The sequence below is a fragment of the Pseudoalteromonas denitrificans DSM 6059 genome, assembly GCF_900112265.1.
Taxonomy (GTDB): domain Bacteria; phylum Pseudomonadota; class Gammaproteobacteria; order Enterobacterales; family Alteromonadaceae; genus Pseudoalteromonas; species Pseudoalteromonas denitrificans.
Genome location: NZ_FOLO01000039.1, coordinates 1 through 53,273 on the forward strand (window position 1 = coordinate 1; position 53,273 = coordinate 53,273).

Genomic DNA, 53,273 nt, shown 5'->3' on the forward strand with positions numbered 1-53,273 from the left:
CTGTGATCCCCAGAAAGCAGAACTCAAAAACGGGTAATGGAGATATAGATTGGTGCTTATATAAATATAGGCACTTAGTTGAAAATGCATTTGCAAGACTGAAACACTTCCGTGCTATAGCTACAAGATATGATAAATTAAAGTTACAGTTTGAAAGTATGCTAGCACTGGCGTGTGCAATGATTTGGCTGCCAATGTGAAAGATCAACAGCCCCTAGTAACAAGTTTATTTATTTCATCATTAAAATACTTATTTAGAATCGAAAGTTCAGGCCCACTACTAGCAGTACTTTTAATAGTAAAAAAAACTAAACTTAATAACATGAGTCTTTTAAAATACATCAGAATATATTCCTCTACATAGCCTTAATTACTTCGTCAACATCATGACGCTGAAATGAACTTGCATTCCCTACTGGCGTTAATGGAATTCTAGAACCTACGGCCCTAGGAAAAGCAGACAGAGAGTCTTGAACAGAACTTAAAAGTTCGCCTTTGACATAATATGCCTTGATAAAGTCCTTAGCTCTTCCTACTGGAATGCTATACCTTGCAGTGGTATTACCATGAAGACCTGCAGCATTAAAAGTTATAGCTTGTCGCAAAGTAAGAAGAGAAGCCGCACTAGCTAAGCCACCGCCTAACGAATGTCCTACATATGTTAGGCTCCTATTTGGACCAACGAAACCTTTCACCGCGCTAGCCAGCTGTACTGCTTGTTCATATTGTGCACTTGGAAAGCCAGTCCCTTGATGAACATTTGCTATTATGTCTCCCGTATGATTTGGGTCTGTCCCTGCAAACGCAAGCGCATATGCCTTGGTATCACTATTATAATATACAGCAGCTTGGAAACCTGTATCTTCATTTATCAACAATGACGGATCGACACCTCCAATAGCCAATGTGTCATCGGTTAATTTTGACCAACCTTCAGGCATCTCACATTCACCACCATAAACACATTTACTTAAATTCGCCATATCTTTGTCAACAACACTCCCCCCTTCATTAGGCTTTCCCGCAGAAAACTCTTCTTTATTTTTACCTTTTCCATTTGCTGAATTTTTGAAATGAACACCCCCACTACCAAGCTTACTACATACCTTAGAAATTGACTGCATGCATTTTTCTTTTGGCTCTTTAGGCTTTTTATCATCATTTTCTTTTACATCATTATCTTTACTTTTATACCCTGTCGGATCTGTTCCCGACAATGGATTATTAAAGATATAAGTATACGGATTAACCGATTGCGTATTGGTCGGACTTTGAATAAAAGGGTCAACCGATAAGAAACGGCCCAATAATGGATCGTATCCCCGACCATTCATGTGAATTAAACCCACATCTGGTAAATGTTCGTGGTTGGTAAAACCTTTTTTGGTCACCTCAAAAATAGAGAGTTCTGAAAATGGCTGACTAGAATTACTGTAGGCTTCAAATGCACGACCAAAAATGTCGTAAGCACGGCGCTGTATTAACAAATCATTTTGACTGCTGCCAGCTGTCAGTGACTTATCATCATTGGTTAAGCTTGTGACCGAGCCTAAACGGTCAACACTGGTATGCACAATGCGCGGTTGGTTCGCCTCGGTGCTAATGATACTGTGCTGGCCAATGTAGGCTTTTTGTACCCGAGTACCATCGGCTTTAAGTTCAAGCTCATAATTACCCGCATAAATCTTAGTGACCTTATTGCCAACAGCGCCGCTTATTTGTAAAAAGCGTTGCTCATTTACATCATATTTAAAGGCCAATTCATTACCATTACGGCTAATACCCGTTGGTTTCATGGCTGCATTATAATCAATGCTTAAGCCGCCATCGGTTGAGTTGGTTAAGTTTCCGTTATTATCGTACTTTAAATCAGCCGTGGCACCTGAGTTGAGTATTAACTGGCGTACGGCACTGGGTCCTGCTTTACCGCCCGCACTTCGCTCTTTATTACCATATAAGTATTGGCTGGCGTAATCAGACTTAATGGTTAAATTACCCAACGCATCATAAGCATAATTAAGCGGTACTTCTAATATTGAACGCCCTGAAGTAATAAATTAGTACCAGCAAGCTCTGAAATAGACATAAAAACTAAATTAGCTGCTTTAACACCTTTTACTACTAACGAGACTGTATTTTCAGGTGAAACAATTATAAATTCAAACAATACAGTTAGTGGCACTGATAGTTATAACATTAGATTTTATAATCGTTATTATGCAGGTGATGAAAATGACTCTCCTCTTCCCTCATACTCGCAAAGACTTAACAGTAACCAAAAAACTAAAATTGTTGAAATAAACAACAGAGCAGGATATTTTGCAGGTTTAATGACGCCTAAAGCAAAATCTTGTGAAGTTGATGTCACACTCGATGGCATTAACCATCAATATACTATGACTGATATTAATGGTTCACGTAGTCCTGCGAGATTGATAGCCGGACCTGCCAAATGGGTAGGAGGTAGATATATCCTTATGACAGCAGACCAAGCAGCTGCAAATAACCAGGTAATCCCCTTTAAACATTCTTTGTTGGTTGAAATGAAATGTTTAAACATACAATATCAGCATAACTATTACCTAGATTATGGCGCTGTATTATATAAATTTATTTAATTGTTTCTCTAACAATAATTTAATTATAAAAAAAGCCGTTCGCTATACTATATATATTAAAACGGCTTTTTAAAATGAATCAATCTTCAAAGAAGGTTTATAAGCTTAATACTTTACACACTTAAAAGGACTGCCTTGTGAATGACCAATGGTATTTCCACCTGCAATCTGCGGCGTCATATTAACTGGCAGTGACTGAGTATCTTTAGATAGGTTCTTAAGTTTCTTTTTGTTTAATTTAATTTTCATGATATTTCCCTTCGTTTTTCCTTAAAATAAAAACATAACTTTTCCATAAGGTACCTAATAAGTCAACTGCAATTCACACGTACCTTGTTGAATTAAATAAGAAACTATTAATAGAACGTTCTACAGAGCTTCAATGTCCACAATTTACATGTCACATTTTTATAACTAAAATCAAATAAACATACAAAAATTAGCCATCAAATACTTACATTTTAGCAGCATAATTTACGCTCAAAAGCCCTGTAAACCTGATCTGAATCAACAATACAAACAAGAATTAATCTCATTTCTTTTTATTAGTATAAAAATCAGATATCATCTTGTTTGTAAAAAGAAGCGGTAAAAAAACACATCTAAAAAATATGCTCAATAAAAGGATCAATAGTGAAAAAATCAATTCTTAATATTGCAATTGCCACGGCAGTTTTATCAACCAGTGTCATTGCAGCTGAAGTAAAAGTTTTAGACAAAACACATTATCCAGCCAGTAACTTATTAGCATATACCGAATTTGAATTATCAGGTGAACCTTTAGCCGAAGCACTGGGGCTTGATCTAGATATATTAGACCCTAATGCAGCCAATATTCCTACCTCCTTTGATTTTTCTGCGGGAATTTCAAGCTATGAATACTCAGAAGAAGCAATGTATGCTCTAAATTATCAGTCTACTATGGGGGTTCATTTAGTGAATGGCCCATTGAATGCTCTTCGAGGTGGTAAACACACGCATTTAAATGCCCGCATTAAAGATATGGCCAATGCTGTTGGTTTAGATATAAGTGAAGTGGCTATTAATATGTATCCGCTATCTTTGCCTTATGTTTCAGGTAGCCCGGAGTTTGCACAACAAGTAGATACTAAAACAACATTAGGTGAAGAATTTGAAATCACCACGGCTCAAGGGCAAGATAAAATCGTCACTACGCTTACTCCAGCCTACGTACATGATTATAAAACCTTAGCTTGGGATGAAACAACCTTCGATAAGTCTTTTAACCCAGCAGCAATTGGCGGTATATTTTTAAAAGAAGTCATGTGGTCACAAGACTTCTTAGGTGGTATGCATACCACCAAAACAGATGAAGAAGTAGAAGCAAAATCTAAAACCATGGATCAAGATGGCATTCACAGTTTAGGTGTTTCTGCTGCAGATGGTTTTAATGGCATGATGCTAACTGAAATGTCGATTGATAAATTACTTTTTATGCAAGAACAACTTGGCTTTGATGGCAAAAATTTAGGCGTTAAGTTTACACCGTCATATAATGCGAAGAAGCAACCAATTTGGTTTGCCAATAAAGTAGCTGTAAAACAAGGTACTCAAAATGGTGTTAATTCAGTTACTGGGCTCACCGTTTCTAACCCATCATCACAGCTACGTGATACGTGGCAAATGTTATGGCCTTTGGCTGAATTTTTTGCTTTTACCGATCAAAGACAAGCTAATACAAGTCAAAACCCAGCTATGCTTGCAGTATTTGATGGCACCCCTTTTGCCTCTGCACCCAATAAAAATACAGATACAAATAATCAAAATGATGTTTCTGCAAATGATGCATTTTCACTTGCCAATAACATTTCAAACTTAGTATTTAACAATCTCAATGCACTGCATTTTAATACACAATACGGCACGTTTATTACTGAATATAAAAAGTCTGGCTCAAGCTTTGTTCAAGGCAATAATGTAAATACTTATGACGCCGCCTATTCAATTGTGGCTTTATCTATTTATCAACGTGCAAAAGATGCTCTACCTGTTGGTTATGCTTCTGCCGACTCAGGCTCCGTAAACTTAAAAACATCAGAGGGCAAGTTGGCATTAACGATGATTTCATCACAAGCTGACTTTATGCTAAATCACCTTATTAATGATAAAGGTTTAGTCTCTGATGGTGTAACTTTAGGCAATCAATTAAAGCTAAATAAATCGCATTCTCTTGATACACAATTTGCAGCAATACGAGGTTTAGTATCGGCATTTTTAGCAACTAAAGATGTAAAATACAAAAATGCAGCCCGTAAAGTGTACTTAAACATAGAAAAAACCATGTTTGATAAAAACATTAATACTTGGGCAAGTACACCTGGTAAAGCAACAATGCATACACCTTATACACAGGCAGCTATTTCTGGCGGTTTACGTGAAGCAATTTTACATCTAAGAAACCAAGAAGGTGAAAATGAACCTGCTCTTGAAGTACAAGCATTAACCGACAGATATGTATCTTGGTTTAAAACTGTTGTAAATGGTGCCATGCAATTAGCAGAACCTATTGGTGATACGGGTGAAATTCAAGTTAAAGGCAATGCATCTACCGATATTGATCAAGATGGTGTGCATCAAATAATTGGCGCAGGGGGTAAATTTGGAACAGCCACCACAATGGCAAATAAAGTGAGCATAAAATAACAACTACTTTTTAAACTAACATGGTCATAAAATACTTATGACTTTAGGGCGTATTGATTTTGAAACAAAGATCAATACGCCCTAGGCATTTTAAGCAAAGTACAATAAGGCACACGCATATATGACAACAGCAACCGTTTCTACTCAAAATCCCGTTTTTGGTTTTATAACTGCTTGGTGGCAAAAGCTTGCTTATCGTCATAAATCTGCAGAATTTTTAATGTACTTTATGTTTGTAACTGGGTTATTACTGTGGGATAGCATTAGCATTAATTGGCAAGTAGAGCGCTTTGTTTTACTTACACATATGTTTATTGGATTAACTTTATTTAGTTTTATTGTGGGCGCTTTTTGGAGCTCACATCGTAATTTATTAACCAAAAGTAATAAAACCTTTTTACGCCAAACAGGCACCATAATAGAGTGGTTATTAGGTCTTTGTTCATTGAGTGGATTTTATTTGTTTTTTTATGGTAATACAGGCAATGCGCTTGGCTTACTTATTCAAGATGTACACTTTTATTCTTCATGGGTTTTAGCCCCTTTAGTATTTAGACATGCTTTACGCTGGAGTATTCTTAAATTCAAATAATATTGATGAAAAACATATAAATAAATCAATTTTTTAAGTAAAATAAAAGCTTGAATTTTTGTTTCAAAATCAATGAAATAATTTCATTGATTGCAGTTAGTATTAAGGCATACGATGTTTAAAAGCCCTCTCATATTCTTATTTCTTTTAGTCATTCATTTTTATAGCCAATCAAGCATGGCAATAGAAAAAAGTAACTCTCTTTTATTTAACGCTGATAAAACAAAAATTATCAGTGCTAATTTTGATACTGGTAGTATCAGCATTTTAGACCGTATTTCAGGTGATATATTAATTGAAAAAACCATAGGTCGCGATATTCGCCGTATTGCATTAAGTACTGATGCGCAGTTATTGCTGGCAACAGATTATTTAAATGACCAAGTTATTTTACTTGATGCAAAAACATTAAAGGTTAAAACCATTACCAAGGTGCCTTCTCGACCCTTTGGTGTCGTATTTGACGATAAAAACAAACAGTTTTATGTCACTAGTTTTGAACAAAGCAAGTTACTCATCATTTCATTAACTGGCGAAATAATAAATGAAATCAAAACTGAAGAGACACCTAGAGGCCTTGCATTAACAGATGATAACAGATTATTAGTCACCCACTCTCTTTCAGGGCAAGTATCACTTTTTAATACACAAGCTATATTGCCAAAATTGGTAAAAGTCATTCGACTGATAGATACACCTAAAAATAATGTAAAGTCAGTGCCACAAGGGCAACCAAGGTTATTAGATAACATAGTTATTAGTCCTGATGGTTCAAGGGCTTGGTTACCGCATGTTTTATGGTCATTTGGTCATGACTTTCAATTTCAATCAAGTGTCTTTCCAAGTATTTCAATTCTTGATTTAACACTGGGTAAAGAACAAGAGATCACCCAAGAACGCAAACAGTTATTCAAACAAATAAATATTATTGAAAGTGGTAATAAAGTACGCATTGTATCTAACCCCCACGACGGTGCTTTTACGCAAGATGGTAAAAAAATCATTATTACTTTGGCAGGCTCTGAAGATTTAATGGTATTTGACTTGTCTCGTCAAAATAACAAAAAGAAAAAGAAAAGACGCCATCGCCGTAAAAAACAACAAGGCGGCGTTAAAGCAACACAAATTTATAGAAATGTACCCGGTGATAACCCCAAAGGTTTACTCATTGATGGCCGACAGTTATATGTCCAAAATGCCATGTCTCTGGATATCGCAAAATTTGATACCGGTGCCGTAGGGCCTTTTGCTAAAGTAAAATTAAAAAAAGCCAGCTTTGCCAATTTAGTCACCAAAGACCCTTTAACCAAACAAATGCGACTGGGTAAAACCTTATTTAACTCAGCGAATACAGCCGATAATCAAAAATATCCTATGGCAGGTGATTTTTGGATGAGCTGTAACTCCTGTCATTTTGACGGTTTTAACTTTACTAACAAACAATTAATGAAAGCAGGTTTAAAAAACAAGTTTGAAAATGCCACAACGGGGCATATTGATGTGGTTAAAATGATAGCTGGCGACCCAATCACAGCTTATGTTGATATTATACAAAAAACCCAAGGCGGCATGGGAGCAGATACAACTAACGATAAATCCAAACCGGTTGATTTATTTTCAATACCTGTAGAAGCAGCCAAAATGATGTCGGCACTCAATACCTATGTTAAAGCAAGAGAAAACCTACCTTACCTTTCAACTTGGTTACGACTAGATGATGATAAAAAGTATACCCATCCAGATGAGTGGATAAACTCAGCACAATGTAAAGACTGTCATACGACCATTTACGACCAATGGGCTGACTCAAACCATGGCATGAATATGGATCACCCTTTTTATCGTTTTCAAGAAGACTTTGCAGCTAAAGAAGAAGGTGAAGAGTTCAGAATACTGTGTCGAGGTTGTCATGCACCACAAATGATAATAAACAAAGATAATAAATCATTATCTGAGTTTGGTGATATGTGGGATAAGAAAGCCAATTCACTTAATACTGCTTATGCTCATGGTAAATCGGTCAGTGAGCGCGGTACTGGATGTGTCTTTTGCCATAGGATCACTAAAGCTGAAAACGCCGGTGGTAATACAGATTTAACAGTGAATATTAAAGACAGACAAAGCTATATTTTTGAAGATACCAGTCGTTTCTTTTTAAATTGGTTAAGCCAAAAACAAATTAATGCATCCCCACAAGCGCATAAAGACTCTTATTCAAACCCTGAGCTGTATCAAAGTTCATTATACTGCGCCACGTGTCATAATGAATTTACAACTGGCCCAGGTGCAAATGTGAATGACAATTTTGGTGAATGGCTCGCTTCACCTTTTAATGCACCAGATGATCCGACGCAACATAAAACCTGTATAGATTGTCATATGACACAAGATGTCACTGACTTTGATAATAAAGTTGCAGGTCAGTCTACCAATGATGGCCCAGTTAAAAACAATATGCGTTCACATCATTTTGCCGGTGGTAACTATTACTTTACGGGTATGCGCAGTCCTGAACATAAAAAAATAAGCATAGATATACTAAAAACGGCATTGACTCTAGAAGTAGCAAAGAAAGGAGCTGATTTTACCGCACTTATAACCAATGCAAACTCTGGTCACGATATGCCAGGTGGCGCAAGGCGACAAGTTTGGCTAGAAATTATCGCAACTGACAACAATGGCAAACAAGTATTCACCAGTGGCGTCATGCAAAATGGTCATATACCAAAAAATGCACGTAAGTTTATTAAAATTGGCGTTGATAAAAACAACAAACCTGTTGGTCTTAAGTTTTGGCGTTATTTTAAAATAGGGAAAGATACACGTCTTAAATCGGGTGAAACGCGTAGTGAATCGTTTGAGTTGCCTGTAAACATACAATATCCAATTACAGTATCTACCCGAGTGTTATATCAGGTATTTGCTAAAGATTTAACAGACAAAGTAAGAGCTGCATACCCTGATGAAAAAATTCCAGAGCCAGAGGTGATTGAATTAAATAAAGTGGTTAAAACTTATTTAAACTAACCCATAACTCCCTATATGAGACTAAATAATGTGGCATGGAAGCCACATCTAAGAGCCAAAAGCGGGTCTACTATCGGCCATTAACTTGTCGAGTTTTTTTTGTGCGCGTTTAGGGTGAGTGACGTCTTGAATTTCAATCATTTCACATTCATCACGGATCATTTCACTGATCATCGTAGGGTAATGTCTGCAATCTTCAGGTCTATCGAGGTAGATATCACAGGTATATTTATGGGTATCAGGATTTTCATTTAGAAATGGGCATAACTCAAGTTGTTTACCTGTGGTAGGATCGCACCAAATATTTCCGTTGTTAACATAAGTATAAATTTCAGGATTAAAGTCCCTCCATAGTTCTATTTCATCAGCGCTTGCAGCTAACCTGCCATTACTATAGTTAATGCAACATTTACCACATTGGGTACATTCTTTCATAGGGCTTTAATTCTAATACTTTGCTTATAAGATAGATGATAGCAGAATGCGTATTTTTATATCTTTTAAAATGGGGGATATTTATTTACTGGTAAATAAAAATAAGCCGCATAAAATAATGCGGTTTATTTTCAATCATTTTTTAACAATAAATGAGACTAATAATAGCGATTATAAAAAGCTTAATAACTCTTCATCAAGTTGCATCAAAGTTTTTGGATCCGCCATCATAGTCGCGGCTAAGGATTTTGTTCTGGGTAAGATACGGTCAAAGTAAAACTCTGCCGTTTTTATTTTTGAACGATAAAAATCACGATTTTCAACATCACCCGCTAATTTTTCATAAGCACTTTGTGCCATTTGCGCCCAAAAATAAGCCATCACTATATAACCTGAATACATTAAATAATCGACCGAAGCAGAACCCACTACATCTCTATTTTTCTTTGCTTTTAAAGCTAAACGAATAGAGTATTGTTGCCAGTTTGCCACTCCTTTACTCAGTGGCCAAATGAATTTATTCATTTGACGTTTATGGGGATTTTTAGACAACATGCTTTTATCTTTACAAAATAGTAATACTTCTTTAGTGAAATCTTTTAATGAGCGGCCATGGGTCAATAATATTTTTCGCCCCAATAAATCAAGCGCCTGAATACCTGTTGTGCCTTCATATAAAGTAGAAATACGCACATCACGTACTATTTGCTCCATGCCCCACTCTTTTATATATCCATGACCACCAAAAATTTGCAGTCCATGATTTGCGCTCTCAGTGCCCACTTCAGTTAAAAATGCTTTTAAGATAGGTGTAATAAAACCAAGCCTATCGTCAGCGGCCTTACGCTCATCTTCATTTTTTGCCATTTCAATATCATCCACCAGCTTGGCAGTATAATAAATCATGGCTCTACCACCTTCACTAAAGGCTTTTTGAGTCATTAACATTTTACGTACATCAGGATGTACAATAATTGGATCGGCGACTTTATCAGGGCATTTCTTACCTGTTAAAGAACGCATCGATAAACGTTCTTTGGCGTATAGTAATGAATTTTGATACGCAAGCTCTGAAGCACATACACCTTGTAATGCCGTCCCCACCCGGGCAGTATTCATAAAGGTGAACATGCATTCTAAACCTTTATTTTCAGGGCCAATTAAAACACCTTTGGCATTATCAAAATTTAGCACTGCGGTTGCAGAGGCTTTTATGCCCATTTTATCTTCAATAGAACCACAACTCACATTATTAAATTCACCAATATTACCCGACTGATCAACTTGCATTTTTGGTACGATAAATAATGAAATACCTCGGGTTCCTTTTGGTGCACCAGGTAACCTGGCTAATACAATATGAATAATATTATCGGTTAAGTCGTGCTCTCCCGCAGAGATAAATATTTTTGTACCAGAGATATTATAAGTACCGTCGCCATTAGGTTCGGCTTTTGTTTTAACTTGACCTAAATCAGTACCACATTGCGGCTCGGTTAAACACATAGTACCTGTCCATGTACCCTCTGTTAGCTTAGTGAGATATAACTCTTTTTGCGCTTTTGTACCATGGCTTTGTACTGTATTCATTGCGCCGTGGCTTAAACCTGGGTACATGGCCCAAGACCAGTTAGCCGTTCCCATCATTTCTGCTTTTGCCATGCCTAATGATGGTGGCATGCCCTGACCACCGTGTTCTATAGGATGAGATAGACTTTGCCATCCCCCTTCAACATACAAGTTATAGGCTTCTTTAAAACCTTTTGGGGTAATCACTTTGCCATTATCAAATGTACACCCTTCTTTATCACCAGTTTGATTAAGTGGTAATAACTCATTTTCACAAAACTTGGCACATTCAACAAAGATAGCGTCTACTAAATCGGGTGTGGCGTCTTCAAACTCAGGGTATTTTTGATAATGTCCGTAATAATCAAATACATCATTAAATAAAAACTTAATGTCCATCAAGGGTGCTTTATAACTTTGCATAATTGCCTACCTTATTATTCTTATCGTGATCAATTCATAGCAGTTTAGCTCACTATAACAAACTAAACCACTGGTCATACCTCAATAAGCATAATGATTGATCTCAAATAAATTTTTAATAAATTCAGTTATTAATGAAATGTGTTTTTGCAAGGGATGCCGGTGTAATATCAAAACGTTTTTTAAATGCCGTTATAAAATTTGAAGAATGGTTATAACCGGCTTTGTATGCAGCTTCACCTATGCTCAGACCATCAAAGACGATAGCAGATCGAGCATTTTCCAATCGTTTTTGTTTTATATAATCGACTACTGTTGTGCCATACTCTTGTTTAAATCGCCTTTGCAAAGTACTAATGCTTAATCCTAAAGATAGTGCAATATCAGTTAAAGAAAGTGGTTTTTCTAATAAAGAATCAATTTGGATTTTTAATGATTTAACTTGCTTTATCTGACAGGCCTTTGACTGAATTTTACTGTGATATAGCTTTTCAACTTTCACACTCAATGTATTAATGCATTCACATAAAATTTGCATTGCACTGTGTTCAACTAAAAGCTCTGCCGCCAACCCATTTTTTGTTTTTGCTTGTAAAATTTGTTGTGCGAGTTTAATTAAAGTATCACAAGCGGCCCATTTATGAAGTGCTAAGTGATCAGAAAAAACCCTCTCAAAAATTTCGAAGTCTTTTTTATTTTTACACCGCGCTTTCAACCAAGTTTGTTCAATAAATACATTTACTTTGATAACATGCTCACCTTGCTTTAAAAAGCGCGTCATTAATTCAGGTTTATTCAGCACAATTGCAGAGCATTCAATTTCTGTTAAAGATGTTTTTCCTAAAAATAGTGTTTGCCCACCTAAATTGAAGTCAACTTTTCCCTTAAACACTAAGTTAAAACTCAAACAGGGCGGTAGTTCTATTGATGAGCTCATATCTTGCATTTCAATTGCATCACTGCAATGCACAGAAATACCAGACTCTAATCGTGAAAAAGCCAATAAACCTTCCATTACCTCAGTACTACTTTTTGCTAATGTATGATGATGTGTTTTATGAAGAACATTGAGCATATCGCTTAGAAACGATTGGCTTATTTTTGTTTTATGCTCACTTTTCACTCTATCAGGCACGATATAATTTCCCTTATTTAAAGCATGACGATTTTAAATAGCCATTTGACGATATTTAATAACAAACAAATGAAACTTTTACACAGAGCAATTGTATCATAACGATAATCATTCGCACTTAGAATTTTATAAAGGGAAACTCATGTCTACTCTCAGCTTTAATAAAAGCGCTCTATGTCTTTTAATATCAAGCATTTTAACCTCAAATATCAGTTACGCTAAAGAATCCGAAATTAAAGATGATAAAGATTTAGAGCATGTTGAGATATGGAATACCGAGATCAAAGCTTCATCATTATATTTTAATGAAGAAACAATTGCCTCAAAGCAAGCGGATCACTTAAGTGATTTATTAAGAACAATACCTGGTATCGATGTAGGCGGTTCACATTCAATGAACCAAAGGATCACCATACGTAGCTTAGAAGATAAAGATCTAAAAGTAACAATAGATGGTGCAAATCAAAATACATATATGTATCACCATATGGGTAACTTACAAATTCATGCTGATATTTTAAAATCAGTAGATATTGAAGTAGGCACAAACTCAGTCGTTAATGGTGGCTTGGGTGGTGCTGTACGTTTTGAAACTAAAAAAGCCAGCGAATTATTACAAGAAAATGAGCAATTTGGAGCTCGTTTACAAACCACAGTTGCCGATAACTCTGCTAATAGTTATTCACTCACGGGTTTTGGTCAACTAAATGATGATATTGATGTTTTGGCGTATTATAACTTTGTAGACCGTCAAAACTTTGAAGTAGGTGGTGGTAAATTAACGGATGAAAATGGTGATAAAATTCCAGGTACCGATGGTGAAGTAAAAGGCCTTGCTGGTGAATTACAAGATGCACTTATCAAATTTGGTTGGGACATAAGTGAAAATCAACGTATTGAGCTAGGTTATGAAACTTACCATGATGAAGGAGATTATAGCTATCGCCCTGATATGGGATCAGCAACTGATATTGCCATCACGGACTCACTAAAAGTGCCTCTAGTTTGGCCAACTGAATTTAGCCGAGATACATTAACGCTTAACTATACACTTAATTGGTCTGATGATTCAGTCCTAAAAGTTGCTGTATTTAGTAACGAAAGTGAATTATATCGAGATGAAAGTGGCTGGGCAATAAACCCACAATATGCAACTTGGGCAGCGAAAGTCACAGGAAATGCAGACAATACCGGTATTAATATTTTAGGCAATACTTTTATAGATGGTGATTTTAGCCATAATTTAACTTATGGTTATGACTTATCAAGACATGATACTGACTATAATTCCCTTTCTCTGACAAATGAACTGACTTCTGCTGACGAAAGTGCAACAAATTCAGCCCTATTTATTCAAGATAAAATCTCATTTGAGAATGGTCTTAGTATTACACCAGGTCTTAGATACAATGACTATGATATAGACTCTACCGTAGTAGATAATTCATTTTCAGAGTTAACAGCTGCCTTAGCGGCTGAGTATGTCGTCAACGCCCAGTTAGTAGTAAAACTAAGTTCTACTCAACTATTCAAAGGCCCTGAACTGGGTGAAGTCTTTACTGGTGCAGGCCTTAGAGATACAGCGAATCAAGATATAGAAGCTGAAACAGGTTTAAATACTGAGTTTGCAATTGCCTATCAAGCCCAAGTACTTGGCGCTGACAGTTTTACAGCCGGGATCACTGTATTTAATACGGATTTAGAAAACTATATTTTTGATGATGCACCAGTAGCAGGTGGTGGTCCGAGAGATCTCCATAAAGATAATGTCGGTGATATGCAAGTGAATGGCTTTGAAGCTTACACTGGTTATATTCTTGATAATCTACAAATACAATTAAGTTACTCTGTATCTGAAAGTGAATTAAACGCCTTTGCTGGATACGCTTCATTAGAAGATACACGATTAGATAGAGAGCAAGGTGACACCTTCAGCGCAAACATTGATTATGCTTTTGAAACATTAGCGCTAACGTTACATTGGGATATTTTGAATGTAGCCAGTTTAGACCATGCTCCCTCACTAGATGGTGCAACAATCGATACTGCAAAAGACAGTTATACAATTCAAAATATCTCTTTAAATTGGACGCCAAGCAATATTAAAGGCCTAGGGATCACATTAGGGATAGACAATTTATTTGATGAATATTATGCCTCTCAATCTTCAAGAACAGGCTTATCTTGGCACCCGAGGTTTGGTGATTTGTTCCTAACAGATTATGAACCAGGGCGTAATATTAAAGCCACTGCTTCATATAAATTTTAGTTTTACGACATCTAAGACTAATTAGAGGCATTCATACATATCTACAAGCCAGGCATTGTGCCTGGCTTTATTATTTACAGGGTCTTTACAGTATTTTTACCTTTTCCAAATCATATCTGCTAAGCCTTGTTGTTCGTGCCATTTACCTTCTTGTAACCAATCAACAAGGTATTTTGCTACATCGGGGTAGTTTGCCCTATGAATATTGATATCTTTCGCTAAAAACAACTCACATTGATTTTTATCTATAGAATTCATTGTCCTGCCTAACCCCAAATGAGTAAGGGCTTTAGCATTTGATATTTGCTCCATCTGCCCTGCAAGTGGCTTGACTAATACATCAATACCTAAATGGATACACTCACTAACAAGCTCAAACCCTGCATTACAAATCACTTTTTTACATGACATTAAATCATTTTTAAAGCCTACCAAACAGGGTTCTCGGGTATGTACATTACTGACGTTGTTGAATTGAAGTCCAGGGCCATATAAATAAAACTCATACTGTGGAAATTGAGTTAAAAACTTAACAATATAACTTTGATCCTCAAAAGGTAAATACACTAACACCTTATTCCCGATGATATCTGTAGAGTGAAGTTTTACATCTACAATAGGAGGTAAAATAGGACTATCAAAATGGTGCCAATGCAAACCTATTGGAAACTTTACAGGTGCAAAATAACGCATTAAATTTTGAGTAAACCAAGAGCTCCCTTCAGTTGGAATATCATGTAAAAATGCATATTGATGCCCTATTCCTATAGAGTCTATACCTTGTTGTTTTGCAGCCCAAGCAGAGATAGGCTCAAAATCATTAATGACAAGGTCATAACCTGTTAAATCTAAAGATTTAATGTCTAGTATAAGTTTTTTGATGTTATTTTTTTTTAATGTTTTGAATTTATTGATCCGACCTTTTTCACTTATAAATGTTAGTCCCTGTCTATGTTCATATTCACCAAAAGCGTCCATTGAAAATAAGTCTTTTTTTTGGCGGCCCGAAATTAAAAAAGTGACATCAAGACCTTGCTCTTTTAAGTGCTCAGCCATAATACGAGAACGTGTAAGATGACCATTACCCGTGCCTTGCACCCCATATAAAATTTTCATTTAAGCAACCATAATATTAAGGGTTATAAAACCGATTAAAGTACCCAAACTTGCACCTGCAAGAATATCTGTTGGAAAGTGAACACCTAAGATCACTCTGGAGATACCGACCAAAGCAGCCCATAAATATATGAAAAAGCTTAATACAGGAAAAAAGTGAGCAACCAAGTAAGCTAATAAAAATGCACCGCAGGTATGCCCGGATGGAAAACTGAATTCATCAGATGCGACGATGCTAGCTTTAAATGAAGGAATTGCTTTTGGTGGTCTATTTCGTTTAAGTGTATTTTTTAATAAAAAATAACAGGGCCTTTCAATTAGAAATGCAATTAACGTTGCAATAAACAGCGCTTTACCTTCATCTGTTAACAATAAAATAAAAGGTAATAATACCTGTAAATATCCGTCTCCTGATTTTGATGTAATATTAGCAAAAGGGACTAACTTTGCACTCTTATGACCTGATACACACCACATGAACATGATGGTATCTAAATGTTGTAGTTTCATAAAAAACGTCCTATTTATCTTTTTTTTGATAGTGCGGACTTTAGATGACTTTTTGGTGACAAACAGGTTAAATTCAATTGACAAAAAAATAAGGAAGATAAAAGTACAATCGTATTTATATATTAAAAATAAGCAAGATGTTTAGCCCTTTGTAGGTGCATTACATCCTGCTCCTAATGTTTTTTATCCCTGAAAACAAATGTTTATCAATGTGTTTATGACAAAGATTAAACATTTATAGGATATGCATTTATAACAACAGGCTCAATATTAAGCCTTTATATATCAACTATTTTCAATACGAAAACCAACTTTAATTGTCACTTGAAAATGCCCAACTTCACCATCAACAATATGCCCTCTCGTTTCAACAACTTCAAACCAATCTAGGTTATTTATTGTCTTATTACATTCAAATATTGCATTTTTAATTGCTTCTTCAATACTGTTAGCAGATGAACCAACCATTTCAATTTTTTTATATGTATGATGATTTGACATTTGAAATTCTTCGCAAATTAATTATTACCTATAAATATAGAACTATTTTCAGATTTAAGACTATATTTATAATTAATTTAATTAGTTAATGCATATATTTATTATGGCGGTGAGTTAATTTGTCGTGTATGTTTATCAAATAAGTTATTGATGACACGGTGAGTATTTAAAATGCGCTGGTTTAATTTAGCAACGAGCAATGCCGTAACAATGCGTTCACTTAGAGTTTCTATGGTCGTTGGTACTATTTTAGTGGCAATAAATCAGGCTGATATCATAATTTATGGAGAGCTAAGCTTTAGCCATTATATTAAAATATTATTAACTTATTGTGTGCCATATTGTGTATCAACCTATGCCAGTGTAGATTCTATGATGAATTCTGATACCACTGATTAACAAAGTAGAAAATGAGGATCGTGTAATGTTTAATTTTTTTGGTGGTGATAAAACTCCAGAAGGACATGTATTAATAAAGCAAGAAGAGCTTGCTGATTTAAATGCAAAGGCACAGCTACTTGATCATTTGATGGCTAGTGGCGCTTTAGAAATGGCACAAGAAATCACTGAGAATGCACAAAATGTAAACGTAGCATCTTCGAATAGATTAAATGAAATTGAAAATAACTACGGCCTTATTCAATCTTTTATTGAACAATCAGAGGGCGTTGAACAAACTTCAAGTGAATCATTTGAATCAGCAAAAATGACTTCAAAAACATCTGAAAATGGTATTCAACAGCTTGAAAGTTTAACAGCAAATATAACAACATCAGCACAATATATAAGTGAATTTACGGAACTACTTGCCAGTCTAGATGAAAATAACAGAAATATAGGTCAGTTAGTTGAGTCAATCAAAGGAATTGCTGACCAAACCAATTTATTAGCGCTAAATGCTGCAATTGAGGCTGCTAGAGCCGGTGAACATGGACGAGGTTTTGCCGTTGTTGCTGATGAAGTCCGTTCACTAGCAAACACTGCAAACCAATCTGCCGATCAAATTCAAAATGAGATGAAAAAAATAATGAATATTTCATCATCAATTATCGATAAACAAAAAGAAGTCACCACTATCATTGATGGCAGTGTTGATATTGCAAATACAACAATGGAAAGTCTGCAAGAACTCGTTTCAATGTCATCTTCAAGCGCTAGCTTAGTTGAGTCGACTATAGAGCAAGTACAACAGCAGCTTAGCAGTTCCGAAACAATAAAAACCAGCATGTTGCAATTGATAGACGATACACGAGAAGCATTATCAGGTTCTGCAACTAACGTTGATTTAGGTCAGCAACTTGTAAGCCATTTAATTTTGGATAATCGTAGATAAATGACAAAAGAAGAAGCATTATTAGCTATCGTTCGATTTGATGACAACAAAAATGATGCTTTTTCTCAATTAGTTAAATTTCCTCAAAAATATGAAGCACCGATAATAGAAGTTACTCCTTTAATGCTTCTTCATGTATTAAAACTTTATACTGCAAGTAAAATTTCAACCGATGAGCTTGAGTTTTGGGCTGATTTTATCGATATAAGAGAAGATATCAATTCAGATAAAATTGAGGATGAAATTTACGCTTTGTCTAACCCTGAATTAATGGGGGCGATAAATACACAAACTATTTCTAAATTAATACACATCCTAGAAAAAAGTGATATTTAATAAATTTACTACTTGATAAATCTCATTTTTTTCCCAAACTTAAATTATAATTTAAACACAATTTATAAGTACTCATATAAGCAATGGTAAATTATGACATAACAATTATTGGTGGTGGCATTGCAGGTATAGGTGTAGCGCAGTGCGCATCTGCCGCAGGGTATCGCGTTTTATTATTAGAAAAAGGCGAGTTTGCACACCAAACATCTCGTAGTTCCAGTAAGTTAATCCATGGCGGTTTACGCTACCTAGAAACAGGTCAATTTAACTTAGTTTATAATGCATTACATGAGCGAGCAGCTTTATTGAGATTAGCGCCTGACTTAGTCAAGCCTATTCCATTTTATATTCCCGTATATAAAAACTCTTTCAGAGGCCCCTGGACTTTGCGAGCCGGTTTAACCTTATATGCTATTCTTACTGGTTTTAATAAACTAGGTAGATATAAAGAGATACCTAAAAATAATTGGTCTGTGCTCCAAGGTTTAAATACTCAAAATCTAGTTGCTGTATTTCAGTATTGGGATGCACAAACAAATGATGAGTTATTGGCAAATTGTGTGTTAAAAAGTGCTAAAGAGTTAGGGCTCACTGCATATTCATTTGCAAATTTCATTAACGCCAAAAAGTTAACCAATGGTCATCAAATCAGCTATGAAATTGAAAACAAAAAAACACAAGTGCACAGTAAAATGATAATAAATGCTGCAGGACCTTGGGTAAATCAAGTTTTAAACAATATATCCCCAGATCTAAATCAATGTAAAATAGACTGGGTGCAAGGTACGCATATTATTTTAGATAAAACAGCACCTAAAAAAGTATTTTATTTAGAATCAAAGACTGACAAGCGCGTTATATTTGTAATGCCTTGGTATGGAAAAACTTTAATAGGCACAACTGAAGTTTTATTAAAAGAACTTTCAAAAAAAATTAAACCTACAAAAAATGAAATCAACTACTTATTAGATATTTATCAACATTATTATCCCGGAAATTTACCCAAAATAATACGTTCCTTTGCTGGTGTAAGAGTATTACCTAAATTAAAAAACGCTGCATTTTCTAGGCCCAGAGAAAGCATTATATGGCAAGATATCGCTATACCAAGCATCATTAGTTTATATGGAGGTAAATTAACAACTTTCAGAACTACAGCCAAGAAAGTTGTTAAATTAATAAAAAAACAGCTTGGTCCTAAAGAAAACATTGCTGATATTGATCATTTACCTTTATATACAGATACACAATTTATTGAGTTAAATAATAAAAAGTCTATTTCTGATTAAATTTAAACTAACAATGTTCAAAATAAATTCTGTAAGTAGAAGACCAGATAGGATAATTTATTTCCATCATGTAGCATACAAAGTCATCTTTATTTAAATTTGCAAAGTTAAATAAATAATCACTCATCTCTCCCACATTCAGTGCTGCAATATTACGTGCTCTTTCACTTGAAACATGCAATACATTTAGTTCAGGGAATTCAGGTAAACGCTCTGTCCACATATCCGCAGCTTTGAGCTTCCCCTCTTCTACTTTTTGATTATTGGCATAACACCCCACATTAACAGTACTTCGCATATCTAGTTTTTTATCTAAAAAGACCATCATTACAAGTTTTTCTGTTGGTGTTTTAATGCTAATACTCGTTGAACTACACTTACTTTCATGCACCAATGGGTTTGCTAACTCATCAGGATTACTAAATAAAAAACTTGCATCAAACGGCTCATTGTTAGGTAAATCATTAAAAACAATACCTGAGTTACTTGCTGAATAACTTGAATAAGCTTTTGCTAATTCAGAGTCTGAAAACTCATCAACAATGCCAATATGAAACTGACTCGTTTCAATTCTAGACTCAGAGGTAATATGTTCAGGCGATATGAAACCTTCTGGATGTGGGTGAGTATAAAATTGAACTAAAGGAGGTGACTCTTTACTCCTTGAAATTCCACACTTTGTGATCATCGCAACTTCTTGTAAATACTCTTTATTATTAGCACTTTCCGTTAAAACATAACATGAAAACAAAGTATTTATTGACGATGCTAATAATTGTTTTGAACATAAATAATGTTGCTTTCTTTTTTCCTCTGCGGTCAATATTGCTTCAGCAGAGTCTTTCTTTTCTATTGTATCTTGTAAAAGCCTTTTTAAATGAGCATGGCTTTTAGCATATTGTTTAATTTGTAAATTAAAAACTTGTATTATTTTTTGCATTTCATCAATTAAAATAATCGAAATATCTGTCTCTTTTACCTTTATAACAAACTCATCTAACCCTGAGATCCCTGGTAATAAACACAATACGTCTTTACCATTTCGGCTTTTTTGCAGCGCATTTAATATTCTTTGACAATTAGAACGATTAAAGTCCAGCCATTGAGACATGCCTGAAATTGATTGAGCTGATTGTGGAAATTGAGAAACAAGGGAATGTATAACTTTTTTTAAATTTTCACCTAATCTATTAAGTGAAATTAGGTCATCTTTAGATAGTGTTTTTTTTTCAAGAGACATATTTTATGATAATCATTATTCTAAGGTCTATCTTAGATTCTATCTTAAATACATATTTAAAGGAAACAACAAGATAGAGTTATTAAAAATAGAATAAGTGATACTCAAACACTCAGATTCAGTATCACTTAGTTAGACAATTATAAATTTACTTTAATTACAAGAACCTGATGCAGTCCAAACACCCCAAGGGCCTGAAGCTTCAGGGTTACGACCCTGGTTCCACCAGTTCGCAGTGTACTTCACACCATTTAGCGCAACTTGAGCACCTGTAAGGTAAACTTCACTTGCATTCCAAGTTTCAATTCCCTGACAACCATTTTGATTAGACTCATCTACTGTGACATCTTGTGTAAATACATTTGTTAAACCTTGTTCATCCGTTACAGTAAGGCTTACACGATAAGTACCTTTATTTGTATAAGTATGTATTGGATTGATAGACGCAGAACTTGTACCATCATCAAAATCCCATAACCTTGAAACGATACCATGGTCATCTGTTGAAGCATCAGAAAAACTGGCAGTTAAAGCTGCAGTTGATACACTAAAACTAGCAACAGGAGCCTCATTTTCAGTATTTGTCGAACAGTCGCCAATATTATTCCAAACATTACTATAAACATTTGGTTGTGCGCCTGTAGACCACCAAGTTGCTTGATATTTTTTGTTTTGATAACTTACAACTTCATTTAATTGATAACTCTTAGCAACATTCCATGCATCAATGCCATCACACCCTATAACATCACCACCAATCTTAACAATTGAAGAGGTAGTTCCTGTTTGTCCAATCGTATCAGTTACAGTCAAAGTGACTGTATAACTGCCATTTTTAGCATAAGTATGAATGGGGTTTTCCACTGTTGAAGTTTCATTATCGCCAAAACGCCATTGTTGAGAAACAATATCAATATCATCTGTTGAGGTATTGTTGAAGCTTACTTGACGATCATTTATCTGACTTGTAAAACGTGCAATTGGATTTTCATCACCGCCTATACCCGTTTTTGTTTTGATCCAATCCAGATAACTTGTAGTACGTGTAAATGCTGTCGCACCTTGACATGCATTACCCCAACTTACAGTACCTATACTATAAAAATCACCATTTGTAGAAATTGCGTATGGACCACCACTATCACCATTACAAGCTGAAACACCACCTGTACCGCCACCACAAATAACAGAACCAGGAATATTAAATTGCAATTGACTACTACAAGATGCATTTGAAATAACAGGTAAATTTACTTCTCTTAAAGTATCGCTTGAACTACCTTGATGTCGTGTTAAACCCCAACCAGATACAGTTACATCTCTTCCGACACCTGCAAATAGGTCTTCAATCTCTTTTGTTGGTAATTTTGCAGGTTTATATTTTGAGCTTGCAGATGATGCTAGTTTTAATAATCCAATATCATAACCTGAGCGGATCCCATTTGCACCTCGCCAATTTTCATGCGTAATTATTTGACTCACTGCCAATGTTTCACCATCACCCGATCTAAGGCTATGCGTTCCTACTTTAACAGTTAAAGAATTTGTAGAAGCACTGTCTAAACAATGCGCTGCGGTTAAAACCCAACCACTGCTAATCAAAGTCCCCCCACAACCTTGTCGCCCATTCATTAATAAGGCAACCTGATATGGTCTTGAATACGGCGTAGACTCAACACCGCCAACAATTTGAGGAGTCACGTCGTTATCGGATGCACTATATGCTAAAGATGACCCCAAAGTCCCCATAACAGCAATGCACTTCAATGCCACTGATAACTTACTTTCTGCAAATCCTGTTTTATTTATTTTTTTTATCATAATTTTCTCATTATTATTTATTTGCACACCACCCGGTGCATCTTAGATATAATCTGAGACAATCTTAAGGTCAACATTTTCCTAAAATAGGAAACTGGTCGGATCTTTGTGAATCAAGTGCCTTTTTTAGATAATTTCTTTTATAACAACAGATTAAAAGTAAAGAATTATTTACAATAACAGCGAGTTAAATTAACTTAAATTTAACTTCGTGCAATTTATAAAATAAATATTGTCATTAACTATCTATATTTATGTAATTTATTTGTCATCAAACTACTTTAACTTTTGTGCAAAGTTTTAAGGAATGGTGTTATGTTGCAACTTAGGTCGAGACAATCTCAAATACGAAAAAGAAATACAGCACATAAGGTTTACGTCCCTAAAAATGCACGTGATAACCAATATATATTACTTGAATTTTCGCCTAACGACATTTTGATTGAGAAAGCATATGATCATGCTTTACCTTCACATGGCTTTGATAGTTTTTATCGTTTTATCAGCAATGAGTTTTTTAAGTTATGTTATAAATATAATTTAACAAATGCTCATTTCATTGCGAAAAACAAATTAATAAAAGTAAGATTTTCCGATGAAGCTCAAGTTATTGAAACAGAACAACAAGTAATATTTTTCTATAATCCACAATCCCATACAGCAATTAGAACTTTTTATGATAAAAATAAACTCACAAAAAAAATCCAACTCTTATTTTTAGCAACAGGAAGTGAAATCAGAGAAAATGCCGCTCACTTTCATATCAAAATATTAAATTTAATGCACGAGCTTTCTGATGTCATGTCAGTCCCTTTAAATAAAATAAAAATAAAAGATCATCAACATCTTACGTTCGATCTTTTCTCAACAGATAAAAATGATAAAGCGACTAAAACCCATGGCTTTAGGAAGCTTGTTGATAGGTACTATCAGCAAGCTTTACCTATACCCCAAAAAAGTAAAAATCAAACTTTTTCAATTGCCAGCTTGCCAATAAATACAAAGTTACTACAACAATTTGATATAGATATCACAACGGATGAGCCATATAAAATGTTATATCAGCATATCTCAGATTTGTTTATTAGAGTCGCTAAAAGCTATCAATTGGAGCAATTAGTCATGGTTGCAAATGCAAAAACTCCCGTTTTAAGGCAAACTGAAAATAACTTTACTTCTATTCAAACTGAACTAGTACATTTAGGATTAAGTTCCCATAATGAAAATGATACGTGCATTAATTTATGGGATAGTACCTCACTTGTAGGCACTATAAATCTTATATTTATTGCCACTGATACAGATTTACACAAAAGAAGTTATGGGAAATTTGTTAATAACTTAATGTTAGCGACCAAAGAAATAGCAACAACTCTGGGATATGAACCAAAAAGTGATACGTTAATTTTAAGGTTTTATCAGCACTTATCTTATAGGGATAATATGAATTTGAGATAATGAATAATAAAGTTTGGCTAATCTCTTAACTTTATATTTGGTTTTCGATCTACTTCACCTTCTTCATCAATTGAAATAATAGATTCTTCTAAGGTCACTACAGCTAAGTTCCCTTCAGGCATATGGCGAATGAAAGCCAATTGATAGCCAAACTGGCCAACATCACTCAGTGAAAGTTTTTGAGCAAGTGTTAATTCATTTAGTAACTCTTGAATTTTAAGTTCTATATTTTTGCGTTTATCTTCACTCATCGTGTTGATTTTCAATATATTTCAAATATACATAATAAAAGTATAGACTGATAAATTAATCTATGCCAAAACGAAAACTGTAATAAGTAAAAAATACCCAAAAATAAATTTATATTTTTGGGTATTTAAAAGAAATAAAAAAACACTACATATTGGGGTAATTTGGACCACCACCACCTTCAGGCGTCACCCAGGTAATATTTTGTGCAGGATCTTTAATATCACACGTTTTACAATGTAAGCAGTTTTGACCATTAATTTGAAAGTGTGCACCACTTTCATCTTCAATCACTTCGTATACGCCAGCAGGGCAATAGCGCTGAGCTGGTTCTAGATATTTAGGTAAATTCTGTGTTATTGGAATAGCCTGATCTTTTAATTTTAAATGACATGGCTGATCTTCTTCATGATTTGTATTAGATAAAAATACCGATGATAATTTATCAAAACTTAATTTTGAGTCAGGTTTGGGATAATCAATTGGGCTATAATCTGAAATAACCTTCAATTGTGCGTAATCAACTTTATTATCGCGCAAAGTAAAAGGAAGTCTGCCCTTGCAAATATTTTGATCAATGAAATTAAAAGTCCCGCCTAAAATAGCACCAAACTTATGCATTGCAGGGCCGAAATTACGACTTTGTTTTAATTCTTCATACAACCATGAGTCTTTAAATCGCGTTTCAAATCCGGTTAACTCTTTTGCGCCATTACAGCCATTATTTAGAGCAGAAAAAACTTCCTCAGCAGCCAACATACCTGATTTCATCGCGGTATGTGTGCCTTTAATTTTGGCAAAGTTTAATGTACCTGAGTTACAACCAATCAATAACCCCCCCGAAAATGTCATCTTAGGTAACGCATTAAATCCCCCTTTAGTGATAGCTCGTGCACCATATGAAACTCGCTTAGCGCCTTCTAAATATTGTTTTAATACAGGATGATGTTTAAGCCGTTGAAATTCATCAAAAGGGCTTAAGTATGGGTTCTCATAACTTAAGTCAACTATAAGCCCAACAACAACTTGGCAGTTTTCTGTATGGTATAAAAAGAAACCACCACCTGTACCTTTGCTCAAAGGCCAACCAGAACCATGTAAGACTAAACCAGGCTGATGTTTATCAGGGGTTATATCCCATAATTCCTTTAATCCTAAGCCATAATGCTGTGCGTCATTGTCTTTATCTAAATCAAATTTTTGATATAACTCTTTTCCTAAATGACCACGACATCCTTCAGCAAACAAAGTATATTTTGCATGTAATTCCATGCCTTGCATATAACTGTCTTTTTCTACTCCTGACTCACTTATGCCCATGTCTCCAGTTGCAATTCCTTTAACTGAACCATCTTCATGATATAAAATTTCAGATGCTGCAAAACCTGGAAATATTTCAACGCCAAGCTGTTCGGCTTGTTCACCCAACCAACGACATAGATTACCTAAACTGGCAATATAATTCCCTTGGTTGTGCATCGTTTTTGGTACAACTAAATTTGGAAATTTAATTGACTTATTGTCACTTTGAAGCATAAATAACTGGTCTTCTGTGACTGGAGTATTCAGTGGCGCACCCATTTTTTTCCAATCTGGAAAAAGTTCTTCAAGCGCTCTGGGTTCAATGATCGCACCAGATAGAATATGCGCACCAACTTCTGAGCCTTTTTCAACCACACAAACAGTTAATTCTCGTTCAGCCTCTTTTGCTTGTTGCATTAAACGACATGCAGCCGCTAAACCTGAAGGCCCAGCTCCTACAATGACAACATCAAACTCCATTGATTCACGCATATTCTAATCTCACTTACAGCTTATCAGTCAATTGTGGCAATACTTCAAACAAGTCAGCAACTAAGCCATAATCTGCAACTTGAAATATAGGTGCATCTTCATCTTTATTAATTGCAACGATAATTTTAGAATCTTTCATGCCGGCTAAATGTTGTATTGCACCTGAAATGCCTACAGCAATATATAAATCTGGTGCAACAATTTTACCCGTTTGACCTACTTGCATATCATTAGGAACAAACCCAGCATCAACTGCTGCGCGAGATGCTCCAACAGCAGCGCCTAATTTATCTGCAACACTTTCAAGTAATGTAAAGTTTTCACCATTACCCATTCCTCGTCCACCCGAAATTATCACCTTTGCAGCTGTTAATTCAGGACGCTCTGACACTGCAACTTCTTCACTCACAAATTCAGATATCTGTGCATCATGTACTGCTGTAATTATTTCTATTGGTGCGCTTAAATCACTTTGTTTAGCCGCATCAAAAGCAGTACCACGTACAGTGATCACTTTAATCGCATCTAATGATTCAACTGTCGCAATTGCATTTCCAGCATAGATTGGACGACTAAAAGTATTTTCTGATACCACTTTCACAATATCTGAAATTTGAGCGACATCTAATAATGCAGCAACGCGAGGCATAAAGTTTTTACCCGTTGTTGTCGCTGGAGATACTATATGACAATAATTTGAGGCTAAATCAGTCACTAACTTAGACATATTTTCAGCTAATTGATATTGATATGCTTCACTATCTGCAATCAGCACTTTTTTAATGCCTGCAATTTTCGAAGCTTGCTGAGCAACTAAATTACAATCAAGTCCAGCCACTAAAAGGTGTAACTCATCACCCATTTGCGAAGCTGCTGTGATAGCATTTAAAGTCGCCGCTTTTAAGATATTATTATCATGTTCAGCAATAATTAAAATAGCCATTAGATCACCTTCGCTTCATTTTTAAGTTTTTCAATTAATTCTTCAATACTATTTACTTTTATACCCGCTTGGCGTTCAGCTGGCGCTTCAACTTTCAATAATTTAGAATGTGTTTTAAGTTCAATGCCTAAATCAGCAGGAGTCTGTACGACTAATGGTTTACGTTTAGCTTTCATAATATTAGGTAAAGATGCATAACGCGGTTCATTTAATCGTAAGTCAGTTGTTACTATAGCCGGAATATTCAATGCTACGGTTTGTAGCCCTCCATCAACTTCACGGGTGACATGAACTTTATCGCCAATTAATTCAACCTTAGAAGCAAAAGTACCTTGAGGTATATCTAATAAAGCAGCTAGCATTTGCCCTGTTTGGTTATTATCACTATCAATTGCTTGTTTACCCATGATGATCAAACCAGGTTGCTCAGCATTGACCACTTTGGCTAATAATTTTGCAACATTTAAAGACTCTGGCATTGAATCAGTTTCAATATGAATACCGCGGTCAGCACCTAAAGCTAAAGAAGTGCGAATTTGTTCCTGACATGCTTTAGGACCAATAGACACAACGACCACTTCAGTTGCAGTACCGGACTCTTTTAATCGTATTGCTTCCTCTACTGCAATTTCACAAAAGGGGTTAAGTGCCATTTTAGTGTTTGCTAAATCCACGTCTGTATTATCGGCGTTTACACGTGCTTTTACGTTATAATCAATAACGCGCTTTACTGTGACTAATATTTTCATTGTTAATCTCTTCTTAATACTAATTCTTAAAATTGATCTTCCGCTAACGACATAATGCTATCGCTACCAGATTGAATTATTGCGATATTTGTTTTGATCCTTGGTAATAAATGATCAAAATAAAACTGAGTCGTAACGAGCTTACTTTGTAAAAATGCTCGTTCACCTTCACCTGAATCTAACAAAGCTTGTGCTTTTAATGCTGCTTTTGCCATCAGCCAGGCACCACAAATATAACCAAACATCATCATAAAGTTCACACTAACAGAGCCTGCAGCAGACTTATCTGTTTGCGCATTATCTAATAACCATTGACGTGCTTCACGACCAGTTGTAATGGCATTTTCAAGAGACACAGCCAAATTATTAAATTGCGGTTTTTGCTGTAATTCTTTAGCTGTCATTTCAATATCATTTAACAGTTCAGCCAATTGTTCACCTTTATCAAATAAGGTCTTACGGCCAACTAAATCAAGTGCCTGAATACCCGTTGTGCCTTCATATATTGTTAAGATTCTTGCATCACGATAATGTTGCGCAGAACCTGTCTCTTCAATAAAGCCCATGCCACCGTGAATTTGCGTGCCTAAATAAGTTATTTCTTGTGCCAGCTCAGTTAACCAACCTTTAACAATAGGTGTATATAACTCTACTCGTGAGAAGTGCTTTGTTTTATCTTGGGCATTTTTAGCATATCTGCTTTTGTCGGTTTCATTACTTGCAACATAAGCCAATGCACGCATCGCTTCAATGCTTGATTTCATTTGCATTAACATACGGCGCACATCTGGAAACTTAATAATAGAAAAACGACTACCATCTTTATGTGTGCCTTGTATCCGTTCTTTTGCAAATTCAAGTGCTTGTTGATAAGAGCGTTCTGAGACCCCTAAGCCTTGTAGTCCAACATCTTGACGAGCATGATTCATCATAGTAAACATATAAGATAAACCTTTATGTGGTTCACCTACGATATAACCAACAGCACCTTGGTTATCACCAAAGCTCATCGAACAAGTCGGGCTAGCATGAATACCAAGCTTATGCTCAAGTGCTGTACAATGCGCATCATTAAGCTGACTAGTCGTATTGCCTTCTTTATCTAACAAAAACTTAGGCACGACAAATAATGAAATCCCTTTTACGCCAGAAGGCGCATCAGGTAAACGTGCAAGTACCAAATGAACCATATTTTCTGTCATTTGATGGTCACCCCAGGTAATAAAAATCTTTTGCCCTGAAATTAAATAATGATCCGCATTTGGAATTGCTTTTGTTTTAATCGCAGCTAAATCAGTACCAGCATCGGGTTCTGTTAAATTCATGGTGCCAGTCCATAAGCCACTGATCATATTAGGCAACCAAGTATTTTTTAACTCTTCACTTCCATGGTGCTTAATGGCAGATATCGCACCTTGCGTTAGCATAGGACATAACGAAAATGCTAAATTTGAACTTTGCCAAATCTCATTAATTGCTGTGCCAAACAAATTAGGTAAATTTTGCCCGCCATATTCTTCTTCAGCAGTAAGTGAAGACCAACCATTTTCCATATATTGTTGATAAGCTTCTTTGAAACCATCCGCTTGTTGCACTTTGTTATCTTTTAAACTCGCTCCTTGGTTATCACCAGAAGTGTTTAAAGGTGCAATCACATCTGAGCCTAACTTTGCAGCTTCTGTTAAAATAACCGATGCAAATTCACTATTAATATCTGCTAAACCTGCGTTTTGACAAAAGCTATCAAATTCAACAATTTCTTTTATAACAAAATCAACATCTTTATATGGATGGTTGTACTCACTCATGAAGTTTCCTTTTTTATTCTTTTTTAACGCACGTTGCTTTAATAAAGTTATTTAAACCTGCAATCATCTAACTGACAATAACAAAATAAGTCCAATAATTGATATTTTCGGACATTGCATTTAAAATTTGATACTAAATAATGTGAATAATGATTTAAAGATGTTATTCACGGACATATTTGACTTATATTGGACATTTCATGAGTTTAGTTCATCATTCCATATCCATACATTTTGTTATTACTTTAATCAAAGCTGCTAAACGCAAAGGTCTGGATTACGAACTGTTATTACAAAAAGCAAACCTCAATCCACATATGCTGACAAACTCACAACTGAGGATCACACCAAATCAATTTAGTAAACTTATGAGAGAGCTATGGATCATGGGTGACGATGATTTTTTAGGTTTAGCAAAACAAAAGTGTCGCCATGGTGTATTTACATTGATGGCAAAACAAGCAGCAAACTGCCCTAACTTAGAAAGTATTTTTCGCCATATGTGTCATTTTTATAATTTAATCACTGACAGCATTCGATTAGATTTTAAACTTGAAGGTGATTTGGCATATCTGTCTATGAAAGTAATAGATCCCGGTTTAGACCCCGATTTTTCATTGCATGAATTTTTAATGTTAGTGTGGCATCGCTTTCCCAGTTGGTTAATAGGACAACATCTTCCTCTAAAAGCAATATTACTAACCTATGAACAACCAAAGCATGTTGGCGAATATCGTTTAATGTACCCTTGCCCAGCTTCTTTTGCACAAGACTCAAATACCCTTATTTTTGAAGCTCGGCATTTGAAAATGCCTGTAGTGCAAACTTCAAATGCTTTAAGATCATATTTACGCAGATCACCAATAGATTGGTTTACTCGACAAGCATATTATCAGGTTTTCACTCAACGTGTTGTAAGTTATCTTGAAAATAGCGAACAGTTAGCACTGACCAGCATGGATGATATTGCTAAACAATTCCATGTAACTACTCGCACTTTAAGACGAAAATTAAACGATGAAGGTACTCGGTTTCAAACTTTAAAAGATAATGTGCGACGCGACACAGCAATTCATTATTTAAGCCAACCTAACGTGCCAATAGCACAGATAGCCAGGGAGTTAGGTTTTTCAGAACCCGCTGCTTTTACTCGTGCTTTTAAATTATGGACAGGTGTCTCACCAAAGATTTATAGAGCTAGCCCCAAAAGATAACATGCGTTAATCTAATTAAGGTATTTCAAAAATGGATAGCTCAATAATGCCCCAAAACAAAAAACCAGTTAAACAACGACTTGCCATTATCACCTCAGGTGGTGATGCCCCTGGAATGAATGCTTCAATTAGAGCTATCACGCTAAAAGCACTACAAAATGGCTATGATGTAATCGGTTTTATTGCAGGGTTTCATGGTTTGATCAATGCTGAATTTATTCAATTGGATTTAAAATCTGTCGACAATATTATACACAAAGGCGGCACCATCTTAAAAACTGCACGCTGTAAAGACATGTTTAATGAGCAAGGTGTCAAGAAAGCGAGTTGCACACTTAATAATTTAGATATTGAATCACTCATAGTTATAGGAGGTGATGGCAGTTTTAAAGGCGCACAAGCTTTAAGTGAATACTGGCATGGTCAAATTATTGGCATTCCAGGCACCATAGATAATGATATCAATGGCACAGATCAAACCATAGGCTTTTGGACTGCCATCGATACGGCACTTGATTGTATCGATAAAATAAGAGATACAGCCGATGCATTTGACCGTATTTTTGTCATTGAAGTTATGGGCAGGGACTGTGGTTTTATTGCGATGGAATCAGGTATCGCATCAGGTGCACAACAAATCATTTGTCATGAGCTAATAAGTGACGAAGCCGACTTTATTCAACAGTTACTGATTTCTATAAAAAAAGCTTCTAAGCAAAGCTATCCCCAAAGCTATGTTATTGTTGTTGCTGAAAATGCTTTATCTTTTTCAACCGCTGAATTAGCAAAAAAGATTTCAGAATATACTCAAGTAGATACCAGAAGCGCTATTTTAGGCTATGTTCAAAGAGGTGGAGCCCCTGTTGCTATGGACCGTGTTTTGGCAACACAATTGGGCATAAAAGCTGTAGAAGCTATAAATAAACAAAAAAGAAACCTCATGATAGGCATGAGTAAAGGTGAAATTATTACTTTTCCTCTATCGCAAACAGGGCTCAAAAATAAAACTAATAAAGATTTAATTAAACGACTTGAACAGTTTAGTTTTAACCTCACCATTTAAATTATAATTATTATTTCAAGTCATAAATTGGGTTTATACTAAAATATAATAATGAAAGCGGTGATAAAGAGAAAACGATTGCTCTATAAAAACTGTCTCTGTCTAATATTATTATTTTTTCCTGTTATTATATCCGCTGTGCCTTTGACTATAGCGGCAATAGATTGGTGTCCCCAACTATGCCCTAAAAAAAATAAAACCATATATATCAATAATAGCGATAAAAAACCCGGTTTTATCATTGATATTGTTAAAGCTGTATTTAAAAACTCACCATTTGAACTTGAAATTGAATATTACCCTTGGTCACGTGCCATTAAATTAGTTAAAGAGGGTAAGATTGATGTCTTACTTTCTCCCGCAAAAGCTGAAGCGCCAAGTTTACGTTATCCTAAAGAAGAAATTGGCATACAACGTATGTGTTTTTTCACATCAAAAAAGTCAAGCTGGAACTACATAGACGCGCACTCCCTAAACAAGATGCAAATAGGCATAGGCAACGATACTTCAATTGAAGAACTCAATGATTACGTTAAGGAGAATCCTGAACAATTTCAATTTCAACCATATTTAGGAAGATATTTAAAACAAAGTATTCGAAAGTTAGATAATAAGCGCATCGATACTTTTATTTTTACATACAATACAACAATGTACGAACTAACAAGAATGGGGGTTGTAGATAAATACCGAAATGCCGGCTGTGTTAATACGACAAACATATATATGGCATTCACAGCTAAAAATGATAATAAGACTATAAATAAAGCAATTACACTATTTGACAAAAAAATGGCTGAATTACATAAAAAAGGAAAGATAAAAAAGATAATGGGCAATTACAAATTGTCTAGTTGGCGAAAATAAAAACTGTTTATATTAGATACGAAAAAAGGGCCTTTCGGCCCTTTGCTCTTCGTTCAATATATGTTTACTCTCTTAACCCCTTAAGATAATAAACAGTCCTTTAAATTGATTTTTTCTAAATTAGTTAGCTATCGGTTAATACATACCTAACTAAATTAATTTTTTACTTAACACCTAATTCTTTCAAACGTTCATTTAAATAACTATCAGCTGTATAACGTTCTGATAAAATAACATCTGGATGCGGGTGTAAAAACAACGGTAATGAAATTCTAGATTTACTAGACGCTTTTCCTGTTGGATTTATTACACGATGGATCGTTGATGGAAAATATCCACTTGATGCTTCTTGTAGCATGTCACCAATATTTATAATTAAGTTGCCAAAATCACAGGGTACATCCAACCAACTATCATCTTTATTTAATACTTGTAAACCAGGTTCATTCGCAGCTGGTAAAATAGTTAATAAATTAATATCACCATGAGCTGCTGCACGTATAGCGCCAGGCTCTTCATCACCCGTCATTGGAGGGTAATGTAAAATGCGAAGTAAAGTTTGCTCTGACTTTGCAATCATATCTTTAAGATCAATTGAAAATTTATCACTAATATTTTTTGGTGCATATTCCTGAACCCAAGTTAATAATTCAGATGCAAGCTCATTTGCTAAACGATAATACTCACGTATTTGTGCTTCAAGTTGAGCAGGAACACGGCCTTTAGGGTATACGTGATAATATTCTTTAATATCTTTAACTTTATGACCTTTAGCTATCTCTGACGTTTCAGGACCAAAGTAACCATCTTGATTCTCCTTACTAAAAGGAAACTCTCTTTTTTCTTCAGAATTAAAAAATACTTGCCAATTTTCATAAATTGACTCAACCAACTCTTTAGGAATTGGATGGTTTTTTAAAACACCAAATCCTGTATTTCGTAATGATTCAACAAATAATTCAGCAGCATTATCTGCGTTATAGTCTACTGTTTGTAATTCCATCTAGGTCGCCCTTTAAATTTAAAATATCAATTAACTAATTGATAAGAAAAAGCCAGCTATGGCAGCACTCATCAGATTAGCCATGGACCCTGCCATAACTGCTCTGAGACCTAGGCGGGCGATATCCTTGCGACGACTAGGTGCCATACCACCTAATCCACCTAGTAAAATAGCTATCGAAGATAAATTAGCAAATCCACATAAAGCAAATGTGATAACAACTTGCGTATGCGCACTTAATTGATCGCGATAATTAATAAAATCAAGATAGGCTACAAACTCATTTACAACCAGCTTTTGCCCAATAAAACTTCCGGCAGTAACGGCTTCACTCCATGGCACACCTAATATCCAGGCCACGGGTGCAAATATATAACCTAAAATTTGTTGAATTGTTAGATCAGGCTTACCAAACCATTCACCAACACCACCTAACATACCGTTTAACATGGCAATTAAGGCAACAAAAGCCAATAACATCGCACCTACATTTAATGCTAACTGCATGCCGCTTGAAGCACCACCGGCAGCTGCATCAATGACATTGACAGGCTTGTCATCTTCATCAACTTTAATTTGATCTAAATTTTCCATTGGCGTTTCAGTTTCTGGCACCATCATCTTTGCCATTAAAAAGCCACCTGGTGCAGCCATAAAACTTGCGGCGATTAAATATTTTAGATCAATACCAATCGTTACATAACCTGCAAGTATTGAACCTGCGACGGTAGCCAAGCCCCCTACCATAACTGCAAATAATTCAGATTGCGTCATAGTGGGTATAAAAGGTTTAACGACTAAAGGTGCTTCCGTTTGGCCCACAAAAATATTAGCAGTGGCAGATAAAGATTCTGTTTTAGAAGTACCTAATAATTTTTGAAGCCCACCACCTAATACTTTAATGATCAAGTTCATAATGCCTAAATAATATAAAACAGCCACTAATGCAGAGAAAAATACAATAATAGGTAATACGTTAAAGGCAAATACAAAACCGATATTATCTGAAATTAGACCTCCAAATAAAAACTTGATACCATCATTTGCATACTCAATTACACTTGAAACTTTAGTTGAAACCGCCAGTAAAATATCCTTTCCCAAAGGAAAATATAAAACAAAACCACCGATAATAACTTGTAAACCAAATGCACAACCTACGGTACGTAAGCTAATAGATTTTCTATTGGTCGATACTAAAAAAGCAACCAATAGTAAGGTTGCCATACCCACTAATGTCATAAATGTTGTCATTAAAAATTCCTGTTATTCTATCTAGCTTATTGACTAGTTATTATTGTTGTAAAATTTGTGTAATTTTACTTTTTATTAAATCAATTGCGACACGGTTTTTCCCACCGCGAGTTACCACTAAGTCAGAATTTTGTTTTGAAGGCTCAATAAATTGATAAAACATAGGCCTTACTGTTGCCTGATATTGTTCGATAACCGATTGTAAACTACGGCCACGCTCTTCAATATCTCTTTGCATTCTGCGCATTAAACAAATATCTAATGGCGTATCAATAAAAACCTTAATATTAAATTCTTCTCGTAATTTATCATCTGATAACAGTAATATACCTTCAACGATGATTACCTTAGCCGGGTTTATACGTCTTGTTTGATCACTTCTGGTATGTTGCGCATAGTCATAAATTGGCACATCAACCGAATTACCAGCCCTTAATTGCATTAAGTGTTCACACATTAACTCATGTTCGAATGCGTCAGGGTGATCATAATTAGTCTGAGTACGATGATCAAAAGGCAAATGAGATTGATCTCTGTAATAAGCATCTTCTTCTAAAATAGCAATTGCACCAGGTTCTAATTCATTAACAAGTTCATTATAAATGGTTTGGCTAAATAGTGATTTACCTGATGCAGAGGCACCAGCAATAGCAATGATGGTTCGAGTCACAAAAATTCACATCCAATCAATTAACAAAAAGTAGCCTACGATAACAAAAATGAAAAAAAATATCTCTGTGGCTAGATAGAAAAACGGTAATTTACTTGTTTCCCCCCCCTCTAAAACAGGACATATGTCCTCTTGCGTGATTTCATTCGCTATGAATTTAAAAACAATCAGTTATTGCGTTGCTAAACTCAAATAAACATAGCGCGAATTTTCGATGTTTTGATCTATGTTAAATAAAGTCGTTTATTTTAAATCACAACTTGTAAACAAAAACCATTATCATTAAGATCTGCGTCGAATTTAAATTCATCAATTTAGGGATCTTTTAACATGTTCAAAACTTCATTTAGTTTATTAGCCATTCTTGTTGCGACTAACTTATCAGCCAATACACAAATCTCCTCTACTGAAGAGGATTTAGAGCGTATTATCGTCACTGGTAGCCGTATTGTAGAAAACATTGATGAAGTACCTGCAAGCATTACTGTGATCACCCGTCAACAAATTGAAGAGCAACTTAAAGTCTCTACTGAATTACAAAATTTACTCTCAACTTTAGTGCCAGGTATGGCACCAAGCACAGGAACATCTAGTAATTCTACACAAACTTTACGTGGGCGTGCGCCTTTAGTGATGATAGATGGCGTTCCTCAATCTACTCCTTTGAGAAATGGTTCACTTGGGATCAGAACCCTAGATGCAAGTGCCATTGAGCGTATAGAAGTGATTAAAGGCGCAACTTCAGTGTATGGTAATGGAGCAGCTGGCGGTATTATTAATTACATTACAAAAAAAGCAACGTCAACTCAGGCTCTCACTGGCGAAGCGGGTTTTTCAACCCGCTTTAGTGCTGTAAAATTAAAAGACAGTGCCGGGAGTCGATTTAATTCAGCAATTAATGGCCAAATAAATAATTTTAACTATGTTGTTAGCGCAAGTTATGAAGAAAACGGCGTACAAAGAGACGCAGAAGGTGACATCATAGGTTTAAAATATGGTTTATCAGATAGCAATACTGAAAACTATTTTACTAAATTGGGTTATGAATTCAGCCAAGATAAGACAATTCAGTTCGCATACAATTATTATAAATCTCAACAAGAGTCTGATTTAATTGATGTAGTGGGTAATATCAATACAGGTATTAAAACTCACGCAATTAAAGCACCACTAGGTACAGTAATGCCAGGTGTACCCCAAGGGCCTCGTGGGAACCATAATGTCATGCTAAAGTATACAGATGCAGAAATTTTTTATAATACACAACTGACCTTAGACGCATATTCACAGAAAATAGAGAATGTCTTCTTTTATTCACCTGTTTTGTCAAACCCAAGTGAAGGATTCGATGGCGGTCAATCATTGATCAAATCAAAAAAGAAAGGGCTACGTCTTACATTTAATAGCCAACTTGATTGGCATAAAGTTGAGGGTACTTTTATTTACGGTATCGATGCGTTAAATGATGTGAGCTCACAGCCTATGGTTGATGGTCGTATTTGGGTTCCTGAAATGGATATGAAAAACCTAGCAGGATTTGTACAAACTAAATGGGTTTTAAACGATGAGTTTGTCATTAAAGCAGGTCTAAGAAAGGAAAATATTGATTTATCAGTGGATGACTTTAATACCTTAAAGTTATGTACCGACTCTGATACATGTTCAGTCCCATTTAGTGTTAAAGGAGATACTTTAAAATATGACGCTACAACTTATAATTTTGCAATAAAATATAACTTCTTTGATGCGTTTAGCCCTTTCATGAGTTATTCTCAAGGTGCTGATATTTCTGATATTGGTCGATTATTACGTACAGCAACTGTCACAGATATCGCTGATGTCCAAACACAAGCCTCCATTATCAATAACTACGAGTTAGGTTTTGATTCAGAGTTTGATAACCTTAGAATTGAATTTTCAATTTACCGCAGTACTTCAGAACTTGGAACAACCAATAAGCTTGATCCCCAAACGGGCATTTATTTACCAGTACGAGCACCACAAAAAATATGGGGTTATGAAGGTTTATTAAGTTATCGTATTAATTCAGATTTAAATTTGAATGCGACATATTCATTAGTCGAAGGTAAAAATACTGAAGCTGATGTATATTTAGGAGCAAAACAAATCAGTGCACCTAAAGGGACGATGAACTTACAATGGCAAGCATCTGATAATATTAACCTATCATTAACTTACTTGTATGTAGGAAACCGTAAGCGTTTTGATGCAGATGAAAATGGCAATTATGCCGGCGACAAAGGACCCATTAACAATTACAGTATATTCAATGTAAGTGCTAATTATAATATTAACCAATGGTCTGTATTTTCAGGTATTGAAAACTTATTTAATCAAGATTATTACTCTGCTCGCTCTCAAGGGTATACATATAATGGCTATAATACTAAAAGTTTAGGGACTACTATCACAGCAGGTATCAAATATCACTTTTAGATACTTTAAAAAAGCAGTCCATTTAGGCTGCTATTTTAATAAAATGTAGACTTAAACGCCCCCATATAACCCATAAGCACCCTAAAGAAATTTTTTATTTAAGGTGCTTAAGCTTTAAAGCCCTCTATAAACTGAGATATGCACATATATTCACCCTTAGTTCATTATATGCATGATTTTTATTATTTCAGATTGTGATTTTTGGTTTCAAAGAAATAAAAACAAATTTAAACGATTAAACTTCAAATAATGCAAATATGTTACGGACAATTGTCCTTTGTTATAAATTGAATATACACTTAAATATACAATATTAAATTTATAAATATTCATACTATAAAGTGAATATATTTGAGGCAAGTTATGGCAAAAGCATTGATTTTAATGGCTGATAGTGTCGGTATAGGCGCTGCACCTGATGCAAACGATTTTGGCGATGTCGGTGCAAATACCCTTGCCCATCTTTTAGCAGAATATCACGAGAAAACAGGAGATAAATTATCTTTGCCTAATTTATCTCGCATGGGTTTAATTGATGCGTGTGAAGCAGCAGGAAAAGAGCCTTGTATTATTGCCAACAGACAAACCCCAATTTCAGCTTGGGGCTATGCTAAAGAAATATCAACAGGTAAAGATACACCTTCGGGTCATTGGGAAATGGCAGGGGTTCCTGTATTATTTGATTGGGGATATTTCCCTAAAACCGTCCCTACTTTTCCACAAGAACTCATTGATGAATTAATAAAACGTGCTGACCTACCAGGTATTTTAGGCAATTGCCATGCATCAGGCACTACGATACTTGAACAGCTTGGTGAAGAACATATTATAACAGGCAAACCGATTTGTTATACCTCTGCAGATAGCATATTTCAAATTGCTGCACACGAAGAACACTTTGGTTTGGATAAATTACTAAAGTTATGTGAAATAACACGTGAATTAGTTGACGAATATAATATTGGCAGAGTCATTGCTCGCCCTTTTTTAGGTGAAAGTAAAGATGACTTTGCACGTACAGGTAATCGCCGAGATTATTCTGTTTTACCGCCAAGCCCAACAGTGTTAGATAAGTTATCTGATGCAGGCACACATGTGATCAGCATAGGTAAAATTGCAGACATTTATGCCCATCAGGGGATCAATGAAAAGCATAAAGCACCAGGTTTAATGAACTTATTAGCCAAAACAAAACAAGTATTTAAAGAGGCAAAAGACAATAGCCTTATATTTACAAACTTAGTCGATTTTGATGAGAAATTTGGACATCGACGCGATGCCGTTGGCTACGCAAAAGCTTTAGCACAGTTTGATGACTATTTACCTGAAATTTTAGACGAATTAAATGAAGGTGATTTACTGATAATTACAGCCGATCATGGTTGTGATCCAACTTGGCCAGGCACGGAGCATACCCGTGAATATGTTCCGTGTCTTGCCTATACCAAAGACATGCAACCGATTGCTTTAGGTCAAAGAGAAACATTTGCCGATATGGGTCAAACCCTAGCGCAATGGTTTGATATATCAAAACTAAATTATGGTGAAGGTTTTGCTGAGCAAATAAAAGCAAAATAAACATCAATATAAAAAATAAAGGATAAAACTATGAGCACTCCACATATCGGTGCCAATGAAAATGATTTTGCACCAACAGTATTAATGCCTGGCGATCCTTTGCGCGCTCAGTATATCGCTGAAAATTTTTTAGACGATGCGCGACAAGTTACCGGTGTACGTAATATGTTTGGTTTTACAGGTACTTATAAAGGAAAGCCTGTCAGCATTATGGCATCAGGCATGGGAATTCCTTCAATGTCAATTTATGCTCGTGAACTTATTATGAGCTACGATGTTAAAAACCTGATACGAATTGGTACGTGTGGTGGGATCAGTACAGATATCAAAATTCGTGATGTAATATTTGCCCAAGGTGCCAGCACAGACTCAAATGTTAACCGATCACGTGTACGTGGTTATGATTTTGCTGCCATTGCAGATTATGGGTTATTGGAAAATGGTGTTAAGGCAGCCAGAGATTTAGGCATAGATGCAAAAATTGGTAATGTATTCACTACTGATACTTTCTATCAAGCCGATGCCAGTTTTTATCAAGACTTAGATAAATTAGGCATTATGGCTGTCGATATGGAAACTGCTGGATTATATGGTGTAGCTGCAGAATATGGTGCAAAAGCAATGGCATTATTTACTGTAAGTGATCATGTGATCACAGGTGAAGCATTACCTGCCGAAGACCGCCAAAATACCTTCAATGAAATGGTTAAGATAGCTTTAGAATCTATCTAAACTTTTTATTATTCAAATTAAAAGGGCTATCATACATTGTTATGATAGCCCTTTTAATATCTCGAATTTTGTTTTATGAAACAAGTTTATTCGCCTACATTAAACCACTTATGACCTTTTTGAGCTAACAATTCATCCGCACTCTCAGGTCCCCAAGTACCAGCGCGATATAAAGAGGGTGTACCTTCTTTTTCCCACTTTTCTATAATAGGATCTATCCAAGCCCAAGCTTGTTTTACTTCATTTCTATGAATGAACAATGCAGGGTTATTTGCAGCTGCATCGAGCATTAACCGTTTATAAGCATCTGAATGAAAAGTATTAGCAGAATCTTTTGATAAATCTAAGTTTAAAGTCACAGGTTCTAGCTGCATATCAAGACTGTCTAAACGTTTTGACATCAAAGTTAATTGAATACTTTCTTCAGGTTGTAAACGAATGATTAAGCGATTTGGTTCAATATTACCTACATTTTTCTGATAAACATTATGTGATACAGGTTTGTATTCAACGATGATTTCAGCACAGCGTTTTTTCATGCGCTTACCTGTACGTAGGTAAAATGGCACACCAGACCAACGCCAATTATCTATATTAGCTCTAATCGCAACAAAAGTTTCAGTATGTGAAGCACTCCCTAACTCTTCTAAATAACCTGGTACTACTGTGCCATCCAATTCACCAGGCACATATTGGCCCCTGATAACATTTTCATCTACATCTTCATTAACAAGTGGTCGTAATGATTCCAGTACTTTTAGTTTTTCTGTTCGAATGCTATTTGCTGATAACTTGTTAGGTGATTCCATTGCAACCAAACATAAAAGCTGCAATAAATGGTTTTGAACCATATCACGAAGTGCACCCGCTTTATCATAAAAACCAGCGCGCGTTTCAAGACCTACAGTTTCTGAAATACTGATCTGAATATTATCTATGGTTTTTGCATCCCATAAATTTTCAAAAATAACATTTGAGAAACGCAGAGCCATTAAATTTTGAACGGTTTCTTTACCTAAATAATGGTCAATACGAAAGATTTGTTGCTCATCAAAATACTCAGCAACTTTAGCATTAATAACTTCGGCCGACTCACCACAATAGCCTATGGGTTTTTCAACAACAACACGAGATGTTGGTGTTATCAAATTCATTTGTGCTAAAACTTCAGAACAACTTCCATAAACAGCAGGCGGCAAAGATAAATAAAAAACGCGAGACTTATCTGGTGCATCACTTTCTAATAATGCTTTTAAAGCTTTCCAACCATCATCTACTTGAGTCACATTAATTGCTAAAGGTTCAATAAATTGACTAAAGGTTTTCCAATCTTGCTGATTGTATTCACCCTGTCCTAAATGTTCTTGTAAACCTTGATTAACTTTCTCAATAAACTCTTCTTTATTTGCCAACTCTCTTACTGTAGGTACAATACGAGAACCTTCAGGTAAATTGCCTTCTTGATATGCACGATACATAGCAGGTAATAACTTACGTATTGATAAGTCGCCCCCACCGCCAAAAATTACAATATCAAATGGATTAAGCATGATTATTCTCTTATTAAATTCACTAAGGGCATGAGTGCGCAATTAGGGTAACAATAAACACAATTGACACCGGTGTCAATCCTAAGGGATTTATATATTTTTTTTCAAGTATGCATTATATAATTTTAAGCCTAAAAACATCACCTCGATACGTTTGTTTTTTGACAATCACACAATTAACCCTAAGCTTTTAGGTGTAAATAAAAATATAATCCGGTGAAAAACAATGAGCTCTAATCACTTAACTTATGCTTGGCTCAAAGCGTTGATTGTTGACGACAGCAAGGCAATCTGTGAATTATGCAAAAGTATATTAATTGAAAACTATGGTATCAATTATGTGCATACAACAAACTCAGCACCAGAGGCACTTGCAGTAATTAAAAGCTTTAAAGATATCAACATGATTTTTTTAGATTTAAACATGCCAGGTACTGATGGTGTTCAGTTACTCAAAAAAATTGCTGATTTTAAATTTAAGGGATATATCGTCATTGTAAGCGGTGTGTCAGCAAAAATCATTCAAGGTGTAGAAGATTTAGCAAATAAGTATAATTTGAATTATATCGGCAGTATTCATAAACCAATAGATTTAAAAGATTTTGACCATATTTTCACCCAAGTTGGAAAAAATACTCCCTCAGGTATCAATAATAAAACGAAACAATTAAAAATTTATGAAATTATTCGAGCGCTCGAAAAGGACGCTATTGAAGTTTTTTATCAACCTCAAGTAAAATTAAGAAATAGAAAGTTCATAGGTGTTGAAGCTTTATGTCGACTGCATCATCCTAGGTTAGGTTTAATTAGCCCAGATCAATTCATAGATAAATCTGAAGAAACTGATTTAATTTTTCATCTAACACTTTGTGTCATTGATAAAGCATTAAATGATTGGGTTTTATGGCATAATCAAGGCATGAAATTGACGCTTTCAATCAATATAAGTCCATATGTACTGAAATTCACTGAATTTACAGACTTATTTTTAACAAAACTTTCTGTACTCAATATCCCTATAGAAAAAATATGCTTAGAAGTCACCGAAAGCATTATTGAAGAAAATCATCAAGTGGAATTAGAAACATTAAGTCGCTTAGCAATAAAAGGTGTTATGTTATCGCTCGATGATTTTGGTACAGGCTCCGCTTCTATAGAGCGTCTTCACAGATTGCCATTTGATGAGCTAAAACTAGACAAATCATTTTTTCAAAACTCAATAACTAATCGTGCTCAATTTGATTTAATTAAAAGCTGTGTGGCTATGAGCAGCGCTCTGGATATGCATACGGTTGCCGAAGGCATTGAAACAGCAGAACATTGGAAAGTTGCCGAACAAACAGGGTGTGATATTGTGCAAGGTTATTACATCAGCAAACCTATTCAAGCGTGTGATATTAGCCAATGGTGTTATCAATGGAAACACAGAGTAGACTAAAAATCGACCTTCCCACGCAATGACTTCGTAGTGCCTTTCTTCGTTTTACTATCCATTCGTTTGCGTTGAGAATTTCTACTCGGCTTTGTCGCTCGTCTGGCTTTTTGAACTATCATAGCCGATAAAATCAAATCTTTTAAACGTTTAAGGGCATCATCTTTATTCATTTCTTGCGTACGAAAAGATTGCGATTTAATTATAATAATCCCATCTTTACTAATGCGCCCATCAGATAGCGCCAGTATTCTTTCTTTATAAATTGCTGGTAAACTAGAATGCTTCACATCAAACCTTAAGTGGATCGCAGTCGCAACTTTATTGACTCGCTGACCACCATTCCCTTGAGAGCGAATAGCACTCAGTTCAATTTCCCACTCAGCCAAAGTGACCGTATTACTAATTTCTAACATAAACAACAAAAATAAATGATCAGACCAGCATTTTAACTTAACCCTAATCAATAGGCTAGATTCGAATATTAAAAATCTAGTTTGATAAATAATTGTTAACCATTGAGTTGAATTTAAATTCGATCTAAACTGATTTTTTGAACGCAAAAAAGCAAACAATATTTATGGCTAAAAAAAATAAAATAACTGAAATTTTTATTAATTATTCAGCCAATATTCGATATTACATCAGTAAAATAGTGCCTCCAGAAGACATAGAAGATATTGTTCAGGAAACCTTTATAAAAAGCTATGAAGCCGATTTAAAACAAGAAATCCAATACGCTCGTAGCTATATGTTAAAAACGGCCAGAAATTTAGCGCTCAACCATGTTCAAAAGTGGGATAATAAATATAAAGATTCTCTAGAGGATTATTGCGAGCCACCTGTCCAATTAATAACACAAAATTTTGAAAATGAGTTTGAGAGTAAAGAAAGGTTTTTATTATTTTGTCGCGCAACCGATCAATTACAAGGTAGTGTTAAAAAAGCTTTTATACTCAAAAAGGTATATGGCTTAAGCCAACGAGAAATTGCTGATTATTTAAATTTAAGCCAAAGCACAATAGAAAAACATGTTGCCAAAGGTTTATTGACCTGCTCCAACTATATGGCTAAAGCAGAAAAAGAGCAGATAACCAGTAGGGTATCTAATTCATTATTATCTAAAGGTAAAAAGAGTTTATAAATGACAAATGTCACTAAATTCAATCGTAAACAAATCATACAAGAACAGGCCAGTCTTTGGATCAGTCGTATGGACAGAGGTTTATCTTTAGAAGAAAAAAATGAATTTTCAGTTTGGATCAATCAAAGTGAATATCATAAAGACACTTTGTATCAATTAGCAAAACTTTGGGATGACTTAACTGTTTTAAATGAATTAAGTGATCTTTTTCCACTGGAAAGTAAAACCAAATCAACTCAAAATAAATTTATACCAATCGCCATAGCAGCAAGCTTTATTGCGATTATGTTTACAAGCTCAGCATATTTTCTAGATGGGAGCTTATTTCCTATACTCTCCAATACTCAAAAGACTGCACAGATAAAACAATACCAGACTAAAATTGGTGAACAAATTAGTTTTTCAATGCCAGATGGTACCAATGTTAGATTAAATACCAATAGCACAATTAAAGTTGCTTATACTGCCAAACATCGACAAATTTCATTGTTAAAAGGTGAAGCACGCTTTGATGTCGCAAAAGATAAAACAAGACCTTTTACTGTGAGTACTGATAAAAAATCATTTACTGCCTTAGGGACTATTTTTAATGTGCAAAATACCAAAAATAATGAATTAGAGCTCTTAGTTACTGAGGGTAAGGTACTTATCAGTGATACAGATTCGATTCTTAAAACAACCACTTTAAATGATATTGTAGCCAGTTTTACGAACCTAAGTCATGACAATTTACCCGGTACCGTGGTCAATAGTGGCGAAAAGTCTGTTGTTAAAAACAATATGCAACTCATCACAGATAAAATTTCTTTAGATCAAATTCAAAGAGAACTTGCTTGGCAGCAAGGTATGCTTATTTTTGATGGTGAACCTTTAAACAAAGCCTTGTTAGAAGTTGCAAGGTACTCAAATACCCAGTTTGAAATTAACGATACTAATTTATCCCATTTAAAAATATCAGGCTACTTTAAGGCTGGTGATATTGAAGGTTTATTAGAATCATTAAATGAAAATTTTAATATAATTTATCAAAAATCTCCAAATAATATAATCCGTTTAACAAAAGTTTAATTAGCTCCCATATTTTAACTTATAGCATGAGATAACAGCATTGTACCCCTAGTAATTTACATAAAATTAAGTGATGATTAACCTTATGTAAAAATTTAAGCACTGAGGGCTTTTTGCTGTTTCGTTTTATTAAATCACTTTGTTATAAATTTGATATCAACAAACACACAAGACATTTTATAATAAAGTTTTCTTTATTATCCTGTTGTTTTACTCCTTATGCTTTTGCTCAATCAATGCTTAAATTCAGCATAGAAAAACAACGCGCTGACAAAGCGCTTATATCTTTTGCACAACAATCAAACCACACCATTATTTTTTCATTCGATTTAGCAAAACAATATCAAGCAAATGAAATTCAAGGATTTTATTCTTTTGATGCGGGATTAAAACAACTATTATTAAATTCAGGCCTTAGTGCCCAGGTTAATAAATCCGGATTATTAAGTATAAAACGAGATAAAAAAATTGAAGAAATTAATGCTATTTTAAAGGCGCCTCCTAAGCCTCTCATTGTTTTAACTAAAGAACTTTCCCAAACAGAAAAAATTTTGATAATAGGCAGTCGTGTTGCTGGGCGTTCAGTTGATGACTTACCTGTACCAATCGATATTTTAACAAATGAAATATTAACAAATACGGGTCAAACTGAGCTTGGAAAAATGCTACAAACCATTGCACCTTCATTTAACTTTTCAAGTTCGGCTATCAGTGATGGAACTGACGCCCTACGCCCTGCGACTCTTAGAGGATTAGGACCAGACCAAACACTTGTTTTAATTAATGGTAAACGTCGCCACCAAGCGAGTTTAATCCATATAAATCCTTCAGTTGGTAGAGGAACTGCTGGAACAGATATAAATGCAATCCCAACAGCATCAATTAAACGTATTGAAGTATTACGTGATGGTGCAGCAGCCCAATATGGCTCTGATGCCATTGCAGGTGTGATTAATATTGTATTAAAAGATATATCTGATGGTGGAAAATCATCATTATCTTATGGTAAATACACACAAGGTGATGGTAAAAATCTAAACTTAGATATATCAAAAGGCTTTAACTTTAATGATAAAGGTTTTTTAACCGCATCGCTTAGTCTAAAAAACTCAGCTCCAACTAATCGGGCTGGTTTACATGGTTCTTGTCAATTTAAAGACTGTGTTTTACTAGAGGATGGCAGTTACTTAATGGGTGACCCTAGAGAGTTAAATGCCTCCAGAACAACTTTTAAAATTGGAGAAATAGAATCAGATCAAATAGGTTTAACAATAAATACAGCCTACGAATTATTTCAAGGTGAAACTTATGGTTTTTTAACTTACTCTACGAGAGATAATAAGTCTGCAACTTTTTTTAGGCACAACGCCAATACAATTGGAAATGCGCTTCTACAAGATAATGATGCCACTATTCCGACTGGCTTTTTACCAAAAATAAAGTCAAAAATTAATGATGCATCATATAACTTTGGTTTTAAAAACTCATTCAATGAAAACTCTTACATCGACTTATCATATACTTATGGAAAAAATACAATAGATTACATCACTCAAGATACGATTAATGCCTCTTTTGCAAACGCATTACAATATACCTCAGACTTTACAGCCGATGAAATTAGAAAAAATATCCCAAGAGACGCTTTTGCTTACGGTTTATCTTTAAGTTTAGCAACTGCAAATTTAGACTTTTCCCATGATTTTGAATTCTTTTCATTAGCCATAGGCGCAGAAGTTCGCACAGATAAGTTTAGTGTTATACCTGGCGATAAATATGCATATTATGATTATGATACCGATCCACAGGGCAATAACTTATATCCCACAGATGCCGCTTCTGGCACCCAAGGCTTTATTGGCACTGCACCTGAACAAGCTGTTAATGAGTCGCGTAATGTCGTTTCTTTATATAGCGATATTGAAGCACATATTACATCAGACCTTATAATCAGTAGTGCATTACGTTTTGATAACTATAATAATTTTAATAATAATACAAATTATAAGTTAGCTGCAAACTGGTCTATTACTCCAAATGCCTCTATACGAGGTGCAATAAGCACAGGGTTTCGAGCACCTTCAATGCAGCAACTTTATACAGATAATGTCAGCACCCAATTTGTTGCAAATTCAAACGGGAGCGATCAAAGTGCAGTACAAATAGGTATTTTTCGTAATGACAGTGAACTTGCAAAAGCCCTTTCAATTGCACAGTTGAAAGAAGAAAAAGCGACTAATTATAGTTTCGGTACAGTTTTAAAGCTTCATAATAAAATGAACTTAACCATCGATTTTTATTCTATTTATATTAATAATCGCATTGTACTGAGTAATTCATTAGGGCAAGGTTTATCTACAACCTTAGACTCTGCATTGACAAGATCAGGCGTTGGCGCAGCCCAATTCTTTTTGAATGGTGCAGATACACATACCTCAGGGCTGGATATCATTGCAACCTACAGTAATCCATTTATTTATGGCAATTTAGATTTAACATTTGCAGCCAATTTTACTGATACAGACGTAGATAATGTATTTACACCTGCAAATAGTGCTTTAGATGGTATTGCGCCTGAAGATATATTTTCAGAACAATCAATTTCAATTATTACTCAGTGGCAACCAAAAGATAGAATCAGTTTTAATGCACTGTATCAAATCAAAGATTTAACAATAAACCTCGCTTTTAATCGCTATGGTGAATATACAGTTGTGGATGCTGGCAGCCAAACCTATAGTGCCAAAATACTCACCGACTTACGCTTGAGTTATCAAGTAAATGAAAATTTATCTATCAATATTGGGGGGAATAACATATTTGATATTTATCCAGATAAAAACAAAATCGGAAATTCTCACGCTGGCACTATCGTAGATCATAATGGTAATACTATCATTAGTAGCCCTGGCGTATTTACTTACTCTCGCCGTTCTACACCTTTTGGTTTTAGTGGCGCATATTATTATGCAAGCGTTGAATATCAATTTTAAGCAATATAAAATTATTTTTTTGGCCAGGTAAACTTTTGAAGATCTTTAATTTTTATTCGAATTAACGATTTTTGCATTGCTTCAATAAATATTTTTGGAACTTTTTTATTACAAGCAAAACCTAATTGTGAGTTATCTAATACTGAAACAACACGATATTGTGAAGGTAAAATACCCGCTTTACTAAACTGAAATTTAGCAATGTTTTCACCATAGGCCACTAAATCAACTCTTCCAAGTGCTAGCATTTTCACCATTTCATAGCCAGATGATAAGAATACAAATTGCGCTTTTGGTATTCCTTTTTTTATCAATAATTGATGGCCAATATCATCTTTTACAACGCCTATACTTAACTTTTCTAACGATTGAGGATCTGCATTAAATTGCCTTGAAGATAAAGCAATAATTGATATTCGAGTATCAATGATCGGTCCTACAAAATTAAATTTTTCAGCTCTTTCTTTGGTATGTGTCATAGAAAATAGACATGTATTAGGATTGTCTTGTAAAGTTTTATAAGCACGAGCCCAAGGGTATAAAGATAAATGAAGTTGATTGAAATCTACATTTAAATCTGTATATATTTGTTTTAATAAATCTACCGACAAACCTGATAGTTCACCGTTGTCTAGGTAATTATAAGGAGGATAATCTTCAGTCATCCATTTTATATCTATTGCAATTTTTGCTACTGTAATAGCTGATTTTTCAGCCGTATAAGCAAACGTAGAGAATAAGAAAATAAGTGGAAATACAATTATATGCATATAAAACTGAACTTAATTAAATGACATTATTGTAATTTTAGCTAGAGATATGCATTAATCCACTCTTAGTATAATTTGAATGAATTAATGCTTTACCGTTACTTTTGCTTATTATCTTCTAATTCAGTGATCACCTTTTGAATAACTTTAACTCTGCCAGACTTAATCAAAGCATCTCGTAAAAGATATTCGATCTGTGCATTTGCGCTTCTGAGTTCATCATCAGCCCAGCGTTGCACTGCCGACAATACGTCAGGGCTAATACGCAAAGGATAACTTTTTTTACTGGCCAAAATTGGATCCTTAACTTTTTAAATTAATATAGTGAACCGGCATTTACCACTGGCTGAGTATTTCGTTCACTACATAAAACAACTAGCAGGTTGCTCACCATTGCTGCTTTTCGTTCTTCATCTAGTTCCACTATTTCACGTTGCGACAACTGTGTTAAAGCCATATCAACCATGCCAACAGCACCATCTACTATTTTTTGTCTGGCGGCTATAATAGCAGAAGCTTGTTGACGTTGTAGCATAGCACTTGCAATTTCAGGCGCATAAGCCAAATGGCTGATCCTAGCTTCATGAATGTGAATACCCGCTTTATTTAACCTTTCTTGAATTTGAGTTTTTAACGCTTCAGATACAATTTCAGGGTCACTGCGTAATGATGTTTCTTGGCTATCTTGTTGATCATAAGGGTAACAACTTGACATATTTCTCAATGCTGCTTCACTTTGTATATTTACAAACATCGCATAATCATCAACTTCAAAACTCGCGTCATAGGTATCTTTAACAGACCATACAACCACAGTTGCAATTTCTATTGGATTACCATGGGCGTCATTTACTTTAATACGACTACTTTCAAAATTACGTAATCTTAATGACATATTTTTGCGGATATAAAATGGAATCGTCCAACGTAACCCTGGCGTTTTAATCGTACCAGCATAACTGCCAAATAGGGTTAATACTCTACCTTGATTGGGCTGTACCATAAATAATCCAATCAAACATGCTAAATCTGCAATCAATAAAAAGAACCAAACCGGACTATGCGAAATATTAATCAAAGCAAATGGTGCAATTGATAAAATTATAAATACAACAATATAGCCATTTACTGAAAAACCTTGTTTTTCATTCATTACAACCTTCCTTAAACACTAAAGTGATATCATTTTGATATCACTTTAGTGTTTATTTTTAAATATTGCAAAGTTAAAATGTAATTATTTTTTAACCTCCCCCCTTGACTGTATCTATATTCGGTATTACATTTTTCCTTTTTGAGTTTCTATTTTAATTAAAGGTGATGTCATTTGAGATCAAATTATGATGATTTAAGTTATTTCTTAGAAGTTGCGATGACCAAAAATTTATCACGCGCAGCAGAGCGACTTGGGATCACACAGCCAAGTATTAGTGCTGCAATGAAACGATTAGAGTTAAATTTTGAAACCCCATTACTGGTGAGAAACCGTAGTGGCGTACATCTCACAAAAGCAGGCTTAGCACTGCAGATTCACAGTCAAAAATTTATGACTCAGTGGGATAAGCTTAAATCAAATGTGCTGCATGCTTGCACTGAAATGGGAGGAAGTTTTACTATTGGTTGTCATCCATCTGTCGCTTTATATACTTTACCTAAGATCATTCCCAAGCTTAAGGCACAGTTTCCATCTCTCAATTTAAATTTTACCCACGACTTATCCAGAAAAATTACTGAGCAAGTCATAAGTTATGAAATCGATTTTGGTTTAGTGATCAATCCAGTTCGCCACCCTGATTTAGTGATCCATAGCTTATTCTTTGATGAAGTTACAATTTGGAGCAGTACACAAGATTCAAATTTTCAAAATCCCAATTCAGATAATTGCATTTTATTTTGTGATCCAAACTTAAAACAAACCCAAGACTTACTCAAAAAAATAGAGCACACCTCATTTCGATTTGAATTCTCAAATAACTTAGAAGTGATTGCCACTTTGGTAGGTGAAGGTATGGGTTTAGGCGTTTTACCTGAGCGAGTCGCTCAAAATAATAAAAAAATATTACAAAGATTTTCAGACTCGTGCGCAACAGTTTCAGACGAATTATGTTTGGTCTATCGCGCCGATGCTCAAAAAAGTGATATCAGTCAAAAGTTAAGGCTAGAAATTAAAACATTACTAAAAGAGCAGTAATCATTTTTTCTCTTGAATTTGTTCACAGCTCACAGCACTTGCTAATGCATGTACACTACTATGACTTGATAAAGAATCAAAAATTTCGCCAAAAGTTTTACCATCGTTTGCTGTGATAGTAACGATTGTTCCGTAATATTGGATATTAAAATCAAATGCAAACAAAGCGCCAGAATTATCAACGCTTATTGGCTCAAGTACATTCGAACCAGAATCACTATAATAAATATTAGAAACCGTTATTTGTTCTAGTAATTTTTCATAATATTTCTGATAACTACTACCGCGATTAAGACTTATACCAATACCACAATTACCACCACCTAACTGCGGATAAACCACAAAAAAATCTACCTGACTTTCTGATTTATTTAAAGTGATAAAATCTCCACTTTGTGCAATCCAATCAGAAGCGCCAGCAAAAACATTTGATGATAATATAGCCATTATGCCTATGCTCGCAAACTTTAGTGATTTATTCATTCTTGATACTTTCATTTTCAAACTCCTATTTAATGAAACTTAATCTTAAATAGGCTACTTAATGAAATAAAATAGGACTTAGCGATGTTCATCATAGTCAAAAGCTATATCCACATATAAGTAAAATATCCTTTAAGCTTTAAGCTTTGCATCAAATCGGTTCTGTTTTTGTATTGGCATAGCAGAACGAATACGTTTAATTTCTTTAGGATCATATTGCGCAGTAATTATGCCCTTCCCTTGCTCTAAACAGCTAAGTACTTCTCCCCAAGGACTAATGATCATACTATGCCCCCAAGTTTCTCGGCCATTTTTATGAATACCTTCTTGTGCCGCAGCAATGATATATACTTGATTTTCAATTGCACGAGCTTGCAATAATGCCTGCCAATGAACTTTACCCGTTACTCGTGTAAAAGCACTTGGTACTGTTATGATGTCAGCACCTTGAGCTCGTAAAACTTGATATAAAGAAGGGAAACGCACATCAAAACACACAGACAAACCAATATTTACATCAAAAGTGGATACGAGTTCAATTAGACTGCCACCTTGTGTAAAACGTGATTCTTGATAACTTTTTGAATTATCATTCACATCAACATCAAATAAGTGAATTTTGTCAATCGTGGTAGAACGACCCATTACTGAGCCGACCCCACACAGATCCGGACATGCGAAACTATCGCATCCGGCTCTTCAGTTATATATTCACTCGTGTAAAACACGACCCTTTTTTTACCATTTCAATACCAGTCAACACGAATAATCCGTTTACTGACCTTTAGTGGTTCAATTTTAAAATATTCTAACATCTTCTTGAAACTACTCCAGTTATAACTTTGTCTACCACTGCGCCTGTTTAACCACTTATATAAGCTGTGTAAAACACTGTTATGTAATTGAGACAAACTTCGGCTATTGT

General features: G+C 35.0%; 48 protein-coding genes. 22 read left to right on the forward strand and 26 right to left on the reverse strand.

Going from position 1 to position 53,273, the window contains the following annotated elements:
- Positions 1-200 (forward strand): transposase (locus tag BM088_RS18700; RefSeq protein ID WP_143085115.1); only part of this gene is annotated, 200 nt, incomplete at its 5' end.
- A gap of 156 nt (positions 201-356) precedes the next feature.
- Here BM088_RS18700 and BM088_RS18705 read toward each other — a convergent pair.
- Together BM088_RS18705 and BM088_RS27315 are read right to left on the reverse strand one after the other, a co-directional pair.
- A complete protein-coding gene (locus BM088_RS18705) occupies positions 357-2,000 on the reverse strand; it encodes a Tle-like phospholipase domain-containing protein (RefSeq protein WP_091988203.1) in 1,644 nt (547 codons plus the stop codon).
- Between the two features lie 29 nt (positions 2,001-2,029).
- Positions 2,030-2,182, reverse strand: coding sequence for a hypothetical protein (locus BM088_RS27315; protein WP_177208103.1), 153 nt, complete (start codon positions 2,180-2,182; stop codon positions 2,030-2,032).
- A 148-nt stretch (positions 2,183-2,330) separates the two neighbouring features.
- Between BM088_RS27315 and BM088_RS18710 the strand changes: the two genes are divergently transcribed.
- Complete coding sequence (locus BM088_RS18710; RefSeq protein WP_091988206.1) at positions 2,331-2,618, forward strand: hypothetical protein; 288 nt, start codon at positions 2,331-2,333, stop codon at positions 2,616-2,618.
- Between the two features lie 105 nt (positions 2,619-2,723).
- On the opposite strand, the gene BM088_RS27320 is transcribed toward BM088_RS18710, so the two are convergent.
- On the reverse strand, positions 2,724-2,867 hold the full coding sequence (locus BM088_RS27320; RefSeq protein WP_177208104.1) for a hypothetical protein: 144 nt from the start codon (positions 2,865-2,867) through the stop codon (positions 2,724-2,726).
- Between the two features lie 384 nt (positions 2,868-3,251).
- Between BM088_RS27320 and BM088_RS18715 the strand changes: the two genes are divergently transcribed.
- From BM088_RS18715 to BM088_RS18725, 3 genes are all read left to right on the forward strand, one after another.
- Positions 3,252-5,282: a hypothetical protein gene (locus tag BM088_RS18715; RefSeq protein WP_091988209.1), complete on the forward strand. Its 2,031-nt coding sequence runs from the start codon at positions 3,252-3,254 to the stop codon at positions 5,280-5,282.
- Between the two features lie 121 nt (positions 5,283-5,403).
- Positions 5,404-5,874 carry a hypothetical protein gene (locus tag BM088_RS18720; RefSeq protein ID WP_091988212.1) on the forward strand — a complete coding sequence of 157 codons (471 nt, stop codon included), beginning with the start codon at positions 5,404-5,406 and terminating at the stop codon, positions 5,872-5,874.
- Between the two features lie 114 nt (positions 5,875-5,988).
- Complete coding sequence (locus BM088_RS18725) at positions 5,989-8,901, forward strand: multiheme c-type cytochrome (protein WP_091988216.1); 2,913 nt, start codon at positions 5,989-5,991, stop codon at positions 8,899-8,901.
- A gap of 48 nt (positions 8,902-8,949) precedes the next feature.
- On the opposite strand, the gene BM088_RS18730 is transcribed toward BM088_RS18725, so the two are convergent.
- The 3 genes from BM088_RS18730 to BM088_RS18740 form a co-directional block, all read right to left on the reverse strand.
- Positions 8,950-9,336, reverse strand: coding sequence for a YkgJ family cysteine cluster protein (locus BM088_RS18730; RefSeq protein WP_091988219.1), 387 nt, complete (start codon positions 9,334-9,336; stop codon positions 8,950-8,952).
- Positions 9,337-9,507: 171 nt separating this feature from the next.
- The gene (locus BM088_RS18735) at positions 9,508-11,328 is read right to left on the reverse strand and encodes an acyl-CoA dehydrogenase C-terminal domain-containing protein (protein ID WP_091988222.1); all 1,821 of its coding nucleotides are present in this window, start codon (positions 11,326-11,328) and stop codon (positions 9,508-9,510) included.
- 124 nt (positions 11,329-11,452) lie between these two features.
- Complete coding sequence (locus tag BM088_RS18740) at positions 11,453-12,463, reverse strand: helix-turn-helix domain-containing protein (protein ID WP_091988224.1); 1,011 nt, start codon at positions 12,461-12,463, stop codon at positions 11,453-11,455.
- 142 nt (positions 12,464-12,605) lie between these two features.
- On the opposite strand from BM088_RS18740, the gene BM088_RS18745 reads away from it, so the two are divergent.
- Positions 12,606-14,732, forward strand: coding sequence for a TonB-dependent receptor domain-containing protein (locus BM088_RS18745; protein WP_091988226.1), 2,127 nt, complete (start codon positions 12,606-12,608; stop codon positions 14,730-14,732).
- A 96-nt stretch (positions 14,733-14,828) separates the two neighbouring features.
- Here the strand turns inward: BM088_RS18745 and BM088_RS18750 are convergent, their stop codons facing one another.
- The 3 genes from BM088_RS18750 to BM088_RS18760 all read right to left on the reverse strand — a co-directional run bounded on the left by BM088_RS18750 (position 14,829) and on the right by BM088_RS18760 (position 16,859).
- Positions 14,829-15,848, reverse strand: a complete 1,020-nt coding sequence (locus BM088_RS18750) for an MJ1255/VC2487 family glycosyltransferase (protein ID WP_091988228.1) — start codon at positions 15,846-15,848, stop codon at positions 14,829-14,831.
- Positions 15,849-16,358, reverse strand: a complete 510-nt coding sequence (locus BM088_RS27930) for a phosphatase PAP2 family protein (protein WP_177208105.1) — start codon at positions 16,356-16,358, stop codon at positions 15,849-15,851.
- A 285-nt stretch (positions 16,359-16,643) separates the two neighbouring features.
- Positions 16,644-16,859 carry a dodecin gene (locus tag BM088_RS18760; protein ID WP_091988230.1) on the reverse strand — a complete coding sequence of 72 codons (216 nt, stop codon included), beginning with the start codon at positions 16,857-16,859 and terminating at the stop codon, positions 16,644-16,646.
- 171 nt (positions 16,860-17,030) lie between these two features.
- On the opposite strand from BM088_RS18760, the gene nrtS reads away from it, so the two are divergent.
- From nrtS to BM088_RS18780, 4 genes are all read left to right on the forward strand, one after another.
- The gene (gene nrtS, locus BM088_RS18765; RefSeq protein ID WP_091988231.1) at positions 17,031-17,258 is read left to right on the forward strand and encodes a nitrate/nitrite transporter NrtS; all 228 of its coding nucleotides are present in this window, start codon (positions 17,031-17,033) and stop codon (positions 17,256-17,258) included.
- A gap of 25 nt (positions 17,259-17,283) precedes the next feature.
- On the forward strand, positions 17,284-18,192 hold the full coding sequence (locus tag BM088_RS18770; protein WP_091988233.1) for a methyl-accepting chemotaxis protein: 909 nt from the start codon (positions 17,284-17,286) through the stop codon (positions 18,190-18,192).
- Complete coding sequence (locus BM088_RS18775) at positions 18,193-18,528, forward strand: hypothetical protein (RefSeq protein WP_091988236.1); 336 nt, start codon at positions 18,193-18,195, stop codon at positions 18,526-18,528.
- A gap of 83 nt (positions 18,529-18,611) precedes the next feature.
- Positions 18,612-19,817 carry a glycerol-3-phosphate dehydrogenase/oxidase gene (locus BM088_RS18780; protein ID WP_091988239.1) on the forward strand — a complete coding sequence of 402 codons (1,206 nt, stop codon included), beginning with the start codon at positions 18,612-18,614 and terminating at the stop codon, positions 19,815-19,817.
- Positions 19,818-19,824: 7 nt separating this feature from the next.
- Here BM088_RS18780 and BM088_RS18785 read toward each other — a convergent pair whose 3' ends face one another.
- Positions 19,825-21,057, reverse strand: coding sequence for a hypothetical protein (locus tag BM088_RS18785; RefSeq protein ID WP_091988241.1), 1,233 nt, complete (start codon positions 21,055-21,057; stop codon positions 19,825-19,827).
- Between the two features lie 153 nt (positions 21,058-21,210).
- Positions 21,211-22,878 (reverse strand): trypsin-like serine protease, encoded by a 1,668-nt coding sequence (locus BM088_RS18790; protein WP_091988244.1) that lies wholly within the window; start codon positions 22,876-22,878, stop codon positions 21,211-21,213.
- 315 nt (positions 22,879-23,193) lie between these two features.
- Here BM088_RS18790 and BM088_RS18795 point away from each other — a divergent pair, with 315 nt between their 5' ends.
- Complete coding sequence (locus BM088_RS18795; protein ID WP_091988246.1) at positions 23,194-24,336, forward strand: DUF3083 family protein; 1,143 nt, start codon at positions 23,194-23,196, stop codon at positions 24,334-24,336.
- Between the two features lie 17 nt (positions 24,337-24,353).
- Here the strand turns inward: BM088_RS18795 and BM088_RS18800 are convergent, their stop codons facing one another.
- The 5 genes from BM088_RS18800 to BM088_RS18820 form a co-directional block, all read right to left on the reverse strand.
- The gene (locus BM088_RS18800) at positions 24,354-24,602 is read right to left on the reverse strand and encodes a hypothetical protein (protein ID WP_143085116.1); all 249 of its coding nucleotides are present in this window, start codon (positions 24,600-24,602) and stop codon (positions 24,354-24,356) included.
- A gap of 130 nt (positions 24,603-24,732) precedes the next feature.
- Entirely contained in the window at positions 24,733-26,379 is a 1,647-nt protein-coding gene (locus tag BM088_RS18805; RefSeq protein ID WP_245763865.1) for an electron transfer flavoprotein-ubiquinone oxidoreductase, read from the reverse strand.
- Positions 26,380-26,392: 13 nt separating this feature from the next.
- On the reverse strand, positions 26,393-27,322 hold the full coding sequence (locus tag BM088_RS18810) for an electron transfer flavoprotein subunit alpha/FixB family protein (RefSeq protein ID WP_091988252.1): 930 nt from the start codon (positions 27,320-27,322) through the stop codon (positions 26,393-26,395).
- Positions 27,322-28,071 carry an electron transfer flavoprotein subunit beta/FixA family protein gene (locus BM088_RS18815; RefSeq protein ID WP_091988255.1) on the reverse strand — a complete coding sequence of 250 codons (750 nt, stop codon included), beginning with the start codon at positions 28,069-28,071 and terminating at the stop codon, positions 27,322-27,324. Before BM088_RS18815 ends, BM088_RS18810 begins: the two co-directional genes overlap by 1 nt.
- A 26-nt stretch (positions 28,072-28,097) precedes the next feature.
- Positions 28,098-29,879 (reverse strand): acyl-CoA dehydrogenase family protein, encoded by a 1,782-nt coding sequence (locus tag BM088_RS18820; protein ID WP_091988257.1) that lies wholly within the window; start codon positions 29,877-29,879, stop codon positions 28,098-28,100.
- 200 nt (positions 29,880-30,079) lie between these two features.
- On the opposite strand from BM088_RS18820, the gene BM088_RS18825 reads away from it, so the two are divergent.
- From BM088_RS18825 to BM088_RS18835, 3 genes are all read left to right on the forward strand, one after another.
- The gene (locus tag BM088_RS18825; protein ID WP_091988260.1) at positions 30,080-31,093 is read left to right on the forward strand and encodes an AraC family transcriptional regulator; all 1,014 of its coding nucleotides are present in this window, start codon (positions 30,080-30,082) and stop codon (positions 31,091-31,093) included.
- A 31-nt stretch (positions 31,094-31,124) separates the two neighbouring features.
- Positions 31,125-32,156, forward strand: coding sequence for an ATP-dependent 6-phosphofructokinase (locus tag BM088_RS18830; RefSeq protein WP_245763866.1), 1,032 nt, complete (start codon positions 31,125-31,127; stop codon positions 32,154-32,156).
- 144 nt (positions 32,157-32,300) lie between these two features.
- Entirely contained in the window at positions 32,301-33,023 is a 723-nt protein-coding gene (locus tag BM088_RS18835; RefSeq protein WP_177208106.1) for a substrate-binding periplasmic protein, read from the forward strand.
- A gap of 163 nt (positions 33,024-33,186) precedes the next feature.
- On the opposite strand, the gene BM088_RS18840 is transcribed toward BM088_RS18835, so the two are convergent.
- From BM088_RS18840 to udk, 3 genes are read right to left on the reverse strand one after another with little or no spacing between them, the layout of a single operon-like run.
- On the reverse strand, positions 33,187-34,026 hold the full coding sequence (locus BM088_RS18840) for an isopenicillin N synthase family dioxygenase (protein WP_091988265.1): 840 nt from the start codon (positions 34,024-34,026) through the stop codon (positions 33,187-33,189).
- Between the two features lie 30 nt (positions 34,027-34,056).
- Positions 34,057-35,280, reverse strand: coding sequence for a NupC/NupG family nucleoside CNT transporter (locus tag BM088_RS18845; RefSeq protein WP_091988268.1), 1,224 nt, complete (start codon positions 35,278-35,280; stop codon positions 34,057-34,059).
- A 40-nt stretch (positions 35,281-35,320) separates the two neighbouring features.
- Complete coding sequence (gene udk, locus BM088_RS18850) at positions 35,321-35,950, reverse strand: uridine kinase (RefSeq protein WP_091988271.1); 630 nt, start codon at positions 35,948-35,950, stop codon at positions 35,321-35,323.
- Positions 35,951-36,280: 330 nt separating this feature from the next.
- Between udk and BM088_RS18855 the strand changes: the two genes are divergently transcribed.
- From BM088_RS18855 to deoD, 3 genes are all read left to right on the forward strand, one after another.
- A complete protein-coding gene (locus BM088_RS18855) occupies positions 36,281-38,407 on the forward strand; it encodes a TonB-dependent receptor (protein ID WP_091988274.1) in 2,127 nt (708 codons plus the stop codon).
- Positions 38,408-38,770: 363 nt separating this feature from the next.
- Positions 38,771-39,985 (forward strand): phosphopentomutase, encoded by a 1,215-nt coding sequence (locus tag BM088_RS18860; RefSeq protein WP_091988277.1) that lies wholly within the window; start codon positions 38,771-38,773, stop codon positions 39,983-39,985.
- A gap of 30 nt (positions 39,986-40,015) precedes the next feature.
- Positions 40,016-40,717, forward strand: coding sequence for a purine-nucleoside phosphorylase (gene deoD / locus BM088_RS18865; protein WP_091988279.1), 702 nt, complete (start codon positions 40,016-40,018; stop codon positions 40,715-40,717).
- Positions 40,718-40,803: 86 nt separating this feature from the next.
- On the opposite strand, the gene zwf is transcribed toward deoD, so the two are convergent.
- Positions 40,804-42,267, reverse strand: coding sequence for a glucose-6-phosphate dehydrogenase (gene zwf / locus BM088_RS18870; protein WP_091988282.1), 1,464 nt, complete (start codon positions 42,265-42,267; stop codon positions 40,804-40,806).
- A gap of 226 nt (positions 42,268-42,493) precedes the next feature.
- Here zwf and BM088_RS18875 point away from each other — a divergent pair, with 226 nt between their 5' ends.
- Complete coding sequence (locus tag BM088_RS18875) at positions 42,494-43,705, forward strand: EAL domain-containing response regulator (RefSeq protein WP_091988285.1); 1,212 nt, start codon at positions 42,494-42,496, stop codon at positions 43,703-43,705.
- Here the strand turns inward: BM088_RS18875 and arfB are convergent.
- Positions 43,702-44,115, reverse strand: a complete 414-nt coding sequence (gene arfB / locus BM088_RS18880) for an alternative ribosome rescue aminoacyl-tRNA hydrolase ArfB (RefSeq protein WP_091988312.1) — start codon at positions 44,113-44,115, stop codon at positions 43,702-43,704. The two genes, BM088_RS18875 and arfB, sit on opposite strands and share 4 nt — an antisense overlap.
- A 164-nt stretch (positions 44,116-44,279) precedes the next feature.
- Here arfB and BM088_RS18885 point away from each other — a divergent pair, with 164 nt between their 5' ends.
- The 3 genes from BM088_RS18885 (at position 44,280) to BM088_RS18895 (ending at position 48,904) form a co-directional block, all read left to right on the forward strand.
- Positions 44,280-44,843 carry an RNA polymerase sigma factor gene (locus BM088_RS18885; protein ID WP_091988287.1) on the forward strand — a complete coding sequence of 188 codons (564 nt, stop codon included), beginning with the start codon at positions 44,280-44,282 and terminating at the stop codon, positions 44,841-44,843.
- Positions 44,844-45,911, forward strand: coding sequence for a FecR family protein (locus tag BM088_RS18890; protein ID WP_091988289.1), 1,068 nt, complete (start codon positions 44,844-44,846; stop codon positions 45,909-45,911). It abuts the gene before it with no gap.
- A gap of 236 nt (positions 45,912-46,147) precedes the next feature.
- Positions 46,148-48,904 carry a TonB-dependent receptor plug domain-containing protein gene (locus BM088_RS18895; RefSeq protein WP_091988292.1) on the forward strand — a complete coding sequence of 919 codons (2,757 nt, stop codon included), beginning with the start codon at positions 46,148-46,150 and terminating at the stop codon, positions 48,902-48,904.
- 11 nt (positions 48,905-48,915) lie between these two features.
- On the opposite strand, the gene BM088_RS18900 is transcribed toward BM088_RS18895, so the two are convergent.
- The 3 genes from BM088_RS18900 to BM088_RS18910 form a co-directional block, all read right to left on the reverse strand.
- On the reverse strand, positions 48,916-49,674 hold the full coding sequence (locus BM088_RS18900) for a substrate-binding periplasmic protein (RefSeq protein WP_091988294.1): 759 nt from the start codon (positions 49,672-49,674) through the stop codon (positions 48,916-48,918).
- Positions 49,675-49,772: 98 nt separating this feature from the next.
- Positions 49,773-49,967: a type II toxin-antitoxin system antitoxin gene (locus BM088_RS18905; RefSeq protein ID WP_091988296.1), complete on the reverse strand. Its 195-nt coding sequence runs from the start codon at positions 49,965-49,967 to the stop codon at positions 49,773-49,775.
- 23 nt (positions 49,968-49,990) lie between these two features.
- On the reverse strand, positions 49,991-50,827 hold the full coding sequence (locus BM088_RS18910; RefSeq protein ID WP_091988298.1) for an SPFH domain-containing protein: 837 nt from the start codon (positions 50,825-50,827) through the stop codon (positions 49,991-49,993).
- Positions 50,828-51,001: 174 nt separating this feature from the next.
- Here BM088_RS18910 and BM088_RS18915 point away from each other — a divergent pair, with 174 nt between their 5' ends.
- Positions 51,002-51,865 carry a LysR family transcriptional regulator gene (locus BM088_RS18915; RefSeq protein ID WP_091988300.1) on the forward strand — a complete coding sequence of 288 codons (864 nt, stop codon included), beginning with the start codon at positions 51,002-51,004 and terminating at the stop codon, positions 51,863-51,865.
- Here BM088_RS18915 and BM088_RS18920 read toward each other — a convergent pair whose 3' ends face one another.
- Together BM088_RS18920 and BM088_RS18925 are read right to left on the reverse strand one after the other, a co-directional pair.
- Entirely contained in the window at positions 51,866-52,363 is a 498-nt protein-coding gene (locus tag BM088_RS18920) for a hypothetical protein (protein WP_091988302.1), read from the reverse strand.
- A 117-nt stretch (positions 52,364-52,480) separates the two neighbouring features.
- A complete protein-coding gene (locus BM088_RS18925; protein ID WP_091988304.1) occupies positions 52,481-52,993 on the reverse strand; it encodes a nitrilase-related carbon-nitrogen hydrolase in 513 nt (170 codons plus the stop codon).
- Positions 52,994-53,273: the final 280 nt, after the last annotated feature.

Bases quoted from the DNA above. Each gene is read 5' to 3' on its own strand.
- BM088_RS18710 (WP_091988206.1), top strand. From the start codon at position 2,331: ATGACGCCTAAAGCAAAATCTTGTGAAGTTGATGTCACACTCGATGGC.
- BM088_RS27320 (WP_177208104.1), bottom strand. From the start codon at position 2,867: ATGAAAATTAAATTAAACAAAAAGAAACTTAAGAACCTATCTAAAGAT.
- BM088_RS18720 (WP_091988212.1), top strand. From the start codon at position 5,404: ATGACAACAGCAACCGTTTCTACTCAAAATCCCGTTTTTGGTTTTATA.
- BM088_RS18725 (WP_091988216.1), top strand. From the start codon at position 5,989: ATGTTTAAAAGCCCTCTCATATTCTTATTTCTTTTAGTCATTCATTTT.
- BM088_RS18730 (WP_091988219.1), bottom strand. From the start codon at position 9,336: ATGAAAGAATGTACCCAATGTGGTAAATGTTGCATTAACTATAGTAAT.
- BM088_RS18735 (WP_091988222.1), bottom strand. From the start codon at position 11,328: ATGCAAAGTTATAAAGCACCCTTGATGGACATTAAGTTTTTATTTAAT.
- BM088_RS18745 (WP_091988226.1), top strand. From the start codon at position 12,606: ATGTCTACTCTCAGCTTTAATAAAAGCGCTCTATGTCTTTTAATATCA.
- BM088_RS18750 (WP_091988228.1), bottom strand. From the start codon at position 15,848: ATGAAAATTTTATATGGGGTGCAAGGCACGGGTAATGGTCATCTTACA.
- BM088_RS27930 (WP_177208105.1), bottom strand. From the start codon at position 16,358: ATGAAACTACAACATTTAGATACCATCATGTTCATGTGGTGTGTATCA.
- BM088_RS18760 (WP_091988230.1), bottom strand. From the start codon at position 16,859: ATGTCAAATCATCATACATATAAAAAAATTGAAATGGTTGGTTCATCT.
- nrtS (WP_091988231.1), top strand. From the start codon at position 17,031: ATGCGCTGGTTTAATTTAGCAACGAGCAATGCCGTAACAATGCGTTCA.
- BM088_RS18770 (WP_091988233.1), top strand. From the start codon at position 17,284: ATGTTTAATTTTTTTGGTGGTGATAAAACTCCAGAAGGACATGTATTA.
- BM088_RS18775 (WP_091988236.1), top strand. From the start codon at position 18,193: ATGACAAAAGAAGAAGCATTATTAGCTATCGTTCGATTTGATGACAAC.
- BM088_RS18780 (WP_091988239.1), top strand. From the start codon at position 18,612: ATGGTAAATTATGACATAACAATTATTGGTGGTGGCATTGCAGGTATA.
- BM088_RS18785 (WP_091988241.1), bottom strand. From the start codon at position 21,057: ATGTCTCTTGAAAAAAAAACACTATCTAAAGATGACCTAATTTCACTT.
- BM088_RS18790 (WP_091988244.1), bottom strand. From the start codon at position 22,878: ATGATAAAAAAAATAAATAAAACAGGATTTGCAGAAAGTAAGTTATCA.
- BM088_RS18795 (WP_091988246.1), top strand. From the start codon at position 23,194: ATGTTGCAACTTAGGTCGAGACAATCTCAAATACGAAAAAGAAATACA.
- BM088_RS18805 (WP_245763865.1), bottom strand. From the start codon at position 26,379: ATGCGTGAATCAATGGAGTTTGATGTTGTCATTGTAGGAGCTGGGCCT.
- BM088_RS18810 (WP_091988252.1), bottom strand. From the start codon at position 27,322: ATGGCTATTTTAATTATTGCTGAACATGATAATAATATCTTAAAAGCG.
- BM088_RS18815 (WP_091988255.1), bottom strand. From the start codon at position 28,071: ATGAAAATATTAGTCACAGTAAAGCGCGTTATTGATTATAACGTAAAA.
- BM088_RS18820 (WP_091988257.1), bottom strand. From the start codon at position 29,879: ATGAGTGAGTACAACCATCCATATAAAGATGTTGATTTTGTTATAAAA.
- BM088_RS18825 (WP_091988260.1), top strand. From the start codon at position 30,080: ATGAGTTTAGTTCATCATTCCATATCCATACATTTTGTTATTACTTTA.
- BM088_RS18830 (WP_245763866.1), top strand. From the start codon at position 31,125: ATGGATAGCTCAATAATGCCCCAAAACAAAAAACCAGTTAAACAACGA.
- BM088_RS18840 (WP_091988265.1), bottom strand. From the start codon at position 34,026: ATGGAATTACAAACAGTAGACTATAACGCAGATAATGCTGCTGAATTA.
- BM088_RS18845 (WP_091988268.1), bottom strand. From the start codon at position 35,280: ATGACAACATTTATGACATTAGTGGGTATGGCAACCTTACTATTGGTT.
- BM088_RS18855 (WP_091988274.1), top strand. From the start codon at position 36,281: ATGTTCAAAACTTCATTTAGTTTATTAGCCATTCTTGTTGCGACTAAC.
- BM088_RS18860 (WP_091988277.1), top strand. From the start codon at position 38,771: ATGGCAAAAGCATTGATTTTAATGGCTGATAGTGTCGGTATAGGCGCT.
- deoD (WP_091988279.1), top strand. From the start codon at position 40,016: ATGAGCACTCCACATATCGGTGCCAATGAAAATGATTTTGCACCAACA.
- zwf (WP_091988282.1), bottom strand. From the start codon at position 42,267: ATGCTTAATCCATTTGATATTGTAATTTTTGGCGGTGGGGGCGACTTA.
- BM088_RS18875 (WP_091988285.1), top strand. From the start codon at position 42,494: ATGAGCTCTAATCACTTAACTTATGCTTGGCTCAAAGCGTTGATTGTT.
- arfB (WP_091988312.1), bottom strand. From the start codon at position 44,115: ATGTTAGAAATTAGTAATACGGTCACTTTGGCTGAGTGGGAAATTGAA.
- BM088_RS18885 (WP_091988287.1), top strand. From the start codon at position 44,280: ATGGCTAAAAAAAATAAAATAACTGAAATTTTTATTAATTATTCAGCC.
- BM088_RS18890 (WP_091988289.1), top strand. From the start codon at position 44,844: ATGACAAATGTCACTAAATTCAATCGTAAACAAATCATACAAGAACAG.
- BM088_RS18895 (WP_091988292.1), top strand. From the start codon at position 46,148: ATGCTTAAATTCAGCATAGAAAAACAACGCGCTGACAAAGCGCTTATA.
- BM088_RS18900 (WP_091988294.1), bottom strand. From the start codon at position 49,674: ATGCATATAATTGTATTTCCACTTATTTTCTTATTCTCTACGTTTGCT.
- BM088_RS18910 (WP_091988298.1), bottom strand. From the start codon at position 50,827: ATGAATGAAAAACAAGGTTTTTCAGTAAATGGCTATATTGTTGTATTT.
- BM088_RS18920 (WP_091988302.1), bottom strand. From the start codon at position 52,363: ATGAAAGTATCAAGAATGAATAAATCACTAAAGTTTGCGAGCATAGGC.
- BM088_RS18925 (WP_091988304.1), bottom strand. From the start codon at position 52,993: ATGGGTCGTTCTACCACGATTGACAAAATTCACTTATTTGATGTTGAT.